Source organism: Mycobacterium sp. IS-1742 (assembly GCF_001500125.1).
GTDB lineage: Bacteria > Actinomycetota > Actinomycetes > Mycobacteriales > Mycobacteriaceae > Mycobacterium.
Map to the genome: position 1 here is coordinate 57,672 of NZ_LQIV01000034.1, position 57,671 is coordinate 115,342.

General features: G+C 64.1%; 49 protein-coding genes (2 of these 49 cut by a window edge). 29 read left to right on the top strand and 20 right to left on the bottom strand.

All coding sequences use genetic code 11. The features are described 5' to 3' along the window. The 9 genes from AU196_RS17820 to AU196_RS17855 all read left to right on the top strand — a co-directional run. On the top strand, nt 1-956 hold the 3' portion of the coding sequence (locus AU196_RS17820) for a DNA sulfur modification protein DndB (RefSeq protein ID WP_286141250.1). It extends 457 nt beyond the left edge of the window; the window shows 956 of its 1,413 coding nt (coding positions 458-1,413); its start codon lies beyond the left edge, outside the window; it ends in the stop codon at nt 954-956. 933 nt (nt 957-1,889) lie between these two features. Further along, nucleotides 1,890-3,455 carry a DEAD/DEAH box helicase gene (locus AU196_RS25220; RefSeq protein ID WP_082695758.1) on the top strand — a complete coding sequence of 522 codons (1,566 nt, stop codon included), beginning with the start codon at nt 1,890-1,892 and terminating at the stop codon, nt 3,453-3,455. Nucleotides 3,456-3,808: 353 nt separating this feature from the next. After that, nucleotides 3,809-4,948 carry a cysteine desulfurase family protein gene (locus AU196_RS17830; RefSeq protein WP_059096408.1) on the top strand — a complete coding sequence of 380 codons (1,140 nt, stop codon included), beginning with the start codon at nt 3,809-3,811 and terminating at the stop codon, nt 4,946-4,948. Between the two features lie 14 nt (nt 4,949-4,962). Continuing rightward, nucleotides 4,963-6,042: a DUF4007 family protein gene (locus AU196_RS25225; RefSeq protein WP_082695759.1), complete on the top strand. Its 1,080-nt coding sequence runs from the start codon at nt 4,963-4,965 to the stop codon at nt 6,040-6,042. Then, complete coding sequence (locus AU196_RS17835) at nt 6,039-9,476, top strand: hypothetical protein (RefSeq protein WP_231737633.1); 3,438 nt, start codon at nt 6,039-6,041, stop codon at nt 9,474-9,476. The genes AU196_RS25225 and AU196_RS17835 overlap by 4 nt, the downstream gene beginning before the upstream one ends. Then, the gene (locus AU196_RS17840; RefSeq protein ID WP_059096409.1) at nt 9,469-10,317 is read left to right on the top strand and encodes a phosphoadenosine phosphosulfate reductase family protein; all 849 of its coding nucleotides are present in this window, start codon (nt 9,469-9,471) and stop codon (nt 10,315-10,317) included. The genes AU196_RS17835 and AU196_RS17840 overlap by 8 nt, the downstream gene beginning before the upstream one ends. A 199-nt stretch (nt 10,318-10,516) precedes the next feature. Then, entirely contained in the window at nt 10,517-12,115 is a 1,599-nt protein-coding gene (locus AU196_RS17845) for a DEAD/DEAH box helicase (protein ID WP_059096639.1), read from the top strand. Further along, on the top strand, nt 12,112-13,950 hold the full coding sequence (locus tag AU196_RS17850; protein ID WP_231737634.1) for an ATP-binding protein: 1,839 nt from the start codon (nt 12,112-12,114) through the stop codon (nt 13,948-13,950). Before AU196_RS17845 ends, AU196_RS17850 begins: the two co-directional genes overlap by 4 nt. A 4-nt stretch (nt 13,951-13,954) precedes the next feature. Beyond that, the gene (locus tag AU196_RS17855; RefSeq protein ID WP_059096410.1) at nt 13,955-14,533 is read left to right on the top strand and encodes a hypothetical protein; all 579 of its coding nucleotides are present in this window, start codon (nt 13,955-13,957) and stop codon (nt 14,531-14,533) included. Nucleotides 14,534-15,111: 578 nt separating this feature from the next. On the opposite strand, the gene AU196_RS25610 is transcribed toward AU196_RS17855, so the two are convergent. Next, entirely contained in the window at nt 15,112-15,312 is a 201-nt protein-coding gene (locus AU196_RS25610; protein ID WP_157546453.1) for a hypothetical protein, read from the bottom strand. A gap of 125 nt (nt 15,313-15,437) precedes the next feature. Between AU196_RS25610 and AU196_RS17860 the strand changes: the two genes are divergently transcribed. Together AU196_RS17860 and AU196_RS25230 are read left to right on the top strand one after the other, a co-directional pair. After that, the gene (locus AU196_RS17860) at nt 15,438-15,866 is read left to right on the top strand and encodes a T3SS (YopN, CesT) and YbjN peptide-binding chaperone 1 (RefSeq protein WP_157546456.1); all 429 of its coding nucleotides are present in this window, start codon (nt 15,438-15,440) and stop codon (nt 15,864-15,866) included. A 6-nt stretch (nt 15,867-15,872) separates the two neighbouring features. Continuing rightward, nucleotides 15,873-17,300: a DNA phosphorothioation-associated putative methyltransferase gene (locus AU196_RS25230; protein WP_082695761.1), complete on the top strand. Its 1,428-nt coding sequence runs from the start codon at nt 15,873-15,875 to the stop codon at nt 17,298-17,300. 204 nt (nt 17,301-17,504) lie between these two features. On the opposite strand, the gene AU196_RS17865 is transcribed toward AU196_RS25230, so the two are convergent. The 3 genes from AU196_RS17865 to AU196_RS17875 all read right to left on the bottom strand — a co-directional run bounded on the left by AU196_RS17865 (nt 17,505) and on the right by AU196_RS17875 (nt 23,378). After that, a complete protein-coding gene (locus AU196_RS17865; RefSeq protein ID WP_059096412.1) occupies nt 17,505-19,583 on the bottom strand; it encodes a DUF262 domain-containing protein in 2,079 nt (692 codons plus the stop codon). A gap of 374 nt (nt 19,584-19,957) precedes the next feature. Continuing rightward, the gene (locus AU196_RS17870; protein WP_059096413.1) at nt 19,958-21,292 is read right to left on the bottom strand and encodes a reverse transcriptase family protein; all 1,335 of its coding nucleotides are present in this window, start codon (nt 21,290-21,292) and stop codon (nt 19,958-19,960) included. Beyond that, complete coding sequence (locus AU196_RS17875; protein ID WP_231737635.1) at nt 21,282-23,378, bottom strand: hypothetical protein; 2,097 nt, start codon at nt 23,376-23,378, stop codon at nt 21,282-21,284. The genes AU196_RS17870 and AU196_RS17875 overlap by 11 nt, the downstream gene beginning before the upstream one ends. Before the next feature lie 139 nt (nt 23,379-23,517). Here AU196_RS17875 and AU196_RS17880 point away from each other — a divergent pair, with 139 nt between their 5' ends. Continuing rightward, on the top strand, nt 23,518-24,255 hold the full coding sequence (locus tag AU196_RS17880; protein ID WP_231737636.1) for a ribonuclease T2 family protein: 738 nt from the start codon (nt 23,518-23,520) through the stop codon (nt 24,253-24,255). 7 nt (nt 24,256-24,262) lie between these two features. On the opposite strand, the gene AU196_RS17885 is transcribed toward AU196_RS17880, so the two are convergent. Then, a complete protein-coding gene (locus AU196_RS17885; RefSeq protein ID WP_231737637.1) occupies nt 24,263-25,516 on the bottom strand; it encodes a hypothetical protein in 1,254 nt (417 codons plus the stop codon). Between the two features lie 316 nt (nt 25,517-25,832). Here AU196_RS17885 and AU196_RS17890 point away from each other — a divergent pair, with 316 nt between their 5' ends. Beyond that, complete coding sequence (locus AU196_RS17890) at nt 25,833-26,597, top strand: SseB family protein (RefSeq protein WP_059096415.1); 765 nt, start codon at nt 25,833-25,835, stop codon at nt 26,595-26,597. Between the two features lie 39 nt (nt 26,598-26,636). Here AU196_RS17890 and AU196_RS25615 read toward each other — a convergent pair whose 3' ends face one another. The 3 genes from AU196_RS25615 to AU196_RS25620 are packed head-to-tail and all read right to left on the bottom strand — an operon-like array spanning nt 26,637 to nt 29,153. Further along, nucleotides 26,637-27,059, bottom strand: coding sequence for a hypothetical protein (locus tag AU196_RS25615; RefSeq protein WP_157546459.1), 423 nt, complete (start codon nt 27,057-27,059; stop codon nt 26,637-26,639). A gap of 3 nt (nt 27,060-27,062) precedes the next feature. Next, nucleotides 27,063-28,829 carry an Rv0964c family protein gene (locus AU196_RS17895; protein WP_059096416.1) on the bottom strand — a complete coding sequence of 589 codons (1,767 nt, stop codon included), beginning with the start codon at nt 28,827-28,829 and terminating at the stop codon, nt 27,063-27,065. 9 nt (nt 28,830-28,838) lie between these two features. Next, nucleotides 28,839-29,153 (bottom strand): type VII secretion target, encoded by a 315-nt coding sequence (locus tag AU196_RS25620; protein WP_059096417.1) that lies wholly within the window; start codon nt 29,151-29,153, stop codon nt 28,839-28,841. A 186-nt stretch (nt 29,154-29,339) separates the two neighbouring features. Between AU196_RS25620 and AU196_RS17905 the strand changes: the two genes are divergently transcribed. The 5 genes from AU196_RS17905 to AU196_RS17925 all read left to right on the top strand — a co-directional run bounded on the left by AU196_RS17905 (nt 29,340) and on the right by AU196_RS17925 (nt 34,471). Further along, entirely contained in the window at nt 29,340-30,989 is a 1,650-nt protein-coding gene (locus AU196_RS17905) for a nuclease-related domain-containing DEAD/DEAH box helicase (protein ID WP_059096418.1), read from the top strand. A gap of 85 nt (nt 30,990-31,074) precedes the next feature. Continuing rightward, a complete protein-coding gene (locus tag AU196_RS17910) occupies nt 31,075-31,377 on the top strand; it encodes a WXG100 family type VII secretion target (RefSeq protein ID WP_197415829.1) in 303 nt (100 codons plus the stop codon). Nucleotides 31,378-31,391: 14 nt separating this feature from the next. Next, complete coding sequence (locus tag AU196_RS17915; protein ID WP_197415830.1) at nt 31,392-31,664, top strand: WXG100 family type VII secretion target; 273 nt, start codon at nt 31,392-31,394, stop codon at nt 31,662-31,664. 6 nt (nt 31,665-31,670) lie between these two features. Beyond that, on the top strand, nt 31,671-34,202 hold the full coding sequence (locus AU196_RS17920; protein WP_059096421.1) for a WXG100-like domain-containing protein: 2,532 nt from the start codon (nt 31,671-31,673) through the stop codon (nt 34,200-34,202). 5 nt (nt 34,203-34,207) lie between these two features. Beyond that, on the top strand, nt 34,208-34,471 hold the full coding sequence (locus AU196_RS17925) for a hypothetical protein (RefSeq protein WP_059096643.1): 264 nt from the start codon (nt 34,208-34,210) through the stop codon (nt 34,469-34,471). Nucleotides 34,472-34,629: 158 nt separating this feature from the next. Here the strand turns inward: AU196_RS17925 and AU196_RS17930 are convergent, their stop codons facing one another. Further along, nucleotides 34,630-36,084: an ADP-ribosylglycohydrolase family protein gene (locus AU196_RS17930; RefSeq protein WP_059096422.1), complete on the bottom strand. Its 1,455-nt coding sequence runs from the start codon at nt 36,082-36,084 to the stop codon at nt 34,630-34,632. Between the two features lie 71 nt (nt 36,085-36,155). Between AU196_RS17930 and AU196_RS17935 the strand changes: the two genes are divergently transcribed. Beyond that, nucleotides 36,156-36,809, top strand: a complete 654-nt coding sequence (locus AU196_RS17935) for an NUDIX hydrolase (protein WP_059096423.1) — start codon at nt 36,156-36,158, stop codon at nt 36,807-36,809. Nucleotide 36,810: 1 nt separating this feature from the next. Here AU196_RS17935 and AU196_RS17940 read toward each other — a convergent pair whose 3' ends face one another. Then, nucleotides 36,811-37,359, bottom strand: a complete 549-nt coding sequence (locus AU196_RS17940; RefSeq protein ID WP_059096424.1) for a TetR/AcrR family transcriptional regulator — start codon at nt 37,357-37,359, stop codon at nt 36,811-36,813. A gap of 115 nt (nt 37,360-37,474) precedes the next feature. Here AU196_RS17940 and AU196_RS17945 point away from each other — a divergent pair, with 115 nt between their 5' ends. The 4 genes from AU196_RS17945 (at nt 37,475) to AU196_RS17960 (ending at nt 41,753) form a co-directional block, all read left to right on the top strand. Beyond that, entirely contained in the window at nt 37,475-38,221 is a 747-nt protein-coding gene (locus tag AU196_RS17945) for an SDR family oxidoreductase (RefSeq protein ID WP_059096425.1), read from the top strand. Between the two features lie 118 nt (nt 38,222-38,339). Beyond that, nucleotides 38,340-39,281 (top strand): mechanosensitive ion channel family protein, encoded by a 942-nt coding sequence (locus AU196_RS17950; RefSeq protein ID WP_059096644.1) that lies wholly within the window; start codon nt 38,340-38,342, stop codon nt 39,279-39,281. Nucleotides 39,282-39,338: 57 nt separating this feature from the next. Then, the gene (locus AU196_RS17955) at nt 39,339-40,208 is read left to right on the top strand and encodes a hypothetical protein (RefSeq protein ID WP_059096426.1); all 870 of its coding nucleotides are present in this window, start codon (nt 39,339-39,341) and stop codon (nt 40,206-40,208) included. Between the two features lie 42 nt (nt 40,209-40,250). Continuing rightward, entirely contained in the window at nt 40,251-41,753 is a 1,503-nt protein-coding gene (locus AU196_RS17960; RefSeq protein ID WP_059096427.1) for an SIR2 family protein, read from the top strand. An 80-nt stretch (nt 41,754-41,833) separates the two neighbouring features. Here AU196_RS17960 and AU196_RS17965 read toward each other — a convergent pair whose 3' ends face one another. Together AU196_RS17965 and AU196_RS17970 are read right to left on the bottom strand one after the other, a co-directional pair. Then, nucleotides 41,834-42,916 (bottom strand): HNH endonuclease, encoded by a 1,083-nt coding sequence (locus tag AU196_RS17965; RefSeq protein ID WP_059096428.1) that lies wholly within the window; start codon nt 42,914-42,916, stop codon nt 41,834-41,836. A gap of 8 nt (nt 42,917-42,924) precedes the next feature. Then, on the bottom strand, nt 42,925-44,337 hold the full coding sequence (locus AU196_RS17970; protein ID WP_082695765.1) for a S1C family serine protease: 1,413 nt from the start codon (nt 44,335-44,337) through the stop codon (nt 42,925-42,927). Between the two features lie 149 nt (nt 44,338-44,486). Here AU196_RS17970 and AU196_RS17975 point away from each other — a divergent pair, with 149 nt between their 5' ends. Both AU196_RS17975 and AU196_RS17980 read left to right on the top strand, forming a co-directional pair. Beyond that, nucleotides 44,487-45,173, top strand: a complete 687-nt coding sequence (locus AU196_RS17975) for a tetratricopeptide repeat protein (RefSeq protein ID WP_059096429.1) — start codon at nt 44,487-44,489, stop codon at nt 45,171-45,173. 21 nt (nt 45,174-45,194) lie between these two features. Next, the gene (locus AU196_RS17980; RefSeq protein WP_059096430.1) at nt 45,195-45,863 is read left to right on the top strand and encodes a TetR/AcrR family transcriptional regulator; all 669 of its coding nucleotides are present in this window, start codon (nt 45,195-45,197) and stop codon (nt 45,861-45,863) included. 4 nt (nt 45,864-45,867) lie between these two features. Here AU196_RS17980 and AU196_RS17985 read toward each other — a convergent pair whose 3' ends face one another. The 3 genes from AU196_RS17985 to AU196_RS17995 form a co-directional block, all read right to left on the bottom strand. Next, nucleotides 45,868-47,157, bottom strand: coding sequence for a DUF2786 domain-containing protein (locus AU196_RS17985; protein WP_059096431.1), 1,290 nt, complete (start codon nt 47,155-47,157; stop codon nt 45,868-45,870). Nucleotides 47,158-47,235: 78 nt separating this feature from the next. Next, a complete protein-coding gene (locus tag AU196_RS17990; RefSeq protein ID WP_059096432.1) occupies nt 47,236-48,681 on the bottom strand; it encodes an APC family permease in 1,446 nt (481 codons plus the stop codon). 13 nt (nt 48,682-48,694) lie between these two features. Then, nucleotides 48,695-49,585, bottom strand: coding sequence for a phytanoyl-CoA dioxygenase family protein (locus AU196_RS17995; protein ID WP_059096433.1), 891 nt, complete (start codon nt 49,583-49,585; stop codon nt 48,695-48,697). 278 nt (nt 49,586-49,863) lie between these two features. Here AU196_RS17995 and AU196_RS26390 point away from each other — a divergent pair, with 278 nt between their 5' ends. Beyond that, nucleotides 49,864-50,319, top strand: a complete 456-nt coding sequence (locus tag AU196_RS26390; protein WP_353647251.1) for a DUF6766 family protein — start codon at nt 49,864-49,866, stop codon at nt 50,317-50,319. A gap of 15 nt (nt 50,320-50,334) precedes the next feature. On the opposite strand, the gene AU196_RS18005 is transcribed toward AU196_RS26390, so the two are convergent. From AU196_RS18005 to AU196_RS18025, 5 genes are all read right to left on the bottom strand, one after another. Continuing rightward, a complete protein-coding gene (locus AU196_RS18005; protein ID WP_059096434.1) occupies nt 50,335-50,754 on the bottom strand; it encodes a hypothetical protein in 420 nt (139 codons plus the stop codon). Between the two features lie 52 nt (nt 50,755-50,806). Further along, the gene (locus tag AU196_RS18010; protein WP_059096435.1) at nt 50,807-51,688 is read right to left on the bottom strand and encodes a DMT family transporter; all 882 of its coding nucleotides are present in this window, start codon (nt 51,686-51,688) and stop codon (nt 50,807-50,809) included. Beyond that, nucleotides 51,689-52,564, bottom strand: coding sequence for an SDR family oxidoreductase (locus AU196_RS18015; RefSeq protein ID WP_157546462.1), 876 nt, complete (start codon nt 52,562-52,564; stop codon nt 51,689-51,691). Nucleotides 52,565-52,656: 92 nt separating this feature from the next. Continuing rightward, the gene (locus tag AU196_RS18020) at nt 52,657-53,631 is read right to left on the bottom strand and encodes a Bug family tripartite tricarboxylate transporter substrate binding protein (protein ID WP_197415831.1); all 975 of its coding nucleotides are present in this window, start codon (nt 53,629-53,631) and stop codon (nt 52,657-52,659) included. 56 nt (nt 53,632-53,687) lie between these two features. Beyond that, nucleotides 53,688-54,059 (bottom strand): hypothetical protein, encoded by a 372-nt coding sequence (locus tag AU196_RS18025; RefSeq protein ID WP_059096647.1) that lies wholly within the window; start codon nt 54,057-54,059, stop codon nt 53,688-53,690. 112 nt (nt 54,060-54,171) lie between these two features. Here AU196_RS18025 and AU196_RS18030 point away from each other — a divergent pair, with 112 nt between their 5' ends. From AU196_RS18030 to AU196_RS18040, 3 genes are all read left to right on the top strand, one after another. Further along, nucleotides 54,172-54,717 carry a TetR/AcrR family transcriptional regulator gene (locus AU196_RS18030; RefSeq protein ID WP_059096436.1) on the top strand — a complete coding sequence of 182 codons (546 nt, stop codon included), beginning with the start codon at nt 54,172-54,174 and terminating at the stop codon, nt 54,715-54,717. Nucleotides 54,718-54,775: 58 nt separating this feature from the next. Then, complete coding sequence (locus AU196_RS18035) at nt 54,776-56,158, top strand: WS/DGAT/MGAT family O-acyltransferase (protein WP_059096437.1); 1,383 nt, start codon at nt 54,776-54,778, stop codon at nt 56,156-56,158. Nucleotides 56,159-56,330: 172 nt separating this feature from the next. Beyond that, nucleotides 56,331-57,671: the 5' portion of a YncE family protein gene (locus tag AU196_RS18040; protein ID WP_059096438.1), read on the top strand. It continues 1,317 nt past the right edge of the window; the window shows 1,341 of its 2,658 coding nt (coding positions 1-1,341); it begins with the start codon at nt 56,331-56,333; its stop codon lies off the right edge, out of view.

Genomic DNA, 57,671 nt, shown 5'->3' on the forward strand with positions numbered 1-57,671 from the left:
ACGACGAATTTACGGTGATCATTGTGCCGACTGCTGTCGACGAGGGGGTCGAGCAGTTCAGGACGCGGTACCGCAGAATGTTTTCCGCTCTGAACCGGTACGCGAAGCCGACAGATAATGCCACGAATATTGTTATGGATGAAGATGACGTCTTCGCGATAGTCACGAGGCAACTCATTACAGATCATCCGTTCTTCAAGTGGGGAGATAACGATTGGGAAAATGCTCGGGTGAAGACGGACGGCGGTAAGAATCTAAGTACCGGCCAGACGTACTTTACGCAAATCGAGGTTCTATACGAAATGACAGAAACGATGCTGACGTCCGCATTGCGTGCGAATACTGAACTGGCGGACTCAAAGAGAAGCAAGTTCAAGCAGGTACGTCCGCCCGAATCCGTTATATCGGCATGGTACGAAGAAGTTGCGCTCATATGGGACGTTCTCCGAGAAGTGATTCCGGATCTCGACGCAGAGCCGATGGTCATGAGGACTCATAATCCGAGTGAGGGGGACGAGCAGAAGTCTGACCACCTCTGGTTTTGGCCGATTGGTCAACAAATTGTTGCTCGACTGGTCAGGATGCTAATTGATCGCTCCGCTGCAGACGGGCAGCCCACCGACGAACCTCAAATGAACCGGGATAAGGTCAAGGCAGCGCTACTAGTTCTTGGACGGATAAATTGGAACCTTCACGAGCTTCCGTGGCGACATTTGATACTTGTTAGGAATGATGATGGTGTCTGGCGTATGCGCAGTGAAGGGCGTACGGGCGCGTTGAAGGTCGCTGAGGAACTTCTATTGTGGATCACAGGTATCATCGACCTTGGTGATGACGGCGTTGCAGCACTTCGCGAGAAGTGGGAGTTTAATCTGTACCAAGCTCCGGATGGCCTCGATGAAATGTGGAATCAGGTCGTTCAAGTCAAGATACTCGCAGCAGGTAGTAATCTTTGAGCGCGCTTGAACACGATGCTAATGTCTCTAGTCGTACACGGTTTAAGAATTCGAGAGAGTCCGTTGATGTGATCGTGAGGCCACCTAGCGTGGTGACGCCGAAACTTTCGAGCTTTCCCAGCGCAATCTTGCAGCGCCTGGTGGGTTCGAACGCTTCTACAATACAAAGAGGTAGCCGACGACTTACGACATCGATAGTCTCTTCCCACGCCGAGATACTTGTGTCGACGTTCAATGCGCGCAGCGTTCTTGTCGCAAGTCCGTTAAGTTCGTACAGCGTGTCGCGATTTGCGCGCCGCGCTAGTGCAACTGTCTGCGGAGAGTACCAGTAGAGCCAGGTCGGGTGGCTCTTACTGGTAGCAATTAGTTCGCAAACTCTTCTCAACGCCTGCGCCTGTTTATGATTGCGCCCGGGGCTAAGCGCAATCTCACAGAGATTTTCTCGGACGCGTTGGGAGCGGGCGGTTAGGGTTCGCGCTCGTCCTTCGAGACGGAAACCGACCGCGTCTGGCACGATCCAATTGCTTCGCGATGGACGGATACTGTCGAGATCTCTCGAGCGGATGTCTCGCTTCAGCCGCCGTACAGCAAGCGCGAATTGTCTCTGGGTTTCTTCTCGTTGTCTCCCACCGCCTCCTTCAGCCCAAGTCGTCTCCGTAAGATCAGCGACGGTCACCTCGCGAGGTAGTCGTGACAGAAGCCGTTGGGCGCGTGGTGAAACGAGATGTTGCCGTAAGGTGACCGCTGGCAGCATCTTCAGCCAATCGTCTGTATCGAGACCGTCGAAGGATCTGGCCGAACTTGTCAAAGAATCCCCTCCATCCCTTCGCCTCGTGGGTGGCACCCGTCCGCGCGACGGTTGATCTAGTCACGTCGGGCGGAGAAGTCGAAGCTGAACTTACTCCTCTGGCAGGCGGGCTTCGGTTGACTCTAATGCGATCTCGGCCCGAGCAGGTCGACCAAACGGCTCGGAACGCAGGGCTTCCGCAGTCACGCGTGGTGGCCGCAGCGAGATGGTGCTTTCGTGCTAGCTGGCAGGTACGGGCGCTCTTGGAAAGGAGGCTCGAAGCTCACATACAGATTCCTTCGGACGCTGTTGGGTTCCGGCGCCCATCGAATTTGTCGGAATTGCCGAACCTGGGTTTTCTTGTGAGGCCGCTGTTTTCGAACTTCGTATGCCGACCAGAACTCCGCTACTTTCAGCGAGAGGGGGTGGACTGGCTCCTTACTCACCCTAGTTCGATACTCGCTGACGATATGGGTTTAGGAAAAACGCTTCAGGTGCTCGAAGCGGTTCGGACGATGATATACGGAGGCACCCTCCAGACGGCCGTAGTACTGTGTCCGCGCACGCTTGTAGCTAATTGGCAACATGAGGCTACTAAGTGGGCACCAGAGCTGATAGTCGCGAATTCAACAGCATGGGAGGGGCCGGCTACAAGCCTATGGTCCTTAGTGGAGGATCGGCGTGTGCATCTCCTTCTATTTCACTACGACCAGTTGAGATCGCTAGCGCCGATGTTGGAGCGGCGAAAAGAGCTCCAGCTCCTAGTCCTCGATGAGGCACATAGGGTAAGGCGATCCACTGCGGCGGTTACACGCACTGTGAAGACGATCGCGGCTAGTTCTGTGTGGGCGCTCTCCGGCACACCCGTAGAAAAAGATACAACGGACCTTGCCACCTTGTTGTCGATCATCTCACCCGAGAAATTTTCCACGGCACTCTCTTCGTTGAGCGATGAGGCGTTGCGTGCTCTCGCCAAGCCGGTGCTGCTTCGTCGACGGAAAGATGATGTCCTCGAGGACCTACCCGTCGTTATTGAGCAAACTCATTACGTCGAGCTTTCTCCAGAGCAGCGGGTTGCATATACAACCGTAAACGCAGCCACCGCTATGGAAGGAAAAAACCGCGGCGCCCTACTCGCCGTTCTTAGCCGCTTGCTGGAAGTCTGTGACTTTGATCCCCTTACTGGGAGCAGCTCGAAATTGGACGACATCACTGAGCGACTGCTTCAGATCAGTAAGCTCCAGCAGAAGGCGGTCGTTTTCTCGTACAAACTGAAGCCTCTCAAGTTGCTTTCAGAGCGGCTGACTGAGGCTAACGTTGGCTGGGTCTCACTTGACGGGCGAATGAGTGCTTTGGAGCGCAGCGACGCCATCCTGAGATTCCGCAATCAGCCGGACTCGGTCGCCCTTCTCGCTTCGAGCCGAGTCGCGTCCGAAGGGCTGACATTGACGGAGGCCAATCACGCTTTCTTCGTCAACCGTTGGTGGAACCCATCCAACACGGATCAGGCGCGCGACCGCATTGTGCGCATAGGCCAGACGCGTTCAGTTTTCGTGCATTCTTACGTATGTGACGGCACGGTCGAGCAGCGGCTCGAGCAAATTCTAGAGTCAAAGCGCGAGCTTGTCGACAAAGTAATCGGTTCGCTCGCGTCAGGGGTCGGCACAAGTCCGGACGTGGCAGATTTGTTGGATGTATTGCGGCCACCGTAAATACAAAGAGGATGAGAGAGCGCGTGCAATCAACGCTCTCTCGTTTTGCGCGTTGCGGCTATTGGCCATGCCTAAGTTTCTGCGACTCGCACGTCCATCTGAATCCGACTTGGTCGATCGCAAGTCGTGCGACCATTGTGAGAGTTTGCGCTTCGGAGCTTCATGGCGATGTAGGAGCAGACATGAGCCGCTTCAGGAAGCGGTGCCGTCATCCCCGTGGCCGGCGCGCCCGCTCTGTTAAACGGCCGCGCTTCGCTGCGCTATGCCAAGGGGTCTGTCGTAGGCGTGTGGTTACGTTGGCCTCACCCGCGTGGCGCCCATAGAACGGTCACCGTACGAATAGGATCAAAGCAATGGTCTACCTCGACTACAACGCATCTACACCGGTTGACCAGCGCATCCTCCCGGCCATAGCCGAAGCTCACGGAGCCTTCGGCAACCCGTCGAGCGGTCACCATGCTGCCGGAAAGGAGGCGGCGGAGCTCGTCGATGAGGCGCGGAGCCGCGTTGCGGCACTGCTTGAGCGGCCGGCGCAAGACATCGTATTCACAAGCGGTGCGACCGAGGCGTCGGTGCTCGCCGTGCTTGGAATGATGCTCGGTGCACCGCGCCGGCCGAACATCGTTGTCTCGGCTACCGAGCACAAGGCGGTCCTTCATGCAGCTGACGTTGGCGCGCGGTTGAGTGGTGGCGAGGTGCGCCTCGTGAATGTCGGTGCGGATGGCGTTGTCGATCTTCAACATCTCACAAGCTTGGTCGATAACACGGTCGCCGTTGTTGCCGTGATGGCCGCCAACAACGAGACGGGAGTGTTGGGCCCTGTGGGGCAGGTCGCCTCGATCGCGCGAGAAGCGGGCGCCCAGACCTTTGTTGACGTGACGCAGCTTCTCGGGAAGGGTGCGCTCGACGGTGTAGCCGCGGAAGCAGACATCATGGTTTGCAGCAGCCACAAAGTCTATGGCCCGAAGGGCGCCGGCGCACTGATCGCCGATCGTCGAACGCAGAAAGCTATCGTTCCCATCGCCTCGGGCGGTGGGCAGGAGCGCGGGCTCCGTGGTGGCACTCAGAACACTCCCGCGATTGTGGGATTCGGGCTAGCGGCTGAGCTAGCGATGAAGGAGCAGTCGTCGGATGCATCCCGAATGGGCGGTCTGGCCGAATCGCTTCTCGGAGCCCTATGCGATCGAGTGTCGGACGTTGAAGTGAACGGCGGTTCGGCAGAGCGCCTCGCTAACACGCTGAATCTGAGGTTCGCGGGTGCTGACGCTGAAGCTGTAATGACCTCGATGCCGAACGTGTTCGTCTCTGCAGGAAGCGCCTGCCAGTCGGCTGTTCCAACTCCATCATATGTGCTTCTCGCTATGGGCATGTCGAGCACCGCTGCCTCAGAGTCCCTCCGCATCTCACTGGGGCGGCAGACAACTGAGCGAGACGTCCAAGAGGCTGTCAGCTCGATTGCTGACGCAGTAACTCGTGTCCGGCGACTGACGTAGAAGTAGGGATCACGATGACACTCGAACAATCGACTACGCCGATGTTCGCCAACCACCAGACCTTTCATCCGCGGTTCGGCTGGATCAAGAAGGGCTACGACGCCGCGGCCCGAGATCCAAACATTTTCAACGACAAGTCGGCGCCGGTAGACCTTGGCGTCGGCAAGAACATGGCCGAGGCCATTCGGTTCTGGACGCTCGCCACGAAGATGATTGCGCGCAGCCCACATCCAGACCGACCGCGAACCTCGGTTTACAGCCCAACACGGCTTGGTCGAGCCCTGCTTGATGACCGATTCGGCTTCGATCCGTACATGGAAGATCCGGCGACGTTATGGATTCTGCATTGGCACGCGGTCGCTGAGAGATCGATCTTGCCGGTATGGCGCCTCACCTTCAACGACTTCAGCGCTGTGGAGTTCACGGACGAGGAGCTGCTGGACTTCTGTCTTGGTGAAATTGCCGCGACCACCTGGAACCAACCCATGAAAAGTAGCGTTCAGAAGGATGTTGACTGCCTCCTGCGGATGTATTCAAGTCGGGAGGCGCAGGGTAGGCAGGGGTTAGACGACCTGCTAGATTCTCCGTTCCGGGAACTCGGGCTTATTCGCCCTACCCCGGGAACCGGGCGGAAGAATACCTACCGCCTTCTGCGCGGCGCCAAGCCTAGTCTTCCTGCGGCCGCTATTGCGTACGCATGTCTCGACTACATGAGTCGAAGCGCAGATGGGAGCGCCACAGTCACTTTAACTCGGTTGGCGACCGACCCCGGATCTCCAGGTCGCATCATGAAGATCTCGGAGAACGACATTGCTGAGGCGATCGAGAAGTCGGCGCGACTTGCCGGTCATCTCCGCCTCACGCGGCCCGCCGGCTCCACGCAGCTGACGGTTACCGCTCCACCCGGGCAAGTCGCGTACGAAGTGCTTGCATCGCGGAGAGAGGGGCGGCGCACGACGTCGTCGACTACTGCGCCTGATCTTGAACTCGTGGGATCTGCGGCGACCTCTCTGCAGCTGTCCGTACCCGAGATAAATAAGCTAGTGCGGCGGGCTGAATCGCAACGAAAGCGCCGGAATGGAGAGGCAGCATGAAGCCGCTGGCTTCCTACGTAGGGACGAGCAGTCGGTTCAGCAGGTCCGCGAACGTCGAGCGCGACCGTGGCGGGAGTGCGATAGACGGTTATGTGCCAACCGGACGCGCGGTAGATGTCATCACGCGGGTGGCGGCAGGCCTCACCGATGCCTCTGCTGGGCGTACGTTTTCGATCACCGGGCCACACGGTGGTGGGAAATCGTCGCTCATTGTGTTTCTCGACAGTCTGTTGGCGCCCGCGTCCTCGCCTGAATTCAAAGTCGCGCACTCAGTTCTTCATGCCATTGATCCAACCGTTGACGATCGGCTGCGGTTGGGGCTGAAATCGGTCAAGGCGGGTCGAAAGGGGTTTATTCGCGCCTTCGCAACTGCCGCCAATGAGCCGGTTGCAACAACGATTGCCCGAGCAATTCACGCGGGCGCGATGCGCGAGCTAGGCGAGAGCCAAGATGTCGTTCCAGCGGTCGATACAACTGCTGCCCCCCCGGAAGCGGGTGCCGTGAAAGTGGCTGTACAGCACCTCGCGAAGAAGCATCCAGTACTCCTTGTAATCGACGAGTTCGGAAAGAATCTTGAGTACTTCGCGAGATCTGGGTCGCAGGGTGACCCGTTCTTGCTGCAGGAACTTGCGGAACTAACACAGGGTGAGGACGCGCTGCCGCTGGTAATCATCACCCTGCAGCACTTGTCTTTTGACGAGTACGTGCAAGGAACTTCAACTTCGCGTCGCCGTGAGTGGGCGAAGGTTCAGGGACGGTTTCAGGACATTCCGTACGTCGAAACGGCAGCTCAATCACGGCGTCTGATCGCGTCGGCGCTCCAACAGGATGTGTCCCTTCTCGAGGCCGGAAGCGATTGGGTCTCGAGCATCCGCCCAATCCTGGAGCGGCAGGGTCTGCGCGACATCGCCGAGGACGCTCCGGCCGCAGTACCGCTTCACCCTTTGGTCCTTGCAGTGTTGCCAGATCTGTGCAGTCGGTACGGCCAAAACGAGCGGACCCTCTTTTCCTTTCTAACCGGACCTGAGCCGGCGGCGTTGCCGCAGATCCTTCAGAAGCGGTGCTGGAGACCGGGCGACGGGATCCCCTTGGTAGGCCTCGATGCGCTCTACGATTACTTCCTTGAGTCGTCCAGCAGCATGATCGGAGTCGCCGACGGAGCGAGTCGATGGATTGAGATCGAAACCCGTATCAGGGACACCTACGGCCTTCCGGCTGAGGAACTCAAGGTGCTCAAAGCGGTCGGCGTCATCAACCTCGTGTCGGGTGGCGGCCGAATTAGGGCGTCGAAGGAACTGCTCCGTCTAGCGTTCGCTCACGAATCTGGTGTCGAGCAGGTCGATGACTTGCTCGACTCGCTAGTCACCAGAGGGCTGATCACCTTCCGCGCGTTCTCAGACGAATACCGCATCTGGCAAGGGTCTGATTACAACCTGCGTCGTGTTGTCGAAAATGCTCGGAACGACCTTGCCAACGCGGAACTTCTTGATCTGCTGGGGCGGTCGTTTTCGCTCGATCCGCTGGTTGCGGGCAGGCACAGTCAAACCACTGGCGTATTGCGCGTGTTCGGAAGGCAATTCGCCAGACCATCATCGGGGGAGATGGATGAGATCGATACTGCTTGGGACGGTGTGATTAGGTATCTCACCGACCGAGGCGGCGGTACGAGTGTGCTGAGCGGTCTAAACGACGGTCGGCCTGTCATCTACGTTCTGCCACAGGATACTTCGGCTGTTCGTGATGCAGCAATTGAGGCGGCTGCGTTGAAATCTGCGCTTGACAGCGCTGAGGCGGAAGGCGCGGATTGGGTCGCTCGGCGCGAACTAACGGAGCGGCTGGCGAGCTCCCAGCAACACCTTCACAATGTCGTCAGCGCGGCTTGGGACGTAAGTGCGAAGTGGATCTTGGTGGGGTCGCGAGAGACTGAACTCGACCCGACTCAGGGGATGTCGGCAATGTTGTCCGAGGTAGCCGATGAGGCATACCCGCACACGCCCTATGTTGCGAACGAGATGATCGCCCGTCGCGAGCTCACGAGTCAGGGTGCAAAGGCGCGTCGATTCTTGGTGGATGCCCTCTTGACCAACGAAGGTCACGAGGCGTTCGGCATCGACGGTTATGGTCCTGATCGAGCAATTTACGAGGCCATCTTCCGGAGAACCGGTCTTCACCGGCGGGACGCAACCGGAAGATGGTCGTTGCACAGTCCGACAGAGGCCAGCTGGAAAGCAGTCTGGGCGCAAATAAATTCGGACTTCGATGAAGCTACCGACACACGAACGAACTTGATTACGATCGCGGAGAAGCTCGGTTTGCCCCCGATCGGTATCAAGGCAGGGCTCATTCCGCTTCTCCTCATCACGGCTCTGGTCCGGCGTAGAGACGAGATTGCCTTATACGAGCATGGCAGCCTCGTGCTCGAGATTGATGATGCAGTCGCGGAACGGCTGGCTAAGAATCTCAGTCACTTCACGATCAGGAATACGATGACGCGGAGCGGCAAGCGGGCCGATGTCATCAACAGTCTCGTTTCGCGGCTCGGTATAAAGCATGCGGCTGGGACCGCACCCACCTTCCTGAACGTCGCAACGGCCCTCTACAGAGAGCTGCGCGTGCTTCCGCCATACGCTCAGCGGACGCGGCAGGGCCTCACGCCCGCGGCCATCGCGGTACGAGACGCCTTCCACCAGGCCGCGGAACCTGACGTTCTCATATTCGAAACATTGCCCGAGATTCTTGGGTTCACCCCCTTCACCGGCCGCGGCAAAGTGTCTAGTCAAGCCGCGGACGGCTACGCACAAGCGCTTGCCGCTGCGATCCGCGAGTTACGTCGCCAGTACGACGATCTTCTGCTCATGGTGCAAGAGCATCTGGCCGCGGCTACCGCTGCCGGTGGAACGCTCAGCGAGCTGAAGTCGGTGCTCGAGGCGGATGCAACCCGTCTGGCCGGGCATGTACTTGAGCCGCGGCTTAAGGCATTTGTTGGAGCGTTGATGCGGCCGCTAGAGGATCAGGCCTGGCTCGAAAATGTCGCCATGGTGGTATCGGAGGGGCAGGCGCCTCGCGTATGGACCGATGACATCGCAAGTCGGTTTCCATTGAGAATCGCCGAGCTCGGCGGCGCACTTCGTCGGACATCTGCTCTGCTTCATGAGCGGCTCGCTGGCAAAGTGAAGCAGGAGTACTCGGCTAGGAGAATGACGTTGACGCGGCCTGACGGCACCGAGTCGATTGAGCTGTTGGCACTGACCGCCGCAGAGAAGGAATCGGTCGACGGGCCCTTCGAGCGAGCCATCGACGCCCTCACCCGCAGTGGATTATCGAGGGCCGCGGCGTGTCGGATGCTCATGGCAAGGTTGGCCTTGGAGCGTGAAGTTATCGAGCCAAGCATCGGGACGAAGACCTTGAGCGAGGGGAAGCATCGGTATGCCTGACAACGTTCGGCACATCTGCGGGATCAGCGGGGGCAAGGATTCTAGTGCGCTAGCCGTGTACATGCGAGACCGCGTTCCAGAGATGGAATACTTCTTCTGTGACACGGGAGCCGAGCTCCCGGAGACCTACGAGTATCTCGACAGGCTCGAGACCTCACTGGGCAAGCCGATTGCGCGGTTGAATGCAAAGAAGGGTTTCGACCACTGGTTCGAGGTCTATCGCGGCACCCTTCCGTCACCTCAAATGCGTTGGTGCACAAAGAAGATGAAGATTGAGCCCTTAGAAGATTGGATCGGTCAAGACCAGGCCGTGTCTTACGTAGCAATACGTGCAGACGAGGCCGGACGCAAAGGTTACGTCAGCACAAAGCCAAATATTCGTACGGTGCTGCCGTTCGTTGAAGACGGTGTAGATCACGACGGCGTCCTACGCATCCTCGACGAAGCGGGCATTGGTCTACCAAAATATTACGAATGGCGCACCCGGTCAGGCTGCTATTTCTGCTTTTACCAGCGCAAGGCGGAGTGGGTTGGGCTCGCCGACAAGCATCCTGAGCTTCTCCAACGAGCGATCGCAATTGAGGCGAAAGTACGTCAAGACGCGGGCGCCGACGGTGATGCATCCTTCGGCGAGTACGCAATGAAGGGACGCCAGTACACCTGGTCTGGAGGCGAATCGCTTACAGACTTAATCGCCCGTCGGGAGGAGATCTTGATGCGGCATGAAGAGGCGCAGCAACAGGCGAAGAAGCGCAAGAAGAATCGACCAGTCTGGGACGTCCTTGGGGACGCTCTCGATGACGACGACGATTCGATGCAGTGCTCTGTGTGCGCTCTTTGAGGGCATCGCTGCCTAGACCGCGAGAGGCGCCTCGAAGAGCAACCCGCCGCAACAAAGAGGGCCCAGTTTTTCGATCTGCCAACATTCGCTGAGTCGGTACGCCTAGGGTAGGTCCAGTGGGTTGGGGCGGCCAAGCGACAGCGTTGCGCGACGGAATGGCTGAGCGCGCATGGCGCGAGAGGGCTGGATCAGGGGCCGCATGACGACGTTCGAAGACCTGTTGAATCGTGCATCGGACCAACTGCTTCAGGATTTAGTGGGGCATGACGTTGTCCGGCTTCTGGTCGGTCTCGATCCAGCGCTTGCGCGGCCTGAGCGGCTCAGCGAGATCGCGCTGGGGTTACGCACCCCAGCCGACATGCTCCTCGATAGTGCCTTGCGAAGCGAGCTCCTGCTGCTGCTTCCTCGACACAGCGCAGAAGCGCTCGCTACGCGTCTTTCAGTAACCGGCGACCCGTTCCACGGCCTTACTACGATGAAGGTGCGGCGGGGCAGCGCACGGGCTACGGACCTGTTAGATTTCTTTGCTGTTGCCGACGACTCTGAGCAGGTAGTCACGCTGCCAGCGAATGAAACGATCACACCTGCACATCCGTTGTTTGCACACCAACGCTTGGCGGCGGCGCGGGTGCTCGACAATCTCGAACGCGAACCTCACCGGGTCATGTTGCATATGCCGACCGGATCCGGCAAGACACGAACCGCAATGTCGGTGGTATGCGATCTGCTGAATCAGAGGGAGCCCAGGTTAGTGGTCTGGCTCGCGCATTCGGAAGAACTCTGTGAACAAGCCGTCGAAGAGTTCAAGAAGGCCTGGGCGCATCTCGGTAACCGTCCAGTCGGTGTGCAGCGGTGGTGGGGATCCCACGGCTTGGCTGAACCGATCATCCGCGACGGAATCATCGTCGCAGGGCTCAGCAAGGCTTATTCATCGGTTCGCAAATCGCTCGCCGAAATTGGCACGATCGCGGGGCATGTCGGCCTCGTCGTAATGGATGAGGCGCATCAAGCGGTCGCTCCTACATACAGTCAACTATTGGACGTGCTGACCGAATCCGGGCGTCCGGCGCCCTTGTTGGGGCTGACGGCGACTCCCGGGCGGACGTGGAATGACATCGATGAGGACGAACGGCTCGCCGACTTCTTCTACCGCCGGAAGGTTTCGCTCGAAGTCGCCGGTTACGACAACCCGATTGAGTACCTTGTCGATGAGGGTTACCTTGCAGATACCGAATTCGAGCAGCTTCGGTATACGTCCGAAGGCGAGCTGTCCATCAGGGAGATCGAGGAACTAGAAGAGGCTCTCGATATCCCACAGCGCATCATCAACGCTCTGGCCGCGGACGAGCAGCGAAATATGTTGATATTGTCGCGGACCGAGGCGATGTGTCGTCGCCACAATCGTCTGATCGTCTTCGCGGCAACAAAGAGTCACGCAATCGTGCTCGCTACTGTCTTACGGGCGCGAGGGTATTGGGCTTACGCCGTGACTGGCGAGACACCGGCGAACGATCGAGGCCGCATTATCGCTGCGTTCAAAACATCCAGCGATGAGCCTCGGATCATCGTGAATTTCGGTGTATTGACGACCGGGTTCGACGCTCCGCAGACCAGCGCAGCCGTGATTGCGCGACCCACGAAAAGTCTTGTTCTGTTCAGTCAGATGGTTGGTCGAGCGACCCGCGGACCGAAGGCTGGTGGGAACAAGCAAGCTGAGGTGGCGACTGTGGTCGACACACGGCTGCCGGGCTTCTGCAACATGGCTGATGCTTTCGACAACTGGGAGGACGTCTGGTGACTGCGACGATCGAAGAGTTCGACATCGTTCCAACAGCACTTGCCGTAAAGGCCATGCGAGATAACGGCTACAAGAACGCGGCATACGCGATCGCCGAGCTGATGGATAACTCGATCCAGGCTGGAGCCCACAGTGTCCAGTTGCTGTGCGCGGACCGAGAATCGCAAGTCGAGCAGCGAACGCGCAAACGGCTGCACGAGGTGGCTGTACTCGACGATGGCCGTGGCATGAATGCTGAGACGCTTCAGATCGCCCTGCAGTTCGGCAACGGTACTCACCTCACCGCTGAGCAGCAGAAGGGTATGGGCCGCTTTGGCATGGGCTTGCCCAGCGCCTCAATTTCCCAGTGCCAGCGAGTTGACGTCTGGAGCTGGCAACACGGTGTCGAGAGTGCGCTGCACAGCTACATCGATTTGCGCGAAATTAGCGCTGGCACCATGCGCGTACTTCCGCAGCCTAAGCGCAAAGCCCTGCCAAGCGTGTGGAAGGCAGCAGCGGGTAAACAATCGTTTGGCGAGTCAGGGACCTTGGTCGTTTGGAGCGAGTTGGACCGCGTCTTTTGGCGGACTTCCAAAGCGTTGGTTGACAATTCAGAAGAGCTCATCGGACGGATGTACAGGTACTGGATCAACGATGGCCGGGTCTCCATCGCGTTAAGGAGTTTTCTCTTTGACGAGCCCAAGCACATTCTGCAGGAACGGTATGCGAAGCCGAACGACCCGCTGTACCTGATGTCGGGGACGAGCACGCCCGCGCCGTTCGACACAAAGCCTATGTTTCAGCCGTACCCGGCTGAGGGGGAGAACATCGTTCCGATAAAGGTGCGGTTCCGTGGCGAGGACCACGTGGTCACTGTCAAATTTTCGCTAGCGTCTGAAGAAGCTCGTGCCAGCGTGGAAGGCCAACCGTCGGGAAGTTTGCCTTTCGGACAGCACGCGGCGCGCAACGTCGGAGTGTCGGTTGTGCGGGCGGACAGAGAACTTGAGCTCGATCCGGCATGGACAACCACGTATGACCCACGCGAACGGTGGTGGGGAGTGGAGGTGTCATTCGAACCAGGACTCGACGAACTGTTTGGTGTATCGAATAACAAGCAATCCGCACGCAACTTCGCCGAAGCCGCCAAGGTGGACGCAGCCACCATAATCAAACAACACGGTGGGTCGATCTCCGCTGCCCGCGAAGCGCTAAAGGACGAAGAGGACCCGCTTGAACCCTTGCTCGAAGTCGTCCACCGGGTTCAGACGAATATAAAATTGATGCGGAGCCTTATCCAGACTCAAGCGGAAGGCCGGCGTCGTCGCGTTCGGCACGCGGAAAGAACCATCGAAGCGCAGGCAACAGATGCAGTCCGCAAACGTCAAGAAGAGGGGCATCGGGGTCGCAGCGACGAGGATGAGCACAAGCCGGCTGACGAACGTAAGTCCGACGTTGCCAACCAGTTGGAGCATCTAGGGCATTCCAGAGAAACCGCTGAGACACTCGCCGCCGAGACGATCGATAAGGGCCTTAAGTACCGGATGGAGGTCGCATCGCTCGAAGGAGGCGCATTCTTCTCTGTTCAGCCCCGAGGCGGGATACTGCTAGTCACTCTGAATACAGAACATCCTGCTTATGACCTCTTGCTGGGGGCGCGCGATCCAAAGAACCTGCCGGACGATGCGGACAAACTGAAGGATAAGTTGCAAGCCGCCCAAGTGGGGTTGGAAATGATGCTCTTCGCCTGGGCCCGCTACGAAGACGAACAGCCGACAGACCAACGGCGGCTCACCCAGAACATTCGACACGACTGGGGACGTATGGCAGAAGGCTTCCTCGAGAGCCGTTCTTACTAAGTCAATGGCGATGTTGGAAGCCATCCAGAGAGTTCTCGAAGAGGCAGCGGAGCCGCTCGCCGTCACTGACATAGCGGCGCGCGCGAACTGCGACATACGGGAGTGTGACGCGGTCCTCTGGCAGAACCCAGGTCACTTCGTCTGGCAGCCGGGACAGAAGTGGACTGTAGCGACTGCCAAGCATCGCGCAACGGATAACGAACGTGTAGACGCTCCGGACGCCCGGCCAAACATGATGTCAGCAGCGGAGCCAAAAGAGTTGCGTGCGTTCACCATGTCTAGCGGGCTGAAGGTGGCGGTGAACCGTCGACCTCTTGACTCTGACGCGTTCTTCACCGTGCGATCGGCGGGCAACACGCTAACCGTGACTCTCAACTCAATGCACGAGCTCTACGCCGAACTTCCCGTGCCGTTCGAAGCAGAGGGCGAGGAAGGATTCAAAGAACTCTGCGAGACCCTTCTTACCGCTTGGGCTCTCTATGAGGACGGACTGCCGGGCGGATCGGTGAAACGCGCCACGGAGGATGCGCGTCTGCTGTGGGGACGTCGAGCCGTCGAGGTGCTCAGGGAGCGAGAAGCGTGAGGAGCCCGGGATCAGCGCTTATGGAGCTCGCTGCTGAATCACGTCGTGAGTTCGTGATGTGCGCCCCATTCGCGAAGGAGAGCGTGGTATCCCAAGTATTGAGCGCTGTCCCGGACAATGTGTCTATTCGCCTGTTTACTAGATGGCGCCCGGACGAAGTCGCCGCGGGTGTGTCAGACACCGGCGTACTGGGGGCCGTCCGTTCGAGAGGCGGAGCCGTTTTCCTTCACGACCGGTTGCATGCCAAGTACTACCGACATGAGGGTGGCGCGCTTATGGGTTCAGCGAATCTAACGGCAACGGCACTGGGGTGGAGTCGGAACCCCAATCTCGAGTTACTCATACGGTCAAGCGACCACGAGATCGCGCCGCTCGAAGAATACTTGAGTGCCCATTCGGTAGTCGCTACCGACGAGATCGCTCGTGAGGTCGACGCTATTGCGGCGATGTTGCCCTCGGTAGAGGTCGATGACGCTATCGAACGAAGGGCGGGTCCGGGGATTTGGATACCTGCGCTGCGAATGCCCTCGGATCTCTTCGCGGCGTATGACGGCGGTCCCTCATCGCTTGCAACGCGATCAGCCGACGCGGCTGCTGCCGATCTGCAGGTGCTTGACCTGCCGGTTGGACTGAGTCGGGACCAATTTTATTCCCTCGTGGGTCACCGCCTCAGCAGCCAGCCGGTATTTGCAAAGATCGACGAATATCTCACCGAACCAAGAAGATTCGGCGAGATGCGGGGCATGCTCAGCCGTGCGGTAGGTCTCGACCGAGACCAAGCTGAGCAATCGTGGCAAACGCTCGTGCGCTGGATGCTCGAGTTCCTCCCGACGCGCTACGCACACAGCACCTTCAGACACTCCGAAGTGGTCTCGCGGGTATCCACGAAGTTGGACGAGGTCAAATGAGTCCGCAGCGAATCCTTAAACAAATTGCTGCAATACTCGAGGCGAATTCCCTCACTTGGAAAGATACGCCCGCGGGAGGGATGTACCTGAGGTTCTCCAGTGCTGGTGTGGCGATAGAGTTAGGCGCTTGGGGATCGCAAACCCTTATTCAGATTCGCAGCAACGTTCTGTCAGGCGTTGAGGCGGGGACTAAGACGGTTCTGAAAGAGGTGAACCGGTTGAACGAGGAATCTCAGTTCGGCCGGTGGGTGTACTACAAGACGTCTCGTACGATCGCGGTGGAGTACGACCTTATCGGTGATCACCTGCAAGAGAATGAGCTGATGACAGGTCTCGCCGCGCTCGCCAGGGCGGCCGACTTTCATGACGATCACCTGCAGCATGTATTAGGTGGCCTCCGAGCTTTCGAGGAAACAACGGGCTAGGCGAGCATGACGGAACGGACCATCGAAAGGCAGCGAACCGCGATCGGACGCGGGGATCTGTCGATGCCTGTGCGCCTTGGCATTCGAGATTCGATCTTGAAAGATTCGACGTCGATCCTCGACTACGGATGCGGGCGCGGGCAGGACGTGGTCCGTCTTCGAAAGATGGGATTGCACGCGAGTGGCTGGGACCCGTTCTATGCGCCCGACGGGCCTTTAGAAACCCACAACGTGGTCCTGTTGAACTACGTCCTCAATGTCATCGAAGATCAGAGCGAGCGTAGGGAGACGCTCAGCAAGGCGTGGCAACTGACGTCGGACGCACTGATTGTCGCGTGTCGCTTGAAGTGGGAGCTAGGCCCTATCACGGCCGCTGAGGTCGGCGATGGCATCGTTACTAGCCGCAATACTTTTCAGCACTTCTACACTCCAGGCGAATTGCGCAGTTTAGTTGAATCTGTGACGGGTCAACGCTGCGTAGCGCCTGCACCTGGTGTCGTGTATGTCTTCCGTCGCGATGAGGACCGATTCGCTTACCTTGCCCGCGGCGCCATCACCGACTTCGAATGGACAGACAGCCAAGACTACGCTTCAGCTGTCGCAGAGGTTGTTTCATTTGCAGAAGAGCGGGGGCGGCCCCCTCTGTTCGAAGAAATACCCCCGAACTTGCTCCCGCTGTTGGGGCGACTCTCTCGACGGTCTCTCCTCGAAGTTGTGAAGCAAGGGGCATCGCCTGAGCGCGTCGCCGCGGGGAATAGACGGACAACGTTGGATACGCTGCTCTATCTCGGCACGTCACTCTTTAGCGGCCGAGTGGCGCTGAGCGATCTACCTCTGCACGTTCAGGCGGACATCAAGCACTGTTTCAGGAGTTACCGCGAAGCGTGTGCGCGTGCGGATCGCCTCCTCGCGAAGATCCGTGACGACACGTACATCCGGGGGGCGATGCGCAATTCGCCCGGGAAACTGACGGCTAGTGCCCTGTACGTTCATCGCCGAGCCGTGCCGAAGATTCCAGTTGTCTTGCGGCTGTACGAGTATTGTGGGTTTGTCGCGGCAGGTCGTCCGGAAGACTGGAATATCCTCAAGCTTGAACACCGCGGCCGGAGGGTCTCCTGGTCGTCCTATCCCGAGTTCGATTCGGATCCGCATCCCACTCTTGACTGGATTTACGCAGTCGATATGTCCTCGCTCGAAGGTAGCTACCAGCGCTTTGGCGATCGTTCGAATCGCCCGCTACTGCACCGAAAGGAAGAGTTCTTATCGCCCGATGATCCGGCCGTCGCCAAGTACCGCCGTTTGACCGCGGCGGAGGTCAGAGCCGGCTTGTATCAGAACCCGACAATCATCGGACTCGAGGATGGTTGGGCCTCCGAATTGGTGCGTTGTGGAGTAGTGCTGCGCGGACATCGATTAGTTAAGCGGAAGTTGTAAGGCGCCTGAGAGTGCTTATAGCGAAGGGTGGCGCGAAGTCGTCCGGCGATGCAACTTACTGCTATTTACCAACGGCGAAAGCTCGGCTGTCTCGGGTCTCGTACGGGCCATCCGGGGTATCCGCTTAGACAGTTCGCTTCGCCGAAGTTGTGCGACGGTCCAACGGTCTGGCAGATGGGGCCCACCTTTTAATGGAAACTCCCGCTACTGCTTCAGGACTGACAATCTGTTCACTATAGCGGAGCGAAGGCTCTCGTAACGCGCTCCCAAAATGCTCCTTACAAAATCGTCAAACTCGTGTTCCGGAGCTTGTAAGAACTTATCGTCATCAACGCTGAGAAAGAGCGACGACTTCACCGATCCTGGCAGGTCTTTCATGTACTGCGCGATCGACTTCGCTCCGATGGCTTGATTTGTGGCGCCTGACTGATACACGCGATTCAGTGGGCTGTTGAGAAGAGCCGCGATGTCCCCTTTGCCTTTTCGAATTGCTTTCGTGGCTTGGCCGACCGTCGTAGCCGAGCCCAGTGGGATGAGGTGGTGGTCCTGGAGGTCATCAATGTCCGCATCGAGTTTTTGTTTGAGCGCGATATCTTGACCGCCCAATGCCAGAGTGAGCTGCAGCAAATACAGGCCGACGTCCGTACCTACGCGCTCGTCTTCGCTCGTACGAAGCAGAGTGTCCTTGGAAGAATACCCGTCGTCATTCAAAACGCGCTCTTCGCGCGACGCAAAGGGGTTCCTCTCACCGTCCTTAATCCAGGCGAGGAGGAGGTTCGTGTCGGTAACTGAGTTTTCATTCTGACGTGCCGTGTACGTATTGCTGAGAACTGAGGTCCAATACCAATATTCGACTTTATTGTACGTGGAAACTGGGATGTCTGGGTCGCGAAGCGCCATTGCCAGGGGAAGGACGAGTAGCTTATTGCGAAGAGCTCCCTCGTCTTTGACGCCGCACCGAAGCTGCAGATATCGCCACGCAGCCAAGACCGCCATCGTGGCGGCTTCCCACCCGGCGTCAATATCTTCGGCGCTCAGAGCCAGAACCTTTTCCGCCTTGATGTCGTCGACGGAGAATTCGGCTTCAGGATCGGCTGACAATCTGCGTAGCATGACAAGGACTTGGAGGAATTGCGTCTTGAAGGCGGTGGTGAGAGCGTCGTCGACTAGGGCGACGCGGTTCGACGCAGCCCACTTTCTGCCGGGAGTGCCGTAGAGGGCCTCCGGAACGGTGTCATCGTACTTCTCGATGCTTGCTTGGATCATTTCGGGAAGCGAAGTGGCTGATTGTCCTCGCGCATACCGCGCGGTTACAAGGTCAAAGGGCGTTAGGGGTGACCCACCGCGGTTGATAGCCTCGAAAATAGCGATGGCTTTGGGAAGTTCATCTTGAGTTAACTCAATGGTCCCGAGCCTAAAATCGTTAGGATCGGTGATTACCTTGAGGACTTTTTGAATCCACTCGGCGCGGCGGTCGCCCAGACGGTCACGAACCTTGTCTTCGGTCAAGTCCAACCAAGTTTCTCCCGCGCGCAGAAGGTCGGAGAATTCTTCTTGGTCGAGGGTGCCGTCTTTGTATGCTGCGAACAGTTCTTCGCGACGTCCGTCGGCAATTCGTTGCAGAGCCACCTTGATAGGGCCGTCGTCGGCGCTCCCCGACTCGGTCACCTCCCACAGCGGCGCAACGCCGTCTGCTGCGGCACCAACACCAACCGCTAAGTAGCGTTCCTTCTTACCGAGCCTGGGTTGGAACGCTGGATGGAACCACGCGTCGAGGCCCTTAGTCTTGTAGATGCTGTGCTGAACTAGAGCATCGGCAACGAGGTCCGGCTCTGGGGGTAGCCCGCTGAAGTGGAGTGTGTGGTACCCAAATAGGTCGGGGTCGTCTTGCTTCGGCACAATGCTGATGGACCAACGGTTCTTGAGAGCATTGAACGTCTCACCCCACGGCTTCCGCCAGTCTTCGCCTCTGAAGGTGTCGGAGAAAATGCTCCGGATAGTGCTAGCGCGTTGCTGGCCGTCCAGTAGAAAGTCGCAATTGAACACCGTGCCGGCCGGTTCGGAATGGATAATACCAACTTTTCTGGTCGCGAAGTCCGTGTTTTCTCCGCGCACGAGTAGAAGCGACCCGCACGGAATTCCGAGAAGTATCGACGCAGCTAGCGACTTGTGGTCGTCCGGCCGCCAGACGTATGACCGTTGAAAGTTGGGCAGCAGCACCTGGCCGCTGTTCGATTCGGCGATAAGAGTCGCGAGGGTCCGCGTCGCGTGCTCGATTGACATCCGTGCTCCCATGGTGTGCGGCGCAGTTGTGCCCGCCAAACTTACCAATCGATGCTCTAGATTCGGCATGGGCAGGGGTGCTCATGAGCTCGTTAGCCATCCATCGAGAACTCAATCGCTGGCAGCTGAGCCGACGGTCGAGTAGAACGGACGAGCTGAACGGCGACGGCCGTCGAACAGAACCGCGGTTGGAGGCAACTGCTCGTCGGTTTCGTGTTGTGCCGGGCGCCCGCACACCAAAGTAAGAGGCGCGGGGAAAAACGCCGAAAAAGAGAGACCGAAAGCCGCAACCTCTGTGGCCTCTCGCAGTAACCGCACACGTGCGGGATCCGCGCCTGACTCAACCTAGCGAGACGCCGGACGGATCCGCAAGATCACCGCGCATTCCGCAGCGCCACCAACGACACCAGCCCCATCTCCCGGTACAGCACCTCCGGCGGCACCTGCCTGAACCCGCGCACACCCGGCACGCCCGTCGCCGCCTGGGCGATCTTACGCGCGATCCGGTAGTCCATGTCCTTGAGCGACCCGCGGTCCGTCACCGTGTCCAGCAGCGCCGACAACCCCGCTACCGCGAACGGGCTGGTGACATCCAGCATCACATTCGTCGCCGCGACCAGGTGCCCCGCCCGCTCCCGCACCGTCATCGGCGACAGCGTCGGCGCCGCTGCGTCGATCCGCGCCGCGATCCGAGCAGCGAAGCGGCGCAACCGATGTGGTCCCAGCGTGACCGTTCCGGCCGCCGTCACCGACATACCCAGGCAGTCGATCCGGTCCCGCCCGCGGTACGCCGGATCAACCTCCGATGGCCGGCCGTGCACCGACAGCGCCGTGCGCAACTCCTTACTCAGCTTCCGCTTGACCCCCAGTTCGGCCACCAGTGCGTCGATCCGCGCGTCCACCTCGTGGAGAACCGCGAGATCCCCATGGGCGACGATGAAGTCGTCGTTGTACCGGGCATAGAACACCCCGTCGATGTCGGTGATCGCCCGATCCATCGGCACCACCGCCAGATTCCCGAGCAGCGGCACCAGCGGCGTCCCCATCGCCACCCCGTTGACTCGGGTGAACTCCGCGCCGCCCTCGTCGCGCACCACCGGGCGCACCAACGTGGTGATCAAATCCCATGCAGTATTGGTGATCTCACCACGTGCGCTGCCGAGGACAGCCACCTCCCGCAGACTCGTCCACAGCGCGGCGTCCGGCCCCACCGGCAGGTTGTCGCCGTACTTCTCGAAGTCGGACTGCAGCACGAACAGCGGACCGCCCCTCAGCCCGACCCGCTCCCGGTGGGCGCGGATGAACGCCGCGAACGCCCGCATCGCACCGACGTTCGTCAACCCCGGCAGATACGAGTACACCCCCGGCAGTCCGTAGCAGCGGGCGTTGTGCGACAACAGCTTGAACAACGCCGACCCGACGATGTGATCGACGAATCCCGGCATGTGTGCGGCGCGACGTTTGCCGTTGGTCTCGAGGAACCACAGATCGACCGGCTGCGGCCGGTAGCTGCCGTCGGCGATGCTCGCAGCGATGGCTCGGGACAACGCCTTTCGGTCGGACGCTGCATCGAAGTACGTGACGCCGTCGGCGACGTCGGTGAAGCCCATGCCCCGTTCGTTGCGTTTGGCGTAGATCCGCAGGATCGTTGACTCGTAGGTCGCCGGGTCGACGAGGCATGCGTCGATGTCGACCGGTTCAAGCGCCATGGGCGACGGTCTCCCGGTCCCACTGGCCGAGCCGCCACGCCTGCAGCGTCCGTAGCCAGCGCTGGAACTGCGCCGGCTCCGGGTCCGGGGGCAGCAGGAAGATCATCCGCACCTTGTTCTCGTGGAAGATCGGGGACAACCACCGTCCGGCCACCGACACCACCAACGCGTCGTCGTCGAGGCTCTTCATGGCCGCCGGCAGGATCGCCGGCACCAGATTCTCGTCGAGGGTCCGCATGGCCTGTGCGCCCGCGCGGGTGTCCAAGTCTGCCGCCATCCCGTCGGGGAAGATGTCCAGGAACTCCGGCGCGAGGCATTCCGGGCTCTGCGGCTCCTGCGGGACGCCCGCAACGCCTTTCAGCCACTGCGCGTCCATAATGCGGTCGAGCGCCTCACGTCCGCTCGCCGCCGGGTCCCGCCAGTACTGGCCCCGGTTGGCGGCGCCGCCGGTGGCGGTCTGCACCTCGAGATGGGGCTGCCGGTCCGGACAGAAGGGCGAGCGTACGAAGAACACCAGCGACGTCGCTGAACAGAAGGCCAGGGTTCCCCTGTCTGTCAACGTTCTTCGCATCAGGTCGATGGCGGCGGCCCGCTGGCGTTGCGGGATCCACTCCGGCACGGTGATTGTCCCGGCCCGCACGGGGCCCGGTTCGGCGGCCAGAGCCCGGATCCAGTCGCCCAGCGGCAACTGGGTCGGGGCCGGCGGGGTGCGGTCACGGAGGTGCTGCAGGTTGATGTGCACGATGAGCAGCGTGATCATTGCCGCCGTCAGCTCGACGAGGTCCGAGGCGGGGTTCACGTCGATCCACACCAGGCCGAACAGCACTGCCGAGAACGCGATGGTCAGGTTGAGCGCGCGAAACTGTCGCTCGGCGAACAGCCGGACCTCGTAGGTCCCGATGAAGCTGCGGACAATGAACAGCGGGAGCAGCGCCAGCAGGAATGTGAACGGAATGCCGGGAAGCACGAACAGTCCGAGCGCCACGGCGAGCCCCCAGAAGTACAGGGTGACCACCGGCGTGACGATGAGCAGCCGGTGGAAGAACCACACCCGGTACTCCCGCAGCGCCGGAATGCGCCGCAGCCGAACGAAATCGAAGTAGAAGACCGCGGTGGCCTCGTAGGCACCGCGCAGCAGCGGCAGCACCAAATAGAAGAACTGGAAGGCGTCGATCTCGCGCCACGACTCGAACCCGGCGGTCAGATCGAAGGACCGGGTGCTGGTGCCGTAGATCCCGGCGATCGCGAGGACGGCGATCGCGTCGAGCCGCAGGCCGAGACCAGCCACGGTGGTGTCGAATCCCTGTCGGAGAGGGATTGTCGGCAGACGGTCCCGCAGCGACCGCGATACCCGCGGACGAGGCGAGACGCCGTTCAGGCGGTAGAGGCGCAGGGTGAAGTGGACGGTGATCCAGATCGACAGCGCGTTGGAGGCGATGATCGCGACGACCACGGCCGCGGTGGGGTAGAAGAACACCCCGGCGCCGATGACCACGATCTGCACGAGGGTCGGGGTGAACAGCGTCCACAGCGGCCGGTAGATCCGACGGGTGGCGAACATGCCGGAATGCAAGACTCGCACCGGCATTCGCAAAGCGAGCTCCAGAACGACCAGCAGCGCGTACAGCAGTCCGAGTGGATCGCCGGTAGAGGGCAACAGGGACAGTGCCACCGCTGCACCGGCGACCGCCACGACCGTCGCCGCGATGAGCGACAGCACCAGCCAGCCGCTGATCTCGCGTTCGACGGCGTCCCGGTCGCGGGTCAGCGAGAGGCCGCGGAGGCGTTCGCGCATGACCTCGAGCAGTCCCCACCATGCGCCGCTGACGATGAGGCTGCCGACGCGCAGGATCATCACGGTGAACGCCGCGAGTCCGCCGAGGGCGGTGAGGATGATGAGGAACTCGGCGACGTGGACGACGAACGTGGTGCCGTCGACCAGCAGCGCGTAGCGCAGGCGGTAGCGGAAGTACTCGAACATCCGGCCGGTGAGCAGGCAGCCGTATAGGGACACCGTGCGCTGCTCGCGGCGACCGGTGCGTGCGAACCAGCGGTCGATGTCGTTCACCGCGAGATACCCGGGCATGCCCACACGTCCGTGGCACCTTTCGTCGGCGATCCCGCAACGCAGATGCATTGCTGTGGGAGGCTGTTGCCGTGCAGCACGCTACCTGCCGCTTTCCCTGGTGAAAGGGTGCACCATGCGGCGAGGCGACGTCGCCGTAATGTCGATATCCGCCGCGCTGGCCGCGGTGGTCATCGCTGCCGTCACCTACAGCGTGACGTCCCTCGACAAGACGCCGAACCCGTCGGCGCTGGTGTCCGACGGAGCCGCCTCCAGTTGGCTCGTGCTCACCTGGGCGCCGAGCTTCTGCACCGCTGAACTGGGGAACGCGGCGTGCGTCTCCGGTGAGGTCGCCCCGATGGGGCACACGCTGATCCTGCACGGGCTGTGGCCGCAGCCGCGCGACCGGCAGTACTGCGGTGTGCCACAAGAGTTTCACGACCGCGAATCCGCGTTGCCGCCGGTGCAGGTCTCGGACCACGTTCGCGAGGGGCTGGCGTCGACCACCGTCAACACCGGCTCGCTGATGCAGCACGAGTGGTACACCCACGGCACGTGTGCGGGCGTCTCGCCGGACACCTACTTCGAGGACGCGGTGACCCTGACCGACGAGGCGCGCACCGCCCTCGATCCGGTGTTGCGTGATGCGGCCGGCGGGAGGGTCACGTTGGCCGCCGTCCGGGGACGCGTCGACGAGGCGTTCGGCGCGGGGGCGGGGGAGCGGGTCGGCTTCGGGTGCCAGACGGTGTCCGGTGAGGGAGCGGTCGTCGTCGAGGTACGGTTGTCGCTACCGCCGGTGGTCGCGCTGCGCGACGGCGATGGGCCCCCGTCACTGAGGAAGCTACTCGGGGACGCGCCGCCGATGCCGGTGCAGTGTCGGCACGGCAGCGTGCCGTGAAAGTCAGCTAGTCTTCGTCCGTCTGGTCACGAGATCGCCTCTTTCCGAACAACTTCGACCCCTCCCGCGTCGTCTTCGACAAGAAGTTGCTCACCGCCGTGTAGCCCTCGGTGGCGGCGCCGAGTGCCTGCGTGGCCGCGACGGAGGCTTTGTCGGCGGCGGCCTGAATCGCCTCCTTCGGGGTGGGTGCATTGATCTCGGACCACTCCAGAGCTTGTGCCCGACGCGCGTGGGCGAAGCGATCCAGATCCTCGCGCAGCTTCGGCAGGTCCCGTGTCAGCCCTTGGACGGACCAGAAGCGGAACCCGTCGATTGCCTCCGTTCTCGCGACGGCGTCGAGCACTGTCTGTGCCCGCCGGTACAGCTCGCCGTCGGCAGCCATCTGATGTGCGAGCAACTCGCGCGCGTCGTCGAGGACCTTCTGAAGATGTTGCGGCTCAGTCGATTTCACGCGGGCGATGCGCAGCCGCTGCCATTGGAACAGCGACTCCTCGGCGACGACGAGTAAGCTGAGCGTCTCGCCCAGCTGCTGATTCTCGACCGCATTGACGACGAATTCGGCGCGGTCTTGTATGGGTCGTGAGGGGTCGAAAGTCTTGAGCGTGGCGAGCGCGTGCTGCCGCAATTGCTCGACCGTCCGGTTCAGGCCCGGCCCGACACTCGAGATCCAGTCCCAGTCGGTATCCGAGAACGAACCGTGCTTGTCCAGGTAGTTGACCATGCGCTCGATGGACAGCCGGTCACCGAGGACATCACCCGAGCGCGAGGCCTGTGCGAGCCGGAGGACCTCCTCCACCTTGCTCTCGACGCGCTGGACGGCGTCCTCGACCTCACTGATCGCCGTCTTGAGCGCGATCTGCACGGCGAGCATCTGCGCCGACATGAGCTTCGCCGGGTTGACGTTGGTCTCTCTCCACTGCAGTTGAGTGAGGAACTTTCCGTCCTTACCCCGGGTCATCATGCGGGAGAAGCCATCGGTCCCCGGGATCAGTCGTTCGGCATGGATCGCCCGGACGCTGTCTGGGTGCAGCTGCACGAACTTCGCGGACTGGCCGAGCAGCGACGCCGCCCCCGCGGCCAGGCCGGTGGCATTGCCCAACGACGCCTTGTCGAGCCCGACGACCTGGATGGCGTATCCGGCGTTCTCGGTGAGCCGTTGCAGGTAGGACTCGACGGCCTCCGGGTCGCCGCCGACGAGCAGTCCTTCCGGCTGCGCGGACACCACGACTTCACCAGGCGCCGCTTCGGCGGTCGCGGGCAAGTTGTCCGCCTCGCCGGGTGCCGTGTTGAAGTCGTCCTCTGCCATCGTTGCCCCCTTAGGTGGCCGCCACGTTCGTGTCACCGCTATTCGGTCGCGCTTCCAGTGTTGAGTTGCCTGTCCTCGCGGGCCGGCAAACATAAGTGAGGCGAATTCCGGACCCGCAATTGGTGCACAAGGGACCGGCGCGAAGCCCATACGCTGGAGTGGTGACTGCGCTGGACACTTTGCTGCTGAGGTGGCTTCGCAACATCGGCATCCTCGGAGACGCACACATCGACGAGTCCGGCACTACATATGCTGGGGAGGTGGACCGATCATGGGGTTGGTCGACAATGTGACCGTCCGTCGAGCGGTCGGTGAGTTCGCGGCCCATCCTGACCAGCGCCGTGCGCTCGAGGTGCTTCGGTCGTGCATGTACGGCGAACTACTCCTCGACCTGACTGGGTCAGATCCGACCGTAGACGGTTCGTTTCCTCGCGGCTCTCGGATTCAGATCCGCGGTGGCACCGGCCCGGGCGGCGGTCGCGCGTTGTTCGCATTCACGCGTCATGAGGAAGTCGCCCGCCTCTACCCGCCGGATACTCACACTCAGTCGATGGTCACGACAGCTGCCGGCGCGCTGGCGATGGCGCGCAACGAACACGATGCCTGGCTCTATATCGATCCCGCCGGTCCGACATGTGCATTGTCGGCCACTGACATCGATTTCGCTCTGCGTAATCCGAACAACGAGCCTGTGAAGACGGCGCTCGCCGCGTGGGAAGCCGGTCACGCCGACAGGCGAGATGTCCTACAAGTTCTCATGAACGAAGGCCCGATGTTGCTGGGTGCGGACGAGAAGTCCGTCGCGGGCAAGGTCGTCGCTCGGTCCATGTCTTTGGCCGACGGTTCGTACGCGCTGGCCGGCTTCACCAGTCCTCCAGAGGTCGTCGCGTTCGGCCCGATGGATGCTGTGGTCGCCCTCACGACGCGCGAGGTGCTGAAAATGGCTCGCAGGGACGGCTACAGCGCAATCGTCATCAATCCCGCCGGGCCCTCGATTGCCCTCGACCGAAGCGAGATTGAAGGCTACGGATCATAGGCGCAGTTCGGGCGTACAGCTTCATCGTGAATTATGCAGTCAGGAACCTTCGTGCATTTCGCGGATTCCAGCGCGCGCCGCTTCGTAGTACATCTGGATATTGTCCCGAACCCAGCGCAGCTCCTCAGCGCTTGTCTTCGGCTCAAAACTCACAGTCGCTACCAGCTCTTCGAGTGACGCGTCACGCTTCGGTGCAAACTTTGTGAGGTACTGCCATCGGAAAGACCTGTCGCGAGGACCGAATTCGTTGGGTGCATCTAGCGGTGCGATCATACAATTTGTGGCGCCCTCGCGCGACGATTGATAGATCTGCATCTTGCAATCCGCGGATTTGTAGTAGACAACAGAACCGAGCCTCCCGCCCTCGTCGACATGATCGTCAATGCTATCTACCGTGAACCCAAGATCGGACAATACGGGGCCAACTATGGATTGCACTTCATCCGCAAAGTGATCGGCCATTACTCATCCACTTCCTACCCGAACCCATGAATCTCCGATACGCTCATATCCGTAAGCGGCTGCATTCTGCACCAGATACTTTATCTCCTTTGCCGAGAACGAATTGGGGTCATTGCGCACGACGTCCTCGACGGATGAGAATTTCGTGCCGTCAACGACATAGTCGATGCGTGGAACCCCGCTCTCCAACTGAGTTTTGAGGAATTGCTCATTGACCTGCCAGCCGAGCGCGTCAGCCTCTGGTTTGCTCAGGCTCTGACCGATAGCGCTCCAGGCCTCGCTTCCTGTGTCGTAGTAAATGCCGCCGTTGTGTCTCGCTTCCCCTATGTATCCAGCGTCCTCGCCGGCCCACTTGCCGAGTACCACGCGGTCGGCATATCCCGGGTCCCCGGTCGGACTAGGCATGCGGTGCGTGGATAGGTCTGCGAGTTCGCGGGCAAGCTCAACCGTCGGCTGCCCGTTCACAAATGCCTCGTTGAGACTCGATGCCACATGTGGAGCGTCAGGCGAGTAGCCGTCAGAGTAATCCCAGCCTGCAGGTGGTGAGTGATCTCCTGTTACGGGACTGAGTGGAGTCGAATGCTCGACTGCGTCTGTCGAACTCGGCGTATGGATGACATCGTCCGGGATTGCAGCTCCGGTACCGCGGGCGGCCAGGGCGGCTTCTCCGCCGAAGAGGGCGCCGGGCGCGGTGATGGCAGTGCCGCCGGCTACTTCACCCAGGTAGTGCTCGGGGTACTTCGTCAAGTGCTCGACTTCCTCGGTCAAGGAGTCGACGGGGTTGGTGACTCGTTCCCAGCTGCCTTTGGCCATGTCAGTCCAGGCGCCTTTGAGGTCCTCCCACCCATTGGCGCCGACGAGGTCCTTGATGCCTTCCTCTGTGTTGAACCAGCCGTCGGCGAAACCGTCAGCGAAGCTCGGGCGCGGTTTCGGCCCGCTCTCGGCCGGCTTGGCCGCGGGCAGCGGTTTCTGCGCTGCAGCGATGATCGCATCGAGCCGCTGCTCGATCTGGTCTGGGGGCACGCCATCGCGCAGCATCGTCTGCCGGGCAAGCTCTTTGAACTGCTGAACCTTTGCGGGGTCCATCGGCAGCGGTCCGGTGGCCGGGCTGTCTGCGGATTCGCCCGACTTCGATGATCCGGGCCCGTCGTCGGGTTTCCCGGTGAGCTGATTCAGCGCGTCGTCGAGACCGTCCGGAGTTGATGTGCGCTGCTCGCTGTTCTGGGGGAGCAGTAGGTCCTCCAGTGACCCCGTCGAATTCACCGTCGGCGCGGCACTCCCACTGGCCGCAGTGATCGCACCTGCTAGCTCGGCGTCCACTCGCTCACCGTCGGCAAGCGCGGCGGCAATGCGCGACTGTAGCTCAGTGACTTTGGCCGCGACCCGTGCGACGTACTCCTCGGTCATGTGACTGGTGTCGGGCGGGATCACCTGATTGGTGGTCTCGTCGATGGCCACGGCCGGCTGGGCGGCGGCGTCGTCGAGGATGCGCTTGATCGTCTCGGCGAGATCTTCCGCATCCTGATGGACACGTTCCATCCGGCCCGCCGCGGTTCCGAGATTGTCGGCCACGGCGTCGTGGTCGCTCGCCGTGACCCCCATCGCTGACCTGGCTGCCTGCGCGCCCTGCCCGTCCCAGGTGGACACCGCGATCAGCGAGCGGTAGAAGTCCGCGGAGTCGGTGTGGTTCGCGGCCGCGTCACGCGCCGATTGAGCCAGGTCGGCGATCTCGGGAGGCCACTCCCTGAGCTCCCTGAGGTTAAGCCCCATCTGATCAACTCAGGGCGCTGAACCCGCGTCGTCGATTCGGTCAGCGCTGCCGGTATCGGTGCGCATATAGGCGTCCGCCGCGTCGCGGTGTCCCTGCGCATGACGCGCGAACTGCTCATGGAACGTCGCACCGTCGCTTTCCCAGGCCGCCAACATGCCCGGCAACGCGGCCGCCGCCGACCCCGACCCGAGAGCGGGTTTGCTCGCCCGCGAGTGTGCTGCGAGATGCGCCTTCCGGAAGCCGCTGGCGTGACCCTCGAGTTGGTCTGCCGTCATGAGAAGCTCAGCCGGATCGACCTCGAGCGGCTCGTGCGGTTGCGACACCGCGCCCCCCTTTCTCCTGTTCGCCGCAGACTAACACCGCTGCGGTGCCCCTCAGCGCGGCAAATTCGGGGGAGTGTGCGGCACCGCCGACAGTTCTGCACCTGAGAACGCATCTCTCCCGTCGAAACGATCTGTGGCCTCTCGGTTCGGGTCGAAGATCGAAGCGCCCTCGTTAGCATCGACTTCGTGACCATCACCCCCGATGAGCACCCCCGCCTCAAGAGCTCCGAACGCAGCACCTACCAGGCGCTGGTCGACCAGCTCGAGCCCAACGACCTCGTCGTCCCAGGCCAGCGGGTCACCGACCACCTCAAGGACCACGAGGTCGACTTCGTCGTCGCCATCGAGGGCGCCGGGATCGTGTGCATCGAGGTCAAGGGCGGCGAGGTGTGGCACGACGGCGACGGTTGGCGCCAGATCCGCGGCGGCCGCCAGTACACCATCGAGCCGGTCCGGCAGGCCCGCGAAGCGTGCTATGCGTTGCGCGACTTCATCGAGAAGGACCCGCGCTGGACGCAGGGTCGCCTGCGGTGGGACCACGTCGTCGTCTTGCCGAACATCGAACTCCCCGCCGACTTCGGCCTGCCCGAATGCCCACGGTGGAAGGTCGTCGACCGCACGGACCTGCCGACGCTCGTCGACAAGCTGCGGCACGTCCTCGTCCGCCAGGAGCTCGACCGGCCGCTGCTTACCAAAGAGGGCATCGACCAACTCGGCACCGCGCTGTCCGGCCGCGGGCTACCGCAACGTGACGTCGTCGCCCGCGCCCTGGCCAACGAGGACGCCGCCGACGCCCTGACCGAACATCAGGCCATCATCCTCGACGCAATCCGCCTGCTGAACCGCGTGGAGGTCCGCGGCGGCGCCGGCAGCGGAAAGACCTTCCTGGCCATGGAGCAGGCGCGCCGGCTGGCGCAACGCGGTCAACGTGTCGCGCTGGTCTGCTACTCCCACGGGCTGGCGTCCTACCTCGAGCGCATCGCCGCCACTTGGCCGCGCCGCCAACAACCGGCGTATGTTGGCGAGTTCCACGCCCTCGGCGTGCAGTGGGGTGCGCCGGAGGGGCCCGACGAAGCGCTGCGCACAGAGGAGACGGTGCGGTTCTGGGAGCATGACCTCCCGCTGCACATGGCCGATCTCGCAGCACAACTGGAGCCGGGGCATCGGTTCGACTCAATCGTCGTCGACGAGGCCCAGGACTTCGCCGACGCCTGGTGGGACCCGCTGCTCGCCGCGCTGCGCGACCCGGTCGACGGCGGCCTGTACGTCTTCACTGACGAGGGGCAGCGGGTCTTCGATCGGTTCGGCTCGCCGCCGGTTCCGTTGGTGCCGTTGATCCTCGACCACAATCTGCGCAACACCCGGCAGATCGCCAATGCGTTTCAACCGTTGGTCGACCACCCGATGCGGTTCCTCGGCGGGGAGGGTCCGGCGGTCACATTCGTGGCGTGCAGCCGCGACGAGGCTCTCGGTGTGGGCGACGACCAGATCGATTCCCTTCTCGAACAGGGCTGGCGCCCTGAGGATGTTGCGCTGCTGACTACGGGCAGTCGCCATCCCGAGCAGGCCGAGCGGCAGAAGGACGGACACAAGGCGTACTGGGATTCGTTCTGGGACACCGATCAGGTGTTCTACGGCCACGTGCTGGGGTTCAAAGGGCTCGAGCGCCGGTGCGTCGTCCTCGTCGTCAACGAGGAAGGCAAGTTCGAACGTTCTCGCGAACGGCTTTACGTCGGACTGTCCCGCGCCCGAGACCAACTCGTCGTGTGCGGCGACCCGGACTTCATCCGTGAGGTAGGCGGGCCGGACCTGGCGCGGCGGCTGAACCTGCCATAGCGCGCCGCCCGCAATGGAGCCGCGAATTGCCGCGTTCATGGGGGTCCCCGGTATGCCAGGATTGATTGGCTTCCAGGGGGTGGTCATGAGCGAATTGCACGTTTCCCAGTCGGTGGTGATCAGGATCGCGCAGGAGTTGCGCACGGTCGTCGACGACACCCGTTCCGGTCTGGCGGGTCTGGACGACGAGCTGGGCGGTCTCTTGGGGTCCGGGTGGACCGGCGAGGCGGCGTCGGCGTTCGGTGACGTGTGGGCACGCTGGGATGAGGGCGCGCAGAGCTTGGTCAAGGGCTTGGAGGCCATGGCCTCGGCGTTGGAGGAGGCAGGCCAGAGCTATGGCGGCACCGACGCGCAGGGTCGCGCGGCGGTCGAGTCGGCGGGAATATGATGGCCGGGTTCACTGTGGACCTCGAGGCACTGCTGGCTGGTGTCGATCGCATGTCGGCGTTCCATTCCGACCTCGAACAGAAGCTGGCGGCGGTCCGCTCCTCGGTCTCGGCACTGGGTCTCACATGGCACGGCGATGCCGCATCGGCTCAGGAAGCTGCCCAGCAGCAATGGGACTCCGGGGCAAAGCAATTGCGGGAAGCGCTGGGACAACTACGCGACATCGCCGAGCAGGCGCACTCCAACTATTCGAACGCGGCCGCCACGAATCAACGCATGTGGGGCTGACTCGGCGTGGCGCCCATCGTCGTCGATCCCGATGCCCTCGCCGGAGCCGGGGAATCTGTCACCGGCGTCGGTGACGAGCTCTCGGCAGCGATCGAAGCGCTCTCATCGAGCCTCGGCGGTGGCGCGCCCAGCGGTCTGGACGCCGCAGGACTGGCTTTCGGGATGGCGTATCAGAAGTCTGCACAGGCGCTGCTGGAGGCCGGCACAGCCCTCGTCAATGCGTCGCACAACGTCGGATTCGGCGTCGGGATGTCGGCGACGAACTACTCGAACGCGAATGCGGCGTCGACGATCGGTGGTGGCGCGGCGCTGCTGACAGCACCCGTGAAGCCGAGTGAGTTCTCCACGCCATCCACCCCGCCGTCCTTGGGTGGCGGAGTGCCACCACCGTTCCTCTGGTCGGTGCTGCAGAGCTTCATCCCCGACACGTGGCCCGACGGCGATCCCGGTCGCCTGCGCTCCTCGGCGGAGGCGTGGCAGAGCTTCGCGTCAGCAATCGGCGGAATCGCCGGCGGCCTGAGCGGGCCGGCCGGAGTGATCGCCGGTCAACAGATTCCTGAGGGCGGCGCGATGACATCGGCGATGTCGGAACTGTCGCGATCGCTGTCTGACGTGGCGACTGAGGCGAACAACCTCGCCACGCAGACCCGTGAGTTCGCGGATGACGTGCAATCGACTCAGGATGCCATCCGCGACCTCTGCGATCGGGTGTCACCGTCAGGAATCTTCGACGGCATCAAGGCGGTGTTCAGCGGTGACGCGCTCGATGAGATCAAGGAGATCGCCGACGACGTCAAGGAGGTGTTGGAAAATTTCGGGCGCCAGGCTGACGGCCGCATCGCTTTGATGGAGTCGTTGATCACGGCTCTGGACTCCGCGGTGGTGTCGATGCAGCAGAGCGCCCGCCGCGAGTTCACCCACTATCTGGGAGACGACGTCGGTGGGGCGCTCGCGAGCGCCTTCGAATTTCAGTCCAACGTGGGCGAGGGCGCCATCAAGGCGGGCCTCGAGTCGATCGTTGGTATCCAGCAGTTGGATCCGGTCCGGTTCGCCTCGGATCCGGAAGGGGCCACGGCCGCATGGGGAGGCGTACTCGACACGCTGAAGTATGCGACCCCGAGCGGGGTCGCCGCTGATCCTGCCGGCGCGTTCGACCACGGCAAGAACATGGTCGAAGGGATCGTGCACGCCGAGGACTGGCGCGCGGACCGCCCGGGACTGGGCCTCGGTGGTGTGCTGTTCGAAGCGGGCTCGGCTGCAACCGGCGTCGGCGCGGCGAAGACCGGGCTTCGAGGAGCCAGCGCTGCGGCGGACGCCGGTGATACGGGTCCGGCGGTCCGCGCAGCGGCAGGTACCGCCGATGCCACCGCTCCCATCGCCGGGCGGGCATCTGACATCGCGAGCAAGCTCGAAGACCTCACCACCCTGGCCGACGACGTGCCGTCCGGCGCCGCGTCGGGCACTCACGGGCCGGCCCTGCCGCCGTCGCTCGCCGAGCCGGATGCGCCACACGCTTCCGAAGCGCCGCGGTTTCCGGAATCGACTGTGCTGCAGGAAACGCCACATGCGGTTCCAGACGGTGCAAGTTCGCGTCCGGCCGCCCCGCCTCCGGAGGCCATGCCGAAAGGCGGTTCAGGCGCGGAGGTGCCTCCACAGGCACTGCCGGAGAATGAAGCGCCGCGTGCGACGGATCCGGGTCCCGAGCCGCCCCGTGCGCCCGCAGCCCCGGAACAGTTTGCCGGGCCGACACCACCACCGGCGATGTCAGGACACGAGCGGGCGGAGTCCGATTCTGGCCCGATCGACGCTGCTGAGTCGCCCCATTCGGGAGCGTCAGGAACGACGCGGGGGCAGATCGGCGAGCATTCTTGGGAGTCGTCGCCGTCGGCACCCTCCTTCGCGCAGCCGCATCCCAATACGCCGCAGGACACGATGTCGCCGTCGACTGGCCCTACACCCACGAGTGGATTTGACGGTGGCGGCCAACATAGTGACAGCGTTGACCCGAATCTTGGCTATGACGGCGTTCCGGACCCACAAAGGTGGGACCAAAATGTGCTCTCAGAGGAGACCCGCCAAGAGATTCAGGCAATAGACAAAGGAAATCGTCCTGATCCGTCCGAGTATCTTCCGCAGGAGTTCATCGAACATCATTTGGAGAAGTTCGACGAAGGCGCCAGTCGGTTCATGACTGCAGAGGCGCTCGAAGATTTCGGGATTGGGCATCGCGACGGCACAACCTTCGTTTTCCCCACTCGGGAGCTCGAGACCCTCATGGAGACAACCGGTGGTGACCGTCGCGCGTTGGAGCAAGCGCTCGGGCTTCCGAACGGATACTTCGACGTCGATGGGGTGGTACGCGTGGACGTGCCCGAACCCAGTAACTTCGATCTGCGCATTCCCTCGGGGAATGAAGCCGGTGCCAACGATCAGTGGATTCCAGGCGGATTTCTGCCGACGGGCATGCCGGAGGCGGTGATCGATGGTGCGGCCGTGCCCTCCAGCGATATCAAGATCACAGATCTCGAGGGAAGGTGACGACAATGAGATTCGAAAAGTCTTTCGTTTCGAGAGAGCAGCGCTACTCGTTGGGTAGGGAGACTGAATCCGGTCTTCACTACTTGGCAATACCGGTGAGCAACCAGATGATCGACTACATGGAGTACTACAAGCTCAGCGACGAGGAGTATGAGGCGCTGCGCGCCGATTCGGACCTCGCGCGAGACTTCGCGGATTCGTGTCGTCGACGCGAACGCGACGAGCGCCTCTTCATGGAGCCCGGCACCGACCGTGGGATTCCACGTTGAACCGTTACGACGACGCGATCGATGGCCGAGGCACTCGACCGATATACGTCTACCGGCATCTCACCAGATGAGTTCGCCTCGGACGGTTGCTCTAGACCGTGACCAGGTTGATTCACGTGCAGTGAGCACCCCCCCACAATTCGTACGGAGTGCGACGGTCACCCCACTGCATTAATCGGCGCCGCGTGCAGGCGCCGCAACGCGGCTCGGAACGCGCGGTTCGGATGCGCCCCCGGCAGCACCGCGCCGACATCGGCCAGAGCGCGTTCAACGTTCACACCCTTCAGCCGCGCGCCGTAGAACGCGCCGACCGTCGGGGTGCGGCTGTAGGCACCGACGCAGTGCACCAACACCGTTCGCCCTTCGCGCCGCAGTGTCTCGATCGCGCGCACCCCCTCCAGCAGAACGAAGTCCAGATGCGGATTCTCATCCGCATCAACACGGTCGATCAACCGCACCTCGACATGCGGCATGCCCACCGGCACGTCGTCATCGGCCACCCGGCACAATGACACCACCGCATCGACGTCCGGCGGCAGCCGGCGCAGCACCCCGATGCCGCCCAGCACCACCCCGTCGTCATACGGATGCCGCGCCACCGTGTCGACCGGCGAACCGGGATACGAGAAGTCGAATGAATCCGGCTCACCCCGCCGCTGGATCGCCGACGCCAGCCCGACCACACCCCGCGCCGTCAGACCCGGCCACCCGTGCAGCATCGCTCGCCACCGCACCGGCACCGCCGACGCCCCGTATGCCGCCCCCAACAGACCACCCGCGATCGCCGCCACCGTGTCCGTGTCGTGGCCCGCCCGCACCGCCGCATCGAGCGCCAACCGCAGATGATCCACCCGGAACACCCCGCGGGCCGGGTCGTCGACGGGCACCGCCGTCGTGGCGATCGCCGACCACGCCGCCTGCAACGCAGCCACCACCCAGCCATTGTTCGCGAACGACGACGGCCGCGCGGACTCCGCCGCGTCGAGCCGCTCCTGCCACAGTTTCCGGCGGCTCCTGTCGATGTGGCGCAACCCTATTCGGGCGTCGAGCTGCCCGGTGAGCACCGCATGACGGATCGCGCAGCACCACAACACGCACGCGTCCCCGGCGTCGGGATCGGCGTGGGTCAGCTCGCTGACGGCGCGTGCCGCCTCGACCATCGCGTCGTCGTCGTCGAGGTAGGCCAGCGCGACCGGTGCGGTCCGCATCAGCGACCCGTTGCCCGCTGTGCGCCCGGTGAGCTCGTGCAGCCTGGCCGACTCCGCCCGTGTGCGTGTCGCCGTCACGGCGCCCGAGCGCGCCGCGGCGCTGAGCACCGACCGGGTCTGGATACCGACGTCCTTGGCGCGCAACGACCATTCGTGCCAGCGCGCGACGATCTTGTCCTGCGCGGCCGGGTCACGCAGGTCCGCGCCGGTCGCGGCGGCCTCCGCGATGGCGATCGCCATCGACGTGTCGTCGGTCCACTCGCCGGGCTCCCACACGCCGCCGCCGGCCATCTCGACCGGCAGTTCCGGTCCGCGTGGCGGCCCGAACTCGTACGGCGCGCCGAGCGCGTCCCCCGCCGCCGTCGCCAGCAGCACCCCTTCGATGCGATCGTGCAAAGACGTCATGACATCCCCCTCGGCACTCAATTTGCGCGGTTCTGCGCTAATCGAGCATCACTGTACGCTGAGGTACCGACATGGGCCACAACTTTCGAGACGGCAGCGGGCGCGCGCTCACCGACTACCCGCGCCCGTCGGTCGCCGTGGACACCGCGGTCCTGACTCTCGACGACGAGCTGGGGCTGGTCGTGTTGGAGGTGCGCCGGGCGACCGGGCCGGGTTGGGCGCTGCCCGGCACCTTCCTGCACGAGGGGGAGCGACTCGCCGACGCCGTCGACCGGTCACTGCGCGTCAAGGCCAACGTCCGCGGCCTGCGTCCCCGCCAGCTGCAGGTCTTCGACGATCCGGCCCGCGACGACCGCGGTTGGGTGCTCTCGGTCGCGCATGTCCAGGTGGTGCAGAGTGGCCAGCTCGCCTCCCGCTTCCCGGCTGCGACGCGACTCGTCCCGGTCGCGAAACCCGGGCGGCTGCCGTACGACCACGCCGACATCATCGTGCGGGCCGTCGAGCGCATCCGATTCCGCTACGCGGACCAGCCCGATCCCGACGGTCTGCTGGGGGAGGAGTTCACCCTGCGCGAACTGCGGTTGGCCCACGAGGCGGTGGCAGGAAAGGTGTTGCAGCGGGACACGTTTCGCCGCGCGATGGAAAGCAAGCTCGAGGCGACGGGCATGACCACGAGCGGGTCGCGGGGTCGCCCGGCCGAATTGTTCCGTCGCGCTCAGGCGTAGGTCACGTCGACGGCCACCCGCTCAACGCTAGGTCTGCGACGGCGTGCAGATCGGCACGGCCGGCTCCGCTGCGGGCCTGGATCGCGATGCCCTGGCACACCGCGGCGACCCAGCGAGCCAGCAACAGGGTGTCCACGCGCGACAGCTCGCCGGCGGCCGCCGCTTCGTCGAAGCGTTCGGCGAGCCGGTGCACCGTCGCATCCCGCCACTCGGCCAGGCCGGGCGCCTCGCCGACGGTCATGCACCCGTGCACGTCACCGCTGACCGTGTCGGCCGCACCGTGCATCATCGCCTCGGCGACCTCGCGTGCCGTCGGCCGCGTCAGCGCCTCGGCGGTGTAGGCGCTCGGGCCGGCGAGATAGCGCCGGAAAGCGCGGTCGAACAGATTCTCCTTGGACCCGAACTCCGCGTAGACGCTGCGGCGGTTCACGCCGGTCGCAGCCGTCACGTCCGAGATCGAGACACCGTCGAACCCGCGCTCCCAGAACAGCTTCATCGCCGCGTCCTCGACCTGCTCGGGGTCGAACTCCCGCGGCCGCCCGATGGCCATAGCGGACCACCCTTTCTGTGATGCCGGTCACAGCGGGAATGTTGTCGTATGGGAACCGGCTTGACCTCAGCGTACTAAGTAACACATCGGTTCGTAACTACGAGAGGCCATCGAGATGAGCACAGCACCCCTGACCGGACGCCGAGTATTCCTGACCGGCGGATCGCGCGGAATCGGCGCGGAGATCGTGCGGCGGCTGGTCGCCGACGCGGCCGCCGTGGCGTTCACGTACTCGGCCTCCGCGGCGAACGCGGAGAAACTCGTCGCCGAGGTGGCCGCGGACGGCGGAAAGGCGGTGGCAATCCAGGCCGACGCCGCCGATGCGGCCCAGACTGCGGGCGCCGTCGACCGCGCCGTCGCCGAGCTCGGCGGCCTTGACGTGGTGGTGAACAACGCCGCCGTCGCGCACATCGCCCCGATCGACGACTATCCGGCCGACGAGTTCGACCGCCAGGTCGCCATCAACATCGGCAGCATGTTCTGGACGACCCGCAGCGCGATCAAACATCTGGGTGAGGGCGCGCGCATCATCAACATCGGCAGCGTCAACGCCGACCGCATCCCCGGCCCGGGACTGTCGGTCTATGGCATGACCAAAGGCGCGGTGTCGTCGTTCACCCGCGGCCTGGCCCGCGAACTCGGACCGCGCGGCATCACGGTCAACAACGTGCAGCCCGGCCCGATCGACACCGACGCCAACCCGGACAGCGGCGACTTCGCCGACAGCCTCAAGGCCGTCACTGCTCAGGGCCGCTACGGGCACACCACCGACGTCGCGGCATTCGTCAGCTTCCTGGCCGGCCCGGAGTCCGGATACATCACCGGAGCGAACCTCAACATCGACGGCGGCTTCACCGTCTGACTTATTCGAAAAACGCTGCGTATCGGGCGATTTGACATCCGTGTTAACGCCACCGGTCGAGACAGTGACCGATGTCGCAATGTGTGTCCGGGTGGGCGTTCTGGGTACGGTCGTGATCATGGATGTCTACAGTCTCGCTTTTGAATGGACGGACACCAACAAGCATTGGTTGATCGAGGTTCCCATTCGGATCGTCGCGTACGTCGTGGTTGCGCTGATCGCCCGCTACGTGCTGCATCGCTTGATCGACCGCGCCGCGACCGGGCGCACCAAATCCCGCAGCAACTCTGACCAGGATCCCGCCAAGAAGCCGCCGCTGCTGCGCCACCTGCGTGATCGTGCCCCGTCTACGGTGACGGGCGCGAAAAACGCAGAACGGCGCCAGCAGCGTGCGCAGACCATCGGCTCGGTGCTGAAGTCGACGGTGTCGATCGTGCTGCTGATCTGGGTGGTGCTGTCCGGTCTGAACGTGGTGGGCGTAAACATCGCGCCGTTCATCGCCTCGGCCGGCGTGGTCGGCCTGGCCATCGGCTTCGGCGCGCAGAACCTGGTCCGCGACTTCGTCACCGGCGTCTTCATGCTGCTCGAGGACCAATACGGCGTCGGCGACACCGTCGACCTCGGGGAAGCGGTCGGCGAGGTCGAGAGTGTCGGGCTGCGCGTCACCACCGTCCGCGACATCGACGGCACCCTCTGGTACGTCCGCAACGGGGAGATCGCGCGCGTCGGCAACATGAGCCAGGACTACGCCGTCGCCCGTATCGAGATGCCTGTTGCGTTGACCGCCGATGTTGCGCAGGCCGAGAGGGTGGCGGTCGAGGCCGCCGAGGAGGCTCTCGAAGACCCGGCGTTGTCCGCGAAGGTGCTCGGCAAGCCGGAGATGCTCGGGGTGCAGGAGCTCTCGCCCGACCTGCTGACGCTGCGGATGACGCTCAAGACCCGCCCGAACGCGCAGTGGTCGGTGCAGCGACGGCTGCGACGGGAAATCCTGCGTGCCTACGACGAGAACGACATCGAACTGCCGACCCGTGGGCGGGTGTACGCGATGGCAGAGGAGTAGGCCGCTAGCGAACGCTGCAGAGGTCGAATTGTCGTACCTGACTGGAATAATAGGTAGGTGACGCAAACTTCCCTCGACCGCCTGCACATCGTCGAATCGACCGACTGGCTGCTCGGCATCATCGCCCTGCTCGAATCACGGTCGCGGACCCGACCGTGGCGCTACGGCTTTGGAGAGGCTCGTCGCGGCGATCCCGTGGCGATCGTCTTGAACACCGAGCCGGCGTCCATCCTCACCACGCTCGGCAGCATCGGCGCCGACGAGGGCACCGGTCGTGCTGTCGTCGACTGGACCTTCATCGAGCCCCATGTCCTCGACCTCGCCACCCTGGTACACGTCGTCACTTTCGGTCGCGATCCGCGCCGGGCGTGGCGCCTCGAGGGCGACGACGCGGTCCGCATGGAGCTCGCGTTATCGGAGTGCCATGACCGCGCCGACCCGTCGTTGCGGTTCGGGCACACTTCAGTGACCCGAGCCCGCATCCTCCTGCATTCACGCGGGCGGTGCACCGGCTGCGATGACCCCATCGATCTGGTGTCGGACCACGCGCGCGACAACTTCGTCTTCCACACCGTCGACGAACCCGCCCGTGAGGCGCCCGAAGTGCTGATCATGGACGACCGCAACGCGTGCAGCTACCTCGAAGGCCCCGTCCCCGCCAGCTGCTGGCGCCCGGAGTTGCCCGAGGACTGGCCCGGCGTGCTGTGCCGGCGCTGCCAGGACCGGATGCGCGAGGGCGGGTGCACCAACCTGCTCGACTTCCGGTTCTCCCAGCATCCGAAGTGCCTCGCCTGCGGTGAGGGGCGCACGCAGCGCGCACTGTTCGGGATGTTGATGCACCGGGATATCCCGCCCTGGCTCGACGCCCGCGGCTGCTGCGTCACCGACGATATTTGGACGTGCACCGAATGCACACTCACCTGGTGAAGCCGCCTCAGCGAGCAGTCATCCCACGCTACAGTCACGCGAATGGGCCATCTCTTCGTCGCCCAGGGTGACCTGACCAAGTTGGCGTGCGACGCCATCCTGATCCCCTGCGATTCGGCCGGGAATGTCAACGCGGTGTGGAGGGACCTGGTGCCCGCAGGGCTCCCGGCCTCGCAGTTCGACCCCGGGTGGCTGGCCATCCCCGGCGAGCCGAAAGCGGGTGTCTTCGACCTGCCCGCCGTCGACGACCGTGCGGTGCGGGCATTCGTCACCGTCGACGTCGATCACGATGCCACGCCGGACAACGTTGTCGATCGCACCTGGGCGGCAGTCCGCCGGGTGGCCGGCACGACGACCGCACGCGAGGGCCGCGCGGCGCCGTTGGTCGGGCTGCCGCTGCCCGGCACCGGCCACGGTGGGCTGCGCACCCGCCGCGCCGAGGTGATCACCAAACTGCTGGAGCGTCAGCGCGCGACGGCTGTGGACGCCGACGTCGCACTCGTCCTGTCCGACCGCCGCGACTTCGCAGCCGTTCAGGAGCGCCGAAACAACGACGATTGGCGTGACCTGTCCGACGAACTGCGCGGCCACGCAGACCGTTTGGGTCGACTCGCAGCCCACGGCGAGCTCTCGCTGTTCCTCGGGGCAGGGGTGTCCAAACCGGTAGGCCTGCCCGACTGGTGGGAGCTGCTCAAGCGTCTCGCCGAGGAGGCACAGATCGATCCGCCAGTCGGCGATGACCCCTATCGGGCCGCCGAGCCGATCATCGACAAGCTCGGGGACGGTCGCCACGATGCCGTTCGGCGACTTCTGGACAAGCCGCTCCACGGGGTCGGCCACGCACTGCTGGCGAGCATCGACGTCCGACGCATGGTGACCACCAACTTCGATCCCTGCATGGAGACAGCCCTCAAAGCCCCTGCAGGCGAACGTTTCCGGGTACTCACCCGCCAACTTGCGGCCGGCGGGTCGCGCTGGCTGCTCAAGATCAACGGAGACGTCGGCCAGCCCGGCTCCATCGTGCTCACCGAGACCGACCTCGAGCGTCATCCCGACGAACGCAAGGCGCTCGAAGGCGTCGTGCAGACCCTGTTGTTGACGAGCCACCTGCTGTTCGTCGGGTTCAGCCTTACGGACACGAATTTCCTCGCGATGGCCAAGGCCGTCTCGAAAGTGCGTGCCAGAGCCCACGACCGCGAGTCGTCGAAACCCGGCACAGCGCTGGCGCTCACGGCGAAGGGCTTGGAGCGGGCGCAGTACAAGGACCTCGAGATGTTGTCCATGGGCGCAGAGTCGTCCGCGAAAGGCGCACGGATTCTCGAGATCTTCCTCGACCGCCTGGTGTGGGCCGCGTCGACGCAGAGCGAACTGTCGAACGAGTACCTGCTCGACAGCCGCTATGCGAGTGGCCTATCAGAACAGGATCGGGCGCTTCGGGACCTGCTCGTCAACCTGGTGGAAAGCGCGTCCCCGCAGGCGAAGTCGAGTAGCGGGTGGAAGCGCGTCGAGGAGTGCCTGCGCAGCCTCGGCGGGGTCGCGCATTGAGGCGGCCTCCGCGAACGGGTCTGAGAAAGAGGGGGTTGGCGCGTCACTGAAACCGGGGCGTGCCGGGCACTGAACCGTTTTCAGTGCGCTCCCACCCACCACGGCGGGAAACTGATGTCCAGTCGCACACTACGTCGGTAGCCCGACCACGTCGGCACACCCTCCGGCTGCCCGCGGTAGACGCCGCGGGCAGCTGCGGTCACCCGCTCGCGCTGAGTCGGCCACTGCAATTCCGTTGCGATGTCCTCGAGCGCGGAGAGGCGACGGTCGTCGAGCGCACGGTCGACCAATGGCACCGCGGGAAGTGCATTGCTCTTGTCGCCGTTGCATCGCCGGCACGCCAACACCAGATTGGCCAGACCGTCGATCCCGACCAGCGACCATGGCAGCACATGGTCGATTGGATTGTCCGCCGGCAGGTGCGTCCCGCAGTAGAAGCACTGTGGCCCGAACGCCTCCTTGTAGGGCTCTCGCACCGCAGCCAAGGCCGTCCGCTCCCGTCCGAACAGGTGCCCCGCGACGTCGGGCACGTCGGAGTCGAGGAATTTGTTCATCCGCCGCACGTCCTCGACCCACATGATCTCCAGCGCCGGCTTCAACAATCCGGCCAGCCGGGCCAGCCCGTGGGCCACGCCGGGCTTGAGTTCAATGGCGTCGCCCTGAGACCGCACCGCAGACCGTGACACATTCTCCCCGAGAAACGAATCGTCGTAGAGAAAAGGATCACTCACCGATGAGCCAGGCAGCTTCTGCAGACGGGGCAGTGGCTGCTTGATCAAGGCGATGGCGATCCGGTCGATCGCCAGCGCGTAGTCCGTGGGCGCACGCAACATGGCGACTTCAAGGGACAATCGGCTGTTGCCCGCCTTCGCCGCCGCCCGAAAGCTCTTCGTGGCGTCGATGATTCGTGTTCGGGTTCCAGTACGGCGCTGGGCCAGGTCATGCCCTTCGAACGGCCGTACCTGATGCCAGTACAGCGCGAGAACGCGGTGAGCGATGTCGGGGATCGGCACTGTCAGCGGATCGTCCGCGTCACGCGGCAAATTCTCGATCGAATGCTCGATCAACGCCATCAACGTGGCGAGCTTGTAGGTGGCGTCGCGCTGCCCCTGCTCGAGGATGGCGATGACGCGCTGGCCGAGCAGCAGCGGATCACTCGCCACGAGCTTTCCTAGGGCTTCGTCGTCGGCTTGCCCGCAACCGGCTCGACGGTCAGCGTCATCGGCTTGCCCTCGCGCATGATCTCGACCGGCGTGCCCTTGCCGATCTCGAGCTGGCGCACCGCGACGACGAACGAGTCGAGGTCGCCGACCTGACGGTCACCGATCTTCACGACGATGTCGCCGTCCTTGATGCCCGCGCGTTCCGCCGGCTCGCCCTGTTTGACCTCGGTCACCTTCGCCCCGGCCGAGCTGGTGTCGCTGACCGATTGTGCGGTCAAACCCAGTGTGGGATGGGCGATCACGCCGTCACGCATCAGCGTCTCCACGACATGCTTCATCTCGTTGACCGGGATCGCGAACCCGAGACCGCTGGCGCTGTCCGACAGCGACTTGCCCGCCGCGTTGATCCCGATCACCTCGGCGTTCATGTTGATCAACGGGCCGCCCGAGTTGCCATGGTTGATCGCCGCGTCGGTCTGGACCGCCGAGATGACGATGTCCTCACCCGAACGCTCGGCCGACAGGCGCACCGCGCGGTTCAGCGCGCTGATGATGCCCACGGTGTCGGTGCTGCGCAGACCCAGCGGCGCACCCGCGGCGATCACCTCCTGGCCCACCCGCAGCCGGTTCGAATCGCCCAACCGGGCGACCGTCAGGTGGTCGACGTTGTTGACCTTCAGCACCGCCAAGTCCGTCACCGGGTCACGCCCGACGACGTGCGCGGGCACCGTCTTGCCGTCGTTGAAGATCACCGACAGCTTCCATTTCTTCGTGTCGCTGGCGGCCTCTTCGACCACGTGGTTGTTGGTGACGATGTAACCGCGGCCGTCGACGACCACTCCGGAGCCCTGCGACCCGGACTGGTCGCTGACCGCCTCGATCGTGACCACCGAGTCCGCGACCGCGTCGGCCACCTTGGTGAACCGGCCCTCCGCCTCGCCGTCGCGCACGCTCTCCGACACGTTCACCTTCGGAATCGAGAACGCCTCGATGACCGACGCCGTCCGGCTGCCCATCCACCCGCCGGCCAACCCCATCAGCAGCGCCAGGACGCCGAGCAGCACGAGCGCGGGCCGCGACACCTTCCCGCTGAACAAAACGTCGACGAGGCCGAGCTTGGGACCGGGCGGGGCGGGCGGCGGCGCTGGTGCAGGTTGCGGCGTCTCGGCCTCGGCCTGCGGCGGCCAGGGCTCGGCGGCATCGGAGTCGTCGTCGGCCTTGGGATGGCCGAAGACCTCGTCGAGGACGGCGCCGGGGGACTGGTCGGTCGGGGTGTATTCGCCCTGGTCACGACGCCGGTCGTGGGCCGCGAAAGCGCCCTGGACGCCATCGGGCCGCCCGAACGCCCGTTGGGTCGCCGGATCGACCGCCGAAGACCCGTCACCAGGCGGTGCACCGCTTGGCTGGTTCCGCTCGCTCACGCGCGCTCACTTCCTCCGTCGACGTCTCGGCAGTTGTTCATCTTCCATCATGCCGTCAACCACCGGCTGCTCGTTGAGACCGCAAGAGGCGGCGTGCGCGCTCGGCCGAATCAAACCGGCCGGCGGGGACCGGGTGCTTCGATCGTCGTATGGGGCATCTGAGGCTCCGCTTGTTCCGCCGCACGTACGAGGCCGCCGCCCTGCACGGTGACGCCGATGCCATGTACTACCTCGGATACCTCTACGAACAGTCGACAGACCCGGCAGATGTCGAGCTGGCGCTGCGCTGGTTCGAGGCCGCCGCCACGGCGGGTCACGCCACCGCGATGTATGCGCTCGGCTACCACTACGCCAACAGCTTGCCGCCGGAACTGGACATCGCGGCACGCTGGTACCGGCGAGCGGTGAGCGCCGGCAACACCGACGCCGTCTACGGGTTGGGTTACCTGTATGCAGCGCTCACCCATCCCGCCGACGTCGGGCAGGCCGAGCGTTGGTACAAACGCGCCGCGGACAATGGCGATACGCAGGCCATGCGCAACCTCGGTTACCTCTACGAGAAGCGCAAGCAGCCGCCGGACCTCCGCTCTGCGCTGCACTGGTACGAGCGCGCGGCGAACGCCGGCAATGTCGACGGCATGGAAAGCCTCGGATCCTTCTACGCGGACACGCTCGCGCCACCGAATCTCGAACGCGCGCGCCATTGGTACCTGCGCGCGGCCGACGCGGGCAGCGACGAAGCGCTCGACGAACTTCAGACGCTCGATCCGGTGGCAGCGGCGCGTGCGCGGCGCCGTTGTCGCGTCCGGCGCTGGGCGACACTACGGCGGAGCTGACTCACACTCGCGCGATCTAGGATGGCGACACACACAGGTCACGAGACAGCGGGGCGCGGATTGACCCAGGGCGGACTGCGCAAGCAGCCAGTTCAGGAGCGGTCGCGGGCGACCATCCAGAAGATCCTCGACACGGCCTCACGCCTGCTGGTCGACGTCGGCTACGACGCCGTCGCCGGCTCCCCGACTCTGCTGCTGCAGGAGTCCGGCGTGAGCCGCGGCTCGTTCTACTCGTTCTTCGAGACACCGGTGAAGGTCCTCGAGCAGCTCGCCTTCCAGTGCATGCAGGAATCGGCCTCGGCGCTCGAGGAGGATCTGCGGCCGGGCCGGCACGCTCACTGGCACGACGTGATCGACACGCTGATCGACTCGTACGTCGGTTCGTTCAAACGCCCGCTCGTGCGTGAGCTGTGGGTGTGCCAGCACCTGACCCCTCCGGTGCGGGCCGCCGATCGGGAGTGGATGAACACCGTCGCGACCATGATGCTCGCGGCGTTCCAGGCGTTCGAGCCACAGTTCGTGCGGCTGAGCTTGCTGCAGTGCCTCGTCGCCGTCGAGATCCTCGAGCGGCTCTTCCAGTACGCCTACACCGACGACGTCGACGGCGACCCCCGCATCGTCCGGGAGATCCGCGTCGCGATGATCCAGTACTTCACGGCGTACTCGGATCCGGACCCTAGTACGCACTAACTGCTCAGCTCGCGATCCCATCCCGGACGTCGAGAGTCGCCATATCCGCCGCCGAGCGCCCGGCGCCCAGGCCGATTGAGTCGTGGGCCGTCAGCGGACTGGCCACCGTTCTCGGAAAGAGCCGATCGAATGCTGCGTCGGCCGCCCGGTTCTGCGCGACCAGGACGGGCAGCAGTTGCCGATTGTCGCGTTGCAACTCCTCGGTGACCGACGACGTGGTGGCGGTGAGCCGTTCGCCGATGCGGCCGGCGTAGGCGACCAGGAAGGAGAATCGGAACGACTTGACGTTCGACTGACCGCGGATATTGTGCTGGCGCCCCGCGGCCAACATCGCCCGGTTCGCCTGCACCAGAAGAGACGTGGTGAGCAGTTCGACGAGGTTCAGGTCGGTCTCCGAACCAACGGTGACGACGCAACCCAGGTCTTTGATCCACACCGTGCGGCACCGATTGGCCTGGGCGACGGTCTGCACCAGCGCCACCTTGGCAGCCACATAGGGATTGTCGATCCAGATTCGGCGTGACCTGACCGCGGGTGCTCGCCCGTCGGCGTGATCGGCCACCGCTTCCTGCAACGAGTGTCGGAACATGAGTGCCTGCGCCTTGGCCGACAGCGCCTCGGCCTCGTCGGGATACTCGGTGGACTCGGCCTTGGCCAGCAATGCACGCACGCGGGCGAGCATCTTCTCGTCGACCTGGCCCACGCCATCGGTCAGCTGGCGGTGTGAGCCGGGCAGCGGAAGCAGTGCCTCGATCCGCGGAATCGTGCCCAGCAGGTGCAACACCTGAAGAACGACAGTCAGTGCAGTGCGCTCATCCATGGAATGCGAAGCCGCCCAACGCCACATCTGTGGCGCAGTCGGCGCCGACCCGGTCGCGATCTCGGCGAGCTCGGCGCGCCACCGTGGGTGCAGCGTCGACACCGAGTAGCGCTGGGACTCCAGCACGATGGCCTCGCGGAGATAACGCACGGCGGGCGCGTCCACTCGGCGGCGCGCAACCTCGTGGAGATCCGTCGGCGACCACCCTTGCTCCCACACCTCACGGATCGCCCCCTGCACGGCGAGGTCGGCGGCGATATCGAGTTCGCGCTCGTCACCGCGGGACTGCTCCAGAAGTTGGGCCGCGCGCCATGGCGTGGGCGTACCCGCGGCCGCACACAATGCGATGACCAGGCTTTCGAGCAGCAGCGCGCGATCTGGCTGCGGGCCCGGCCGGCTGTGTTCACTTCTCGGTGCCGACCGGCGCCGCTGCCTCTGCTTGGCCGTCCGCCGCTCGCGGTTGCGCTTGCCCATGTCCGGAAGTCTGGCGCAGGGGTCCGACAGCACGGCGTACTCGGGACTCGATCCGGACCCGAGTACGCCGTGAACGAGTCAGGCGATCGCCGCCTGGATCTTCCTACGCCGCAGCGCCAGGACCACCCCGATCGCCGCCGCCGCCGGGAACACCGCGAGCAGCGAGTACGCCAGGGCCGGTGAACCTCCCACGAGCATCGGGAAGTTGAGCACCACCAGCGTGCCCGCGAGCACGAGTCCCGCCAGACCGAGCGCCGGAGCCACCCTCGTCGTCCATACGTTGCCCGTCCCGAGACCGCGCACGAAGAACGTGAGCACGGCCAGGCTGGTCAACATCAGCAGGATGAGGAACCCGGAGGTGGTCAGCCCGCCCATCCAGGCGAACACCTGCAACATGGGGTCGAGGCCGAGCATCGCGAAAACGAGGATGGCGGCCGCGCAGAGCCCGGTCTGCGTCAGAGATCCCATGTGCGGGGACACATGTCGCTCGTGCGTGCGCCCCAGCCGCGACGGCAGCACCCCGGACTGACCGAGCGCGTGGAAGTACCGCGCCGTCACGTTGTGGAACGACAGGATGCACGCGAAGATGCTCGTCAACAACAGCACCTGCGCGACGATCGAGCCCACCGCGCCGAGGTAGTTCTGCGTGGTCGCGACGAGCATGCCCGCGGGATCGCCCAGCGACTCCTCGACGACACCGCCGGGCCCCCACGCGACGACCATGCTGTACGCCGAGACGGCGTAGAACAGGCCGATCGAGACGACGGCGATGTAGGTCGCCCGCGGAATGGTCTTGCCGGGGTTGCGGGCCTCGTCGCGGAACACCGCGGTGGCTTCGAAGCCGACGAACCCCAGCAGCGCGAACGTCAGCCCGACGCCCAACTCCCCGGAGAAGACCGCACCGGCGGTGAACGGTTCCGCGGAGTACCCCTCGGCGCCGCCGGTCGCGAACACGACCGCCACCAGCACCGCGACGATGCCGACCTCGGCGACGAGCAGGATGCCCAGCACCTTCGACGACAGGTCGATGTGGCGGTACCCGAGAACGCCGACGAGGGCGATGGTGAGCAGACAGTAGACCCACCAGGCGATGTCGGGTCCGCCGAGGCTCACCACCGTGATGTTGAGCTGCACACCCATGAGCGTCAGCGCGGACACCGGGGCCGCCACGTAGGTGACGATGGCCACCAGTGCCGTTGCCGTGCCGGACTTCTCACCGATGCCGTGCTGGACATAGGTGTAGAAGGCGCCGGGCCTCGGTACGCGTGAGGCCATCTGGGACATGCCGACGGAGAACAGGATCAGGATCGCCGCCGACGCGAAGAACATGACGGGGAAGCCGAGCCCGTTGCCGAAGGCGAATCCCATGGGGATGACACCGCCGACGACGGTGAGCGGTGCGGCCGCGGCGACCACCATGAAGACGATCGAGGCGACGCCGAGGTTGCCGGTGAGCTTCGTCGCCGAGGGCGCGGGTGCCGCCGGGGTGCCGACCGCTGGGGCCGGGATGATCATGTCGGTCATCTCAGGGTCCCGTCTACTCGCTGTTGGCCATGAAGGCGGTGAACTCCGGGGTGGCGCCGGCCCGCACGCGGTCGAGGTCGAAGCCGTAAGCGACCTCGTCGCCGCGGACGGCGCGCAACGGGTCCTCGAAGTCGCGGATGTAGCCCATGGAGAACGCGCCCTCCTGATAGCCCATCAACTTGAGCAGATCGTCGTCGAGCGTCTTGGCGATCTCGAGCGGCACCGAAAGGTATTGGTTCTCCTCCTGTCTCACCCATCCGACGGAGTAGTTGATGTTGATGGCGCGGCGGACTTTGTCCGACATGTTCGCGCCGCCGCTGTGCACGATCTTGCCGCTGTAGATGAGCACCGAGCCGCGCGACATCTCGGCCTGCAGACAGTCGGCGTCGGTGTACTCCTTGGGGGTCAGCGCGTCGGGCAGGTGACTGCCCGGCACCACGCGGGTGGCGCCCATCTCCGCGGTGTAGTCCGACAGCGCCCACAGCATGTTGCACTGCACGTGGTAGTCGCTGGGGAAGGGGAAGAAGTCCCACGCCACCTGGTCGCGGTGCAGGCCTTGGGCGGACTCGCCGGGCTCGATCGAGATGATCTGCGTCAGCATCAGCTGGAATGCGCTGGCGTGACCGAGGAACTGTTCGACGACGCCGAGGATCGTCGGGTTCTGGATGAGCGTGCGGCAGGACGGGGAGCGCGCGATGAGCGCCCCTGTGCGTCGGGTCCGCTTGCCGAGGATGGCGTTGTACCCGATCGGGGTGTCGGCGATGTACGGGGCGACCTCCTCGTCGATCGCGTCCATGAGCGAGGTGGGGACGAGGTTGTCGACGATGACGTAGTTGTCCCGGTTCATGTGTTCGACGATCTCCGAGACGGGTGTGCTGGCGGAAACGTGGTTGAGCGTGGTCATGGGTGGGCCTCCGGCGCGGTCAGCCAGGCTCCGTTGCCTTCGGCGATGTGGACTCAAATGCGACTGCAGTCGTATTTCGAGTATGTGGCTGCGCCGGTGTCATCCCGGTAAAGCGTCGTGACAGTCTCGTTAAGGACAGGTCCGACAGGTTTATTCGCGGTTCACCCCCGTGGCGGCGGCCGGGTTCGGTTGCAACATCCCCGCGGCTATCCGGGGTGACCCGATCGAATCGGTGGATACTGACCCCGTGACGCGCGACCCGTGGCGTGACCGGTTCCGTGACAACGGCCTCCTGTTGGCCTGCCTGGCGCTGTTCGCCGTCTTCTTCGCCGGAGTCCAAGCCCATCGGTGGGACGGCGCCCCAGGATGCCGACCCGCGTCAAGCCAAGATCACCACCAGCACACCGTGGCCGGTTCGTCGGGGCGGATGGGTGCTCAGGATCTACGAGAACTCCTTGGCCGTCGCGTTCTTCGTGCTGTTCTTCGCATCGTGGACGCTGCACGCCGTAGGCGGTGTGGCGGCGTTCAACGAGGAACAGGTACAGCATGGCCAAGCGCCGATCCCGCTGTGGCGATACCTCACGACGTCGCAGTTCTGGTTCGAGTCGATGCAGAACTGGCAGAGCGAGTTCATCGCGGTTGCCGCGATCGTGGGCCTGTCGATCTTCCTGCGCCAGCGGGGTTCCGCAGAGTCCAAGCCCGTCGCCGATCCGCATCGCGAGACCAGCGCCTGAACTGCGGGTGAGCGTTCAGTCTTTGCGGCGCGACGGCCCGCGCTGTTTCGGGGACTTGCCCTTGTCCTGCGGCGGGTTCTCCCGCGGCGTGAGCCCGGTGATCCGCCCGAACGTGCCCACTCCGGGGAGGTCGCCCACCACCCGGAACGCGGCGTCACGCTGCGCGGCCAGCGCCTCCAGCTGCGGCAGGATCCGGTCCATCGCCTGCAGGGTGGGATCCGCGAGCGCCATGTACCGCTCGACCCGGTCGAGCGTGGTGTTGAGCCGTTCCGTTGCGGCCGCGAGGTTTTCGAGCAACCCGGGGAGCTGCGCGACGATCTGGGCCGACGCCGCGGGGACACGCAACGCCCCACTGGCCGCGTCCTGTGCGGCCTGCAGCGCGGCCTGCGCGGCCGCACGAACGTCGTGGGGCTGCGGATTCTTCGAGTCAGCCATACCTCAACTGTGCCCCCACATCGGGCCGCTTTCCACCTGCTCAACGCAAGCGTTACCCAACTGCCACCCCCGGCTTCGCCCGCACCGCCACCAGACCGCCGCCGATCACCAGTGCCATCCCGAGATACATGGACAGCGTCGGCGCGTGATGCCAGACGATCCAGTCGATCAGCGCGGTGAACACGATGACGCAGTAGATGAATGGTCCGACCTTCTCGGCTGAGGCGTACCGGTAGGCGATCACGACGAGGATCTGCGAGAACAGCTGCGCGAAACCGAGAGCGATCAGCCAGCCCCACGTCCGCGGCGGGAACGCCTGCCAGTCGGAAGCCGCAATGGGAACGGACAATACGGTCGACAGCAGGAAGTAGTAGAACAGCACCCGGGTCATCGGTTCGGTCGCGCCGAGCCAGCGCACCGTCATCATCGCGATGGCCAGCAGCACCGCACCGGCCAGCGCCGACACCTCGCCGATGTGGAACATGCGCGCCTGCGGCTGCAGCACCAGCATCACCCCGGCGAAGCCGATGCCCGCCCCGATCCACGTCGCCCGGGCCACCGGCTGCCGCGTCACCACCCACGCCACCAGAGGCATCCACAGCGGGGCGCTGTAGGTCAGCAGCGTCGCGTTGGCCAACGGGATCTGGGAGATCGCGAAGAACAGCGCATACCAGCACGCCGTCCCGGTGATCGCCCGCGTGAGATGCAATCCGATCGTGGAGGTCCGCAACGACGGCCACCCGTCGCGCGCCACGACCGGGACGATGAACACCAGGCAGATCAGGTTCTGGAACAGCAGCAGCACCCCGGTCGACGTGTACTGACCGGCCACCTTCGCCAACGTGCCCACCAGTGCGACACAGAAGAACGCGGCCGTGGTCAGCGCCGCACCCAGCGCGAGATTCTCGGGCCGGTGCCCTACCGTCGCTCCCACTCAAAACCTCTGGACGGCAGCGGCTTTGATTACGTTGCTGTTCATCCGGGTCGTCTCGCGTTCGAGGATCGTGTTGAGCGCGCCCGGGGCGACGACGTCGAGGGCCCGCAGCGCCAGGGCCTTTCGGGGCGCGATGCGGATCGGCCTGGTGCGCGCCGCGGTGACCATCCACTCCGCGGCCTCGTCGGCGGACAGTGCCGCGACACCGCTGTACGCCTGTGTCGGCGCGATCATCGGCGTGGCCACCAACGGGTAGTACACGGTCGTCGAGTGCACCCCCGCGCGACCCCACTCCGTGTCTATGACACGGCTGACGGCGCTCAGCGCGGCCTTGGATGCGTTGTAGGCGGCGAACATCGGCGACGACTCCGGCAGCACCCGCCAAGTGGCGACGTTGATGATGTGACCGTCGCCGCGTTCGATCATCCCGGGCGCCACACCGCGGATGAGCCGTAGCGGGGCGTAGTAGTTGAGCTGCATCACCCGCTCGACGTCGTGCCAGCGATCCAGCGACTGGGCCAGGGGCCTGCGGATCGACCGCGCGGCGTTGTTGATCAGGATGTCCACGGCGCCGGCCCGGTCGACCAGCGCGTCCACCTCGTCGAGATTCGCCAGGTTCGCCGGGATGGCCGTCGCGGCGCCGCCGGCCGCGGCGATCCGTGCGACCACCTCGTCGAGCAGTGCCTCCCGCCGCGCGACGGCGATCACGAACGCGCCCTCGGCGGCGAGCCGCTGCGCGGCAACGGCCCCGATCCCCGAGGAGGCGCCGGTCAGCAGGATCCGCTTACCGCGCAGATCGACCGTCGTGCGCGCCGGCCACCGCGGGACGGGACGCATGCCGGCCAGCCGCAACGACCGTTTGATGGCTGCTCTCACCGCGGTGCACCCCCGTCCGGTCGGCGAAGCGCTGGCCGTTTGCTGACAATGTAGGGCGCGGAGCGCGTTCACGCGGCCTATTGACGGAATGGTCAGGGACCCGCTTCCTCCAGCGCGGTCTTGACGTCCGCCTGGGTCTCCGCGAGGAACGTCTGGAACTCCTCACCGGTCATGAACGTGGTGGTGAACTGGCTGCGCGCGGCGATCTGCTGCCAGGTCGGGGACTTCACCATCTCGCCGAGGGCTGTCTGCCAGTAGGCGACCGCGAAGTCCGGCATGCCCGGCGGACCGTAGAGGCCGCGCCAGTTCGACAGCGTGACGTCGAGACCCTGCTCGCGCGCGGTGGGGACGTCGAGATCCGGCAGCCGCTCCTCGGAGAGCACGCCGAGCGCCGTGAACTCTCCCGACTTCAGCTGGTCGACGACTTCACTGACACCGGTGATCGCAACGGGGATCTCGCCGTTGCGCAGGGCGGTGCTCTGGTCGCCGCCGCCCTCGAACGGCACATAGTTGATCATCGACGGGTCGCCGCCCGCGGCCGCAACGAGCAGGTCGAACGGCGCCTGGTCGTCGGTGGCGGCCCCGATGGGGACGCCGGGGTCGGACTTCACGGCCGCCATCACGTCGCCCAGATCCTTGAACGGGCTTCCCGGACCGGTGACGACGACGTAGTACTCGGTCATGAGCCGGGCGATCATCGTCACGTCGGTGTAGCCGTACGGCGACAGACCGCGCAGCTCGTTCATCATCATCGACAGCGAGGTGACCGACACCTGGTCGTCGCTGCCCCGGTACTGCTCGACCATGGTGGCGAGGAACACCGCGCCAATGCCGCCCGGCCGGTTCTCCACGGGCAGCGGCACGTCGACGAGGCGCTCCTTCTGCAGAGCGTCGACCACGGCGCGGATCGTGATGTCGAATCCGCTGCCGGGGTTGGCGCCCGCCGTCATCGTCACCGGTCCCGACGGGTAGTCCGCACCGGCGCGGGCCGGCGGCTGCGCATCCTGGCACGCGGTCAGGACGAGTGAGGCGGCCACCACGGCACCGATCACGGATCTGATTTTCACCGAGCAAGCTGTACACGCATTCGCGGTCACCTGTCGGCGATTTCGCCGTTCCGTGATCAGGCGGCGAGCCGTTCGTCCTCGCGTGGCGTCGGAGCGCCGGCACCGACCGACACAAGACGGGTCCTGGGCCGCACACCGCGGTAGCGCTCGAGGTACTGAGCGATCTCGTCCTGTTTGAGCGGTGTCGCGAAGATGTTCACCCCGGGGATCTCGATGCCGCTGTCGTTCTCTTGCGCCCGCTTTCGCGCGCCTCTGCGGAACAGCACCACGGTCGCGATGTCGCTGATGACCAGGGCCACACCGAGGACGCCCGCCACCGCACTCCCGACTGCCAGTGCGTAGACGAACAGCCCCAGCCCGATGAAACCCACCAGGAAGCCCACGTACGCCAGGTAGGTGACCGTATCGCCTCGCAACTTCTTCACCATGTCCATCACCCTCCGATTCGGCTCGCTTCGCTACGCGTATCGTAGCGCTACGGCTAGTGTAGCGTAAATCGGGCCGTCGGTATTCCCCGGCGGTGCAGCCCGAGGAGGAGCGATGGCGCAGCGACGAGACGTCGACGTCGGCATCGCCGAGGCCACCCTGGACCTGCTCCGGACGAAGGGGCCCCGGTCGGTGACCGTCGAGGCGGTGACCGCGCGGTCCGGGATCGCGAAGACGACGATCTACCGTCGGCACAGCGACCGGCGGGACATGCTGTCCGTGGCGCTGTCGCGGGTGACCGCGCCGGAACCGCTCGCCTCGGACACCGCCGCACCGGATCGGTTGCGGTGGGTGATCAACGAAGCGGTCAAGGCGATCGAGGACGGGATCGGCTACGGCGGTTTCACCGCGCTGCTCACCGATGACGATCCGGATTTCACCGCGGTCTTCCGGCGCATCCTCGTCGATCAGCGGTCCGAGATCGAGGCGGTGATCAACGCGGGCAAGGCCGACGGGTCGTTTCGCGACGACGTCGAGGGGGCGACGCTGATCGACGCGATCGTCGGCGCGCACATCGCCGAGCGCGCCCGCACGGGTGAGGTGGCCGACGACTGGGAGACGCGGCTCTTCGCGTTGTTCTGGCCGATCGTGCGTGCGTGAGGAACGAGTCTCTGTGCTCGCAGTTTGACCACTCCGGCGGCGCGGGTACTGACGACAAGTGGAGCGGTTGAGCGGTCTTGACGCGGGTCTGTTGTACAGCGAGTCGCCCGCGGTGCCGTTGCATGTGTGCTCGATCGTCGCGCTGGACACCTCGACGGTCCCCGGCGGCTACACCTTCGATCGATTCCGTGATGACCTGGCGGCGCGGATGCGTGCTCTGCCGGAACTGCGCGCCAAGCTCGCCGACAGCCAACTGAACCTGGACCACCCGGTGTGGGTGGAGGACAAGGCGTTTGACCTCACCCGTCACCTGAAACGGATCAGTGTTCCTGCGCCGGGCGGGCGCCGCGAACTGACCGACCTGTGCGCGCACATCGCGTCGATGCCGCTGGACCGCAGCAAGCCGCTGTGGGAGATGTGGGTGGTCGAAGGCGTCGAACGCGTCGACCCCGACGACGGTGAGCCGCTGGTGCTGATGCTCAAACTGCACCACGCCGCGGTCGACGGCGTCTCGGCCGCCAACCTGCTCAATACGCTGTGTGCTCCCGCGCCCGACGCACCGCCGCCCGACCCGGTCGACGGTCCCGGCGACGCCGCGTCGTGGGAGATCGCCGCGAGCGGTCTGCTTCGCTTCCTCACCCGTCCGTGGCAGTTGACCAGGGTGATCCCGGAAACAACGTCGACGATCGTCAAGACGGTGAGCCGTGCGGTCAGCGGGAAAGCCATGGCTGCACCGTTCACCGCCCCGACGACACCGTTCAACGCCGAGTTGACCTCTGAACGCGCCATCGCCCTGGCCCAACTCAGCCTGGACGATGTCAAACGTGTGAAGAACCACTACGAGGTCAAGGTCAACGACGTGGTGATGGCGCTGTGCGCGGGCGCGTTGCGCGGATATCTGCGTGACCGCGACTTGCTTCCGGACCGTCCGCTGATCGCCGTGGTGCCGGCGTCGGTCCGTGAACAATCCGACCGGCCGGGCCGCAACCAGCTTTCTGGCATGTTCTGCAACCTGCACACCGACATCGACGATCCGCTCGAGCGGCTCCACGCCATCGCCGAATCGGATTCGCGTGCTAAAGAACACAGTTCGGCTCTCGGACCGACGCTTCTGGTGGACCTGGCCGACACCTTCTCCCGCGGTGCCTTCGGATGGCTGCTCGGCGTCTTGTCCAGGACGCCGTTGAGCCACACGGCGATTCACAACGTGGTGATCTCCAACGTCGCGGGGCCGCCGATGACGTTGTACACCTGCGGCGCCGAAGTCAAGGCGTTGTATCCGCTCGGGCCGATCTTCCACGGATCGGGGCTGAACATCACCGCGATGTCGCAGGGCGGCAAGCTGAACGTCGGCATCATCTCGTGCCCGACCCTGGTCGACGACCTCTGGGATCTGGCCGACCGCCTCGACGCGGAGTTGCAGGAACTGCTCAGCCGTTGAGTCTGCGCTGAGGGCGGCGGGCTCTCACACAATGTCGCCCCCAGCGCAGAGTCAACGCGTCGCGAAGGTGTTTGCGGATGCAAACATACTGCCGCGCCGAATGCTTGATTTGCCAACAATGCGTTGACGTACGTGTTAAATATCGCTGGCAAAGTCGACAACGGGGGGCGGCATGGCGGGCCAGCACAGTGCACGGCGGACGAAGGCAAACGGGCGAGGGCGCCACCGCCGATATGTCGAACCGTACAAGTGGCTCGGTGCCGGCGCAGTCGCGCTCGGACTGGGCGTCGCGGTGGCGAACGGATCCGGTGTCGCACACGCTGACGACGGCGCACCATCGACACCCCCGTCGTCATCGTCGCAGGACAAACCAGGCGGCGATTCGGCTCCAGGAGACGACGCGGGGCCCTCAGTCGGCAACGATGACAGCAACGACGCGGACGCCGATACGGACGACATCGACGACAGCGTCGGCAACGAGGACGACGAGGACGACGAAACACTCGACGACGACGACACACTCGACGACGAGGACGACGCAGGCGACCTCGGTGTCGACACCGCAACGGAGACGGCGACGACGCAGCGTGCGCTCACGCTCGTCGACGAAACCTCCGAACCGGAGCTCGAGGTCGTCGCCGAGGAGGTGCCGGCGGTAGACTTTGAACCGGTGATCGCCGAAACTCCGGTCTCCGCACCGCTTCCCGAACTGTCGGCGCCTGTCGGCGTGAACACCGGCCCTGAAGTACCCGGGCCGCCCGCCGCACCGACATTGAGTGAGCTGGTCGTGGCCGCCTACCGGCCCACCAACCAGCGTGGCCTCACCACAACGCCCGCCTCCGTGCAGACCACCGGCCAGTCGGCCCCAGCCGACCCGCCGCGCCTCGCCGCAGCGGCCACGCCGTCTGGGGTCATCGACAGGATCCCTCTCGGCAACGGCCTGCCGTACACCGTGGTCGCCGGCCCCGACGGACGCACGGTCTACGTCATCACCACGACGATGTCGGCCGGCGGCGGAGCGTTGCTGACCAGCACCGTGTACGGCATCGACACCAGGACGAATCGACCTGTCGGCACCCCTCTGGTGGTGGGATACGTTGCACCTCAGACGTTTGCGACGTCCGCCAAGCCAATCGCCTTCAGCCCCGACGGAAGGCGTGTGTACGTCTCGTCGATGGATCGGGGGGCCGATGGCCAGGTCACCAGCCGAGTCGTCGTGATCGATGCCGCCACCGGGCGGGCGGCCGGCGACGCCATTGATCTGGGCAACGCGATGACGACCGGGCTGGTCGTCAGTCCGGATGGCCGCCGCCTGTACACGGCCAACGGCAACAGCACCGTGACGGTGATCGACCTGCAGCACAACAACACCCCGGTCGCGACGGTGCCAATCGGCATTTTCGCGGGTCCGTCGTCCGGGGGTTTCGGGGTCGACATCGTGATCAGTCAGAACGACGCCCAGACCGTGTACGTCACCGATTTCGCCGAGAGAGCGGTCTACGTGCTCGACCCC

Coding starts and splice junctions, on each gene's coding strand:
- AU196_RS17975 (WP_059096429.1), top strand. CDS start 44,487: ATGGGGCATCTGAGGCTCCGCTTGTTCCGCCGCACGTACGAGGCCGCC.
- AU196_RS25615 (WP_157546459.1), bottom strand. CDS start 27,059: ATGGCCGATCACTTTGCGGATGAAGTGCAATCCATAGTTGGCCCCGTA.
- AU196_RS17935 (WP_059096423.1), top strand. CDS start 36,156: ATGGGCCACAACTTTCGAGACGGCAGCGGGCGCGCGCTCACCGACTAC.
- AU196_RS17870 (WP_059096413.1), bottom strand. CDS start 21,292: ATGGCGCTTGAACCGGTCGACATCGACGCATGCCTCGTCGACCCGGCG.
- AU196_RS17860 (WP_157546456.1), top strand. CDS start 15,438: ATGAGTCCGCAGCGAATCCTTAAACAAATTGCTGCAATACTCGAGGCG.
- AU196_RS17945 (WP_059096425.1), top strand. CDS start 37,475: ATGAGCACAGCACCCCTGACCGGACGCCGAGTATTCCTGACCGGCGGA.
- AU196_RS17895 (WP_059096416.1), bottom strand. CDS start 28,829: ATGGGGCTTAACCTCAGGGAGCTCAGGGAGTGGCCTCCCGAGATCGCC.
- AU196_RS17930 (WP_059096422.1), bottom strand. CDS start 36,084: ATGACGTCTTTGCACGATCGCATCGAAGGGGTGCTGCTGGCGACGGCG.
- AU196_RS17940 (WP_059096424.1), bottom strand. CDS start 37,359: ATGGCCATCGGGCGGCCGCGGGAGTTCGACCCCGAGCAGGTCGAGGAC.
- AU196_RS18005 (WP_059096434.1), bottom strand. CDS start 50,754: ATGGCTGACTCGAAGAATCCGCAGCCCCACGACGTTCGTGCGGCCGCG.
- AU196_RS25220 (WP_082695758.1), top strand. CDS start 1,890: ATGCGATCTCGGCCCGAGCAGGTCGACCAAACGGCTCGGAACGCAGGG.
- AU196_RS17875 (WP_231737635.1), bottom strand. CDS start 23,378: ATGCCCGGGTATCTCGCGGTGAACGACATCGACCGCTGGTTCGCACGC.
- AU196_RS17980 (WP_059096430.1), top strand. CDS start 45,195: ATGGCGACACACACAGGTCACGAGACAGCGGGGCGCGGATTGACCCAG.
- AU196_RS17960 (WP_059096427.1), top strand. CDS start 40,251: ATGGGCCATCTCTTCGTCGCCCAGGGTGACCTGACCAAGTTGGCGTGC.
- AU196_RS17855 (WP_059096410.1), top strand. CDS start 13,955: ATGGCGATGTTGGAAGCCATCCAGAGAGTTCTCGAAGAGGCAGCGGAG.
- AU196_RS18025 (WP_059096647.1), bottom strand. CDS start 54,059: ATGGTGAAGAAGTTGCGAGGCGATACGGTCACCTACCTGGCGTACGTG.
- AU196_RS25225 (WP_082695759.1), top strand. CDS start 4,963: ATGACACTCGAACAATCGACTACGCCGATGTTCGCCAACCACCAGACC.
- AU196_RS17910 (WP_197415829.1), top strand. CDS start 31,075: ATGAGCGAATTGCACGTTTCCCAGTCGGTGGTGATCAGGATCGCGCAG.
- AU196_RS17845 (WP_059096639.1), top strand. CDS start 10,517: ATGACGACGTTCGAAGACCTGTTGAATCGTGCATCGGACCAACTGCTT.
- AU196_RS17985 (WP_059096431.1), bottom strand. CDS start 47,157: ATGGGCAAGCGCAACCGCGAGCGGCGGACGGCCAAGCAGAGGCAGCGG.
- AU196_RS17950 (WP_059096644.1), top strand. CDS start 38,340: ATGGATGTCTACAGTCTCGCTTTTGAATGGACGGACACCAACAAGCAT.
- AU196_RS17925 (WP_059096643.1), top strand. CDS start 34,208: ATGAGATTCGAAAAGTCTTTCGTTTCGAGAGAGCAGCGCTACTCGTTG.
- AU196_RS18030 (WP_059096436.1), top strand. CDS start 54,172: ATGGCGCAGCGACGAGACGTCGACGTCGGCATCGCCGAGGCCACCCTG.
- AU196_RS17840 (WP_059096409.1), top strand. CDS start 9,469: ATGCCTGACAACGTTCGGCACATCTGCGGGATCAGCGGGGGCAAGGAT.
- AU196_RS17865 (WP_059096412.1), bottom strand. CDS start 19,583: ATGTCAATCGAGCACGCGACGCGGACCCTCGCGACTCTTATCGCCGAA.
- AU196_RS17890 (WP_059096415.1), top strand. CDS start 25,833: ATGGGGTTGGTCGACAATGTGACCGTCCGTCGAGCGGTCGGTGAGTTC.
- AU196_RS17995 (WP_059096433.1), bottom strand. CDS start 49,585: ATGACCACGCTCAACCACGTTTCCGCCAGCACACCCGTCTCGGAGATC.
- AU196_RS17990 (WP_059096432.1), bottom strand. CDS start 48,681: ATGACCGACATGATCATCCCGGCCCCAGCGGTCGGCACCCCGGCGGCA.
- AU196_RS25230 (WP_082695761.1), top strand. CDS start 15,873: ATGACGGAACGGACCATCGAAAGGCAGCGAACCGCGATCGGACGCGGG.
- AU196_RS17835 (WP_231737633.1), top strand. CDS start 6,039: ATGAAGCCGCTGGCTTCCTACGTAGGGACGAGCAGTCGGTTCAGCAGG.
- AU196_RS17880 (WP_231737636.1), top strand. CDS start 23,518: ATGTCGATATCCGCCGCGCTGGCCGCGGTGGTCATCGCTGCCGTCACC.
- AU196_RS17830 (WP_059096408.1), top strand. CDS start 3,809: ATGGTCTACCTCGACTACAACGCATCTACACCGGTTGACCAGCGCATC.